Source organism: Phyllobacterium calauticae, from assembly GCF_019991125.1.
GTDB classification, from domain to species: domain Bacteria; phylum Pseudomonadota; class Alphaproteobacteria; order Rhizobiales; family Rhizobiaceae; genus Phyllobacterium; species Phyllobacterium calauticae.
The window spans coordinates 403,145-454,741 of record NZ_JAGENB010000004.1 but is presented as its reverse complement, the minus strand read 5'-3'; the positions used below and the strand labels follow the sequence as shown (position 1 = coordinate 454,741).

Genomic DNA, 51,597 nt, shown 5'->3' with positions numbered 1-51,597 from the left:
CTCGGCTCATGAACCCAAAACAACGAAGGAGAAGCCTAGGAACTTGACCACCACCAACACGAGCGATACCTAAAGGCGGGTCACTTCTCGGCGCAAATCCCGGGTCAGCTCTCAGTGCAAATCAACAATCTACCCGCTGGAAGTTGTTGCTGTGGTCGGCGAAGTAAATGCCCTCCTTGCCATGCAACAGAAATCGATGGATTTTGCGCGATCCCGTGCATCCGATCTTGCTCACGGGCTTAAAACCCCGCTGACAGTGTTGGGCACGATCGCCTATGAGCTGGAAAAAGGCGGCAACACTCGCAGCGCAGCATCAATCGTCGATCTGACGAACGAGATGCGTGACCGGATAGATTATCAGTTAAGGCTGGTCCGGCTGCGTCAACGCGTTCGGATGCACGCCCTCAGCGCGTCATTAAGCAGCGTTGTTCCCCGCACGATTGCGGTGTTGAAAAGAACACCCAAAGGCGAACAACTGGTCTGGGTCGTTAATGTCAAGGATGGTCTGAACGTCGACATCGACGTGAACGACCTTGTCGAGCTTGTCGGTGTGATATTGGAGAACGCAGCGCAATGGGCGAACACGCAAATCCATATCAAGGCTAAGCAGGATGGCGCGTTCGTCGAATGGCGAATATCCGACGATGGTCCGGGCATTCAGTTCTCAGATCACAGTACGATTGGTCTACGTGACAGGCGGTTGGACGAGACAGTCACAGGCACTGGCCTTGGCCTGGCGATTGCTTCCGAGATTGTCTCCCTCAACAACGGAACGATTGCGTTTGAACGTTCCAGCCATGGTGGACTTGAAGTCATCATCCGCTTGCCAAGTGTGGCCGCCCATTAGAAATGTCGCTTGTTGTGCAAAGTTAAAATGTCATCCTGACAGATGCCGAGGCTCGTCGACGGGCAGGGCGGAGACCTCAATCTCGCAGCTCTGCCCGGCGACAGTGAATAGATCTGTGGCAGCCTGCTCCCGTAGTCTGCGCTCCCTTCGTTCCTCGACCCAGCTGTTGCGCCGCGACGGTTTGCGTGCGCGTTTTTGATAGGCGATGACCTCGCTGTTGGTCTTTCCAACCGGCTCAGTTCCGCGTGGAAATCAACACCACAATTCCTCATGGTCCCGACGATGATCCGCTGCAAATCGCGCCAATCGATTGAGGTCCAGGCGCTGGCGTAATCGATGCGTATGGGAGAACATCGTATCGAAAGAGTTACGGAAAATGGCCCATCCTTCATCCCGTCGATTGCAGCGATGCAGCCTCTACTTCTAGAAATTTTGTTGGCAAAATAAGCAAGACCGTATGTCAATCTGATTAGTCGCACACTTCGTATTCGTAATCGGGCGAAGTGTCCCGAACGACTTTGCGGTCACGGTAGATGATAGAGATCTTGTCACCGCGTGCGTCGCACGCGGCATTGAAAAAACTTACGGGATCAACGGGATTGCCATTGGTATCCTTGTTGTTGTCATTGTATTCGATCTCGTAAACCTGATTGCCATACACTTTGGTGTACTCGCCGCATTCCTTCTCGTATTCGCATTCTTCGACAATCGCAAAATTAAAGCGGATTATCTTTGGGCCTTTGGGTGCAAGTTCCGAGGCGTTTTTCTGGGCGACAGCGAGATTGGCATCATGAGCCCGTTTGACCAGCAGCTTGGCAAACTCTGTATTGGTTTCTGGTGACAAAACGCCTTTGGATCTGTTCCATGAATCGAGATTGTCGGGTTCGAGGGCCTTGAAGCCGTCAGCCGCACATTTGTCGATCCAGGGACCGATTATTTTCATCAGATTCTTTCGTTTTGTGTCTAAGGATGTGTCTAATATATACTCTTCTGGCCATTTTGGATCGGTAACATACTCACCATCTTTCTTGATCAGCAGATTCGGATGGTTTTTTGTCCACCACTCCTTCTGCTGCGGTTGCGTCTGGAAGGCATTCACGTAACAGATATTGTATTTACCTTTTGCAGGGGCAACCGTTCTGTCCCGGACAACAATCTTAACACTGCTTTGCCGGTTGTAATCGCCTCCAATCTGGTAGTCGAATTTACCGTGGGCCGGAGGCAACGTGAGAGTTTGAGCATTTGCAGACAAAACAACGCAGCCTGCAGCGACGACGGCGGCGATCATCGCCGTTCGGAACCATTGAATACGCATTTCGATCAAGACCTTGTCTAGCTGAGTTCCCCGCCTCGAGCACGGCGCTCTGGCGTGATTAATATGACGGTCTGGCTACCGCCTGGGCCAGCTAAATCTGGATATTTGCTTCTTGGCGAACCGAGGTCAAGGGTAATGAAACAGCTTCTGATAAGGAGATGTCACGTTGTTAGGCTCAGTTACAAAAATTCCATTGGTGCCGCGCTAATAGCACTCCGCGCAGCTTGATGTTAACGGCAGCTTAATGGTCTTTGAACCGCGTTGATAAAGGTCCGAAATGACGGCGCATTGTCGCCCGGCAGCATTGGCAATCGGTCGGTGGTGTCTCTGACCGCATTTCTGATAAAGCTGGGAAGCAAATCGCCCGCGAAGTCACCAACTGCCGAAGTGTGAAAGGCGCAATGGGCTGATGGGCCTCTCGCTCATCAGGCCTCTTGTCTTGAAGGAGGAATGCTAGGATGAGCACCGACCTGGATACCGTGCGGTCCTATGATGCGGTCGCGGCGGAGTACGCTTCAGAGGCCGCGGCGATGCCCGAATGGGTCGCGACAGAGATCGATGTGTTCGTGACCGCGCTGGGTGGCTCGGGCAGGGTACTGGAGATTGGAAGCGGTGGCGGGCGCGATGCACTTGAGCTTGAGAAACGGGGCATTAGCGTCCGGCGCACCGACGTTTCAAAGGGTTTCGTCGAACTGCTTCGCGAAAGTGGCTTCGAGGCCGACCTGTTGGACCCGCTGACCGAAGACCTGGCTGACCCGCAGCGTCCCGGTACGCCGTACGACGGGATCTGGGCCTGTGCCTGCCTGATTCATGTTGCGCGCGAGGATCTCGGCACGGTGCTTGGGCGGCTTGCCGAGGCGACCCGGACCGGAGGCCGATTGCACGCCTCCGTTAGAGAGGGCGAAGGCGAGGATGTGTCCACACACGGCAGTGCTGCAGCGCCTCGGCGCTACGTCGAGACGTACTGGCGCGAGTCTGCCCTGCGGTCTGCACTTACAGACGCCGGCTGGATCGTCAGCGAGGTACGTCGGTGCGTTGGAAAGCCCCATGATCGGTGGCTGAGCGTTCGGGCGAGCCGGGCGTGACCCATACAGAACTTGCGGCAATGGCCGGTTGTGGTGCGACTATGAGCTCTAGGCAGTCACCGTAATGTCGGCTTCCGGGCGATGGCACAGTTACCTATACGACAGGTATGGGGCGCAAAGGGGCCGGGATGGCGCCGGCGAGTTCGCCAGGATCGCTCGCATTAAAGAATCCCTAGATCTGCCTGCATGTAATCCGCGACGCTGTAGCAATGGCTCGCCTGATAGGCGTTCCGCCCCCGGTTCATGTGTGTCAGGTTGAACGTCCGAATGGCGCGCACTATGCGGCGGCTCGTGAGGAATTTGCGGATCGAGACGGAGCCACGCACATTGATGCCGAAAATGTCCGCACCACGCGGGAAGAAATAACTGACGTGCTCCGGCATCGCGACACTTTGCTCGAGCAAGGGTTCGTCGACACGGCTTGGCGTGACTGAGCGATCTGTCGTGAAATCCGATAGATGCACGATGAATCTGGCACGGATGTCTTCGTCCTGGGCATAGAGCGTAAAAAGTTCCATCCAGCTCGCATTGACGCGGACGAGCGGCTTGTCCGAGGTCGACGGCAGGCAGGAAACAGACCAGTAGTAGCGCTCGGTCTTGCGCGGGATCGGAATACAGCTTGGACCATACAGCCCGAGAATCTCCAGGACTTCCCCTGCTTGCGGGCGACCAAGCAGCTTCTCAAAACGAGCCACATATTTGAAGCGCTGTTCCAGGGACTCCAAGCGGTCGCCCGTGTCCGGCAAGTCGATCTTGCCCTCTATCCAATCGCGCTGCTGCTCAAGATCAAGGAATTGCCGCAGGCCGGTGGGCCCAGGTCGAGCGGTCGCGCCCATATCAGAAGCCCTGTGAATTTCGTGTGCTCGTCATCGGCCGACTTCCTGTGTTCTCGCTCAGACGTTTGCAAGTCTGAGCATCGCGCCCAATGCGCCTCCGAATGATACCTTGCAGATGATGAATTTGGAACGTCTGCTCGACCACGAAGATAAAGTCACGTTGTTCTTCCGTTTGGCGCTTTCACCCTGTTCAGCACGTACATAGGCAAGACAGAACGGGCTTTTTATCGGCATTGTAGACATCTAGGCTACAATCGAAATGCCGGGAAATTGCTTATTATCGGCATTTACAAATGAAGATTTCCAAGGCGTCTGTGGCGCGTACAACCGATGGTTTACTGGCAGGTCCTGAATTTAAACAGCAGTAGGATCCCATGTGGAATTTTGTGTCATCGGGTTTGTGGATCGTGAGCCCCGTCGTCGACAGGGCTCATTGTCGGTTGGGCGCAAGCGCAAACCTCATCCGTTGAGGACAAGATGTCTCGTCACTTGGGGCGTTCACCGATCAGACGTCATGGCTCAATGCGTCAGCTAGCGCTAAGAGCTTCCCATAGCTTGATCTTTTTCTGTCGAACGATCCCGGCGATTGTGGTCCTAGACTCAGCGATGGGTGGAAATTGCTATGTCCGCCTCTGAGCGAGGATGCGCTGAAACTGAAATGAACCGGGCCTGAAGATTGTCGAGGAGCCATGCGCCTGCGCGGCCCGGGAAACGATCTCGCATATGCGCGGCATAGATGGTCAGAGGGCTGTGAACGCTGGCAGGATCGTCCTCAATTTGCAGCGGCACGAGACGCTCTTCGACCAGAAGCGGCATCACCAGATGTTCGGGCATCCGGCACCAGCCAAGCCCTGCGAGGAGGAAATCCAGCCGGCGCCCCAGCTCAACGAAGCGCCACACCTTGGTTCCAAGAATTCCATAGCCGGGATTGTCCGGTGTGGACGGATCAGACAGCACAAGCTGGACATGCTCATCCAGGTCCGCGCGCGTTACCGGCCGGCCGAGCCGGGCGAGCGGATGGGCTGGCGACACGACCGGAAGCAGGCGCACGTCAAGCAATGGCAAAGCTACAACATCTTCAGGCACATCAGGTAGAAGCACGCAGAACGCGAGCGCAGCATCTCCCCGGCGCAATCGTCGCTCGGCGCCGCCGAGGCCCTCTTCCGAGAAGCTCACCGGCAGGTGAGGAAACGCATCGCGGAGCGCATGCAGGCTGTCGATAAACGAAGCAGTGGGTACCAGCGGATCAATTGCCACTGCAAGCTCGGGCTCCAGTCCATTGCGCGTGGCGGCGGCCATCGCCTCGAAACGTGCCGTGCCCGACAGGACAACACGAGCCTGAGCGACCAGCGCGCGGCCCGCATCCGTCAGGTGCGGGCGATAGCTGCTCCGATCAAACAGGATCACCCCCTGCACGTCTTCCAGCGTTGCAATGGCCTGGCTGATCGCAGACTGGGCACGGTGGAGCTTGCGACCGGCAGCCGAGAAGCTGCCGGTTTCGGTGATCGCCACCAGCACGCGCAGCTGGTCCAGGGTCAAACTGCCCAACATTTCATCATCCAAGCAGATAGAGATCATCGGATTATTATCTCTTTTAATGATGATCGTCCAGTGTGCAAGCTGCAGCCATGCTCTCGGCGCGCCGAACTCCGGCTTCCGCTTCGGCCAACTCAAATCCAAGGATACCATTCATGCCCCACCTTCTCGTTGTCGAAACCAGTCCGCGCGGCGATTCTTCGATCTCACGCAATCTCACCCGTCGCTTCGTCGCCGAATGGCAGGTTGCACATCCCGGTGGGCAGGTAGTTACCCGTGATCTGATGGAAACGGACTTGTCGTTTGTGAGCGCGCCGTGGCTCCGGGCTTATTTCACGCCGCCGGAGCAGCATTCGACCGAAATGAAAGAAGTGCTCAGGCTGTCGGACGAACTTGTCGCGGAGCTGCTGGCGACCGACCATCTCGTCATTGCCACGCCCGTGTACAACTACAACATTCCGGCGGCGCTCAAGGCTTGGGTCGACCACATCGTCCGCAAGGGGTCGACGCTCGGGATGGACGGCAAGGGCCTTGTCAGCGGCAAGAGGGCTACTGTGCTTATGGCTTCCGGGGGCGTTTACACCGAAGGTTCCCCAATCCGCGATCGAGACATCGCGGCCCAGTATCTGCGCCTGATCCTGAACGTCATCGGCATCACCGATGTGACATTCGTTGCGGCAGGTGGAGCAAAGGCAGTTGATTTGGGCGAGATCGGGCGAGATGACTTCCTGGACAAGTTCCAGGGTGAAATCGAGGCGAAGGCTGCAAATGCTGCTTTCGGGGTGGGCTCGGCGGCCGCCTGATAACTGACCGGAGATCGAAGACAGTGGATTGCTTCATGCAAAGCGGAATCAAGTCCACGGCTTCTTTTATTGCAAAAGGGGATTGTGAGGTTGAACCACCGCGGCCGTTTGGATGGGATTTTCGCAGTCGCCGATTTCGCCGCGCTGATGAAAGCTGATGGCACGTTTCAGCGCGTGATGGGCCTCGTCCTTGTTGAGCCCGATTTGGGTGCGGCGTTGCAGATCGGCGTTCAGAATCCAGTTGATCATGAACAGGGTCCACTCGACGCGACCGACCTCGCGCAAAGCCGTGGCCAGTTCGTTTTGCCGCGGATAAGAGGCGACCGGCAAAACAAATTTTCCCAGCCCTGTCGGAATCCCCCTATCTTGGCCGTCCTTGCAGCATCAACCGCTTCAACCCGGAGGTTCATCATGGAAAACGCTCAAACGGTCTGGCAGACTGCCGCCATTCTCATTGCCCGCATTATCTTCGCCGCTGTCTTTTTGATGGCTGTCTCCTTCAAATTGATGGATATGGGCGCCACTGCAAGCTACATCGCCGCCGCCGGCTTCCCATTCCCGCTGTTTCTGGCCTGGTGCGCAGCGATCCTCGAAATGCTGCTGGTCATTGCCTTCCTGACAGGCGCCGTTTTCACTCCGGCGGCGATGGTCGCGGCCGTTTACGTCATCTTCCTCGGATTTACATTCCACGGCCCGTCACACTGGGCCAACAACCAGGCCGAATTCGGCTTCTTCGTCGACCATTTCACTTTTGTAGCCGGTTTGTTCTTTGCTGCCGTGCACGGGCCGGGAAGCGTGCTTGCCCTCGGAGCGGGCTGGCAAGGCAAGGCCTGAGCGCCGAGCTTGTCATAGCGTGTGGCGCCGCGTCGGAGGTGCTTCAGCTTGGAGAAAAACCGCTCGATCAGATTGCGCTCACGGTAAGCCTCCTGCTGAAGCGGGAAAAGAGAGCCGCGCTGAAATCGGCTGTTTAACGCGTTATCTGGCGAACCCTAATTCTTGTTTGTGGTGAAGTTTTCTCGCATCTTTTCCAGCCAAGCGAACACAGTGCCGAGCGCCTGGTTGCCCTTGCCGAGAAGCCCCGTCAGTTCGCCTTCGGCCGCCCCGCGCTTGGCTGCATCGGGTTCGGGCAGCGGCGGCAGGATGTGGGCATAATAGGTCTTGTCCAGCAGACGGTGCAGCAGGCGTTCGCCTGGAAACGGTTCGCCATTGTTCAGCGCCCGTGCGCCTTTGAGCAGTGAGCGGATATCGTACTGGGTCGGGCTGATGTCCGGCACCTGTTTTGGCAGGTTCAGAAGCGTATACACCGCGACCCGCGCGGTGCGGATTGAACTGTCCATTGTGAATATGATGTCGTTCGACGTTTCGACGAACTGGCCCATCAGGCCAAGGTTGGTGCAACCCGCAGGCACAACATGGGGCCGGTCGCCCGCCGCACGCGGCATGAATTGCGCCGTGATATACGGCATCAGCGCAATGCGCGCCTTGGTGTTTGCCACCACATCGTCGAGTTGATCTTCAATGCCGAGATGATAGCAAAGCTCAGCCAGGATCTCTCGCCCGGTGCAGGCCGGCATGGTTTTCTTGACGAAGTTGCCCTCCTTGTCCATCAGCAACGCATAGACCCAGACCACCAGAACATCCTTCGGCTGGGTCGGGAAGTGTGGCTGGCGGTTGCAGGTAAAGCTGAGCACCCAATTGGAGTCGGTAAAGGTGATGATCCCTCCGGTCACCGTCTTGCCCGAATAGGGATCGTTGACCGAAAGCTCTCTCAGCTTTTCGACAAAGGGCGACGCTTTGCAGGTGAGTGTGACGGATTCCCACATTGAGCCATCGACATTGCCGTAGAATTTCTCGGGCTTGCCGAAGATGGGCGACTTCCTGGCGAGATTCTTCCACAGCGCCCAATCGCTCGCGTTGCCCGGGTCATGTCTGCCGCGGTCGAGCACCGGGGCGTTGTCCATGTCGCCATAGGCTGTGCCCTCGGTCATCGACCCGGTCAGCGCAAAGACCAGATCCTTCGGGCCAACGGCAATGGTCGTATCGGTACCGCCCATATGAGCACGGATAGCGGTAACCGTGCGGGCCTCGCCTTCGACCGTCATTTCGAGATCATAGGCGCGCGTGTCGAACTGCACCTTCACACCACGCTCCCGCAGATGCGCTACCAGCGGACGAACAAAACTGTCGAACTGATTGTACTTCGGGAAGATCAGCGCCGACATGTCGGTCAGTCCATCAATCGCGTCGAGGAAACGGTGCATGTAGAGCTTCATTTCAAGAAGGCTCTGCCAGTTTTCGAACGCGAACATGGAGCGCCAGAGATACCAGAAATTGGTTTCGAGGAAGCCCGCGCTGAAATACTGCTCAATGGTAACGTCGTCGAGATCCTCCTTACGCTTCAACATCAGGCGGATCAGTTCCCACTGCTGTGATTTGGAGAGGCCCAGCGTCGAAAAATCACGTATCTGGCCCTGCTTGTGCATGAGCCGGGCCTTGGAGAAGTTCGGGTCATTGTCGTTGACCAACCGATATTCGTCGAGGACGCTATAGCCCTCGGGCAGTTCGAGCGCCTGCACGTCCTGGAACATGTCCCACAGATTATCGTAGTTCCAGTTCATCTCGCGGCCGCCGCGGACGATATAGCCGTCCTCCGGATTGCCCGCGCCGTCGAGCGAGCCGCCCTCGATGTGCATCGTGTCCAATATGGTGATGTCCTCGCCCGCCATACCGCCATCGCGGATCATGTAAAAGGCTGCGGAAAGGCCCGCGATGCCGCTGCCGATGATCCAGGCCTTGCGGCGTTTAGCCGGCCCGGTCAGGACCGGGCGGTTACGCATATAAGCCCCCATCATGTCGGGAGGCGGCAGGCAGTTGCCGGCGCTGTTGTGCCAATAGGCGGCGGTGGCATCGGCCTCGACCGTGAACGTCTTGCCGGATTTGCTGGCGGTGGTGTTCGAGTTGGTCATGGCACCTCTCTCCGTATCGAGTTGAAATTCCAGCCTGAATGCTTTGCGGGATTTATCGGTTTGATGGCAGGTGACGTCAAATCGTGATCCCTCGAACAGGCTCCGCAGCTCGCTGTCCGGCATGCGCCCCATCACTGTGGGATTGGCTATCTTGTAACCATATTGAAATTGAAAAGGGATGATTTTTTGTACGTCGGGCCTGCTTATTCATGAACCTCAACTACCGCAAGCTATTTGACGAACAATCAATATGACAACCCCGGCTCAATTCAAAGTTTGAAGATGCTTGATCCAATAGATTCATTTTCCTTCATGACCATTGCGCCAGATGCATAGGTGGAATGAGGGATTGTGCCTGTTTTAAACCGATTGAAAGGCCTATATTCCAATCATCGAAACGACGCCGGAGCCAAGCAAGGCTGCTGACGTCAGACAACCCTCAGAAAGGGAATTATCATGAACGTAGCACGCTCCTTCAACAATTGGCTCAAGTTCCGTCAGACCGTCACCGAACTTGGCCGCATGTCCAGCCGTGAACTGCAGGATTTGGGTATTGACCGCGCCGATATCCGTAGTGTTGCCCGCGCATCAGTCGCTCGCTAATCACACGAGACTAACGAACCAACAGCCGTTCGACGCCCGCTTTCAACGCGGGCGTTTTTGTGTCGACCTCATGTGTCTGGGTCAGCTAAATTCTATTCCAATCGACGGCCTTCCCGGCGTATGCTTTTGCAAATCGGAAGAGCACAAAAATCAGATGCATCGGCCTGGCGGTTGATTTCCAAGGGCCTTGTTGGGGGTTGGTGCGGTTCTATAAAATCCGCTACGACATCTGCCGTCTCAGCAATCTGTACATCTCCAAAACTATTCCAACGACAACGCCGACGGCTGCGATCACACGGATGAAGGCAGACATGACGATAACAGCAATTGGCTTGCAAAGAATTCCATCATTGCCGATAGTCGCGGAGGAGTTGGCAACGGCGTCGATCAGAAGTGACGCAAGAATAGTAATGCCGAGCACGCTCCAGTAAGAGGCAGGGAAAGTATGGTGCCTGTGGTGGATTGCAAGCAGCATGCACAGCACGATCAATGGTCCAAAGATATAGATCGTAGCTGTCTCAAGACTCGCCGCTTCCGACATAATCCATATTTCCTTTCATAACAGCAGTACGCAGGATCGGATTTCATTGCGATGCGATCAGGACCGATATGACAGAATTCCGGCCTCTCTCGAGGACGTCTACCTCCCGATCAGAGACGAACCTCGTGCGGCCTCAATCCGAATTCATTGCGAAAGCAGTTGGAAAAGTACGACGATGAACTGAACCCGCAGGCCATCGCGACACTGGTGATGGAAAGGTTGGTTGATACCAGCAGTTGCCGTGCCCGGGCGAGCCGAAGTGACAGATAGTACTGTCCCGGTGTTGTGCCGAGATTGCGCTGAAAAAGCCGCTCGATCTGGCGTCTCGATAAGCCGACCTGTTGGGGAATGTCATCAAGAGCGGTGGGCATCTCAATGTTCTGCAGCATGATACGAATAACCTGAATGAGTTTTTCGTTCTTGCCGGTGTACTGAAGTCCCGGCGGAATATACTGATATGCGTCGCCCGCCCGGCCACGATCTGCGATGACGTGCTGACAGACCTTGGCAACGGTTTCCGGACTGCAGCGCCGTTTCAGCAAGTCGATGGCGAGATCGAAAGCCGCGAACTCTCCGGCACAGGTGACAAAGGGGCCATCCTGCATAAACAATGCGTCGTTGACATTCAGTCCATAGAAGGTTTCAGACAGGGCGGGGATCTTGTTCCAATGAATGGTGCATCGACTGGAATTCAGGAGACCCAACTGGGCTAGGAGCCATGTTGCCGTTCCAAGCGCATAGATCACGATCTTCTGGCGCACGCATAGCCTCAGCAAGGCGCTGACCTCGGACGAACATTGGGCCTCGATACCTTCACCTGCGCACAGAAGCATGAGGTCGGGAACACGGGACATTTCAACGTTCGTGCGTTCAGTGTGAAAGTCACCGTCAACGCCAATGCTGAAGCCGCTGGCGCACTTTACCGGCTGACCATCAATGCTCACGAGCCGCCATCGGAATTGCTCCAGACCGAGCAATGTGTTGGCCACACGCATGGGCTCGATCATCGAAGACAACGATAATTGCGAGAATCCCGGGAACAGGAGCACAGTAAACACAGTCGGTTTAGTCTGCAGACTGACGACTGTGCGTGCACGTAGCCCAGGATCGGTAGCTGTATGACAGGAGGGGCGATCGAGACGCGTCTTTACCTGCGATGCCTCCACTGCGTGCTTGTTCATTGCCGTATGCGCTCGCCGGTTGGATCGTAGATGCAGCGTTCGACACGTATTGCCCGGCTACGGCGGCCAAAGGCTTCCACGTCGATCTCTGTGAGAGCCATATCATCGCCGGCAAGATAGCCAAATACCAAGGAAGCTCCGGTCGTGTGGCTGTAGTCACCGCTCGTCGTCATGCCGATACTCCGACCATTGGCGATCATGGCTTCCCCGCCATAGACGGGCAGAGGGTCATCAAGGCGGAAACAAACGAGCTTGCGCTGGATGCCGCGTTCCTGCTGTTTAATCAGCGCGTCCCGCCCGTAAAAGTCGCCTTTCTTCAGGGAAACAGCAAAGCCAAGACCAGCTTCGAATGGTGTGTCATCGGGGGTGATGTCTGCTCCCCAATAAAGGTAGCGCTTTTCCATGCGCAGGCTGGAGATCGCCTTGTAGCCGACATTGGCAATGCCGAACTCTGCACCCGCTGTCCGCAGGGTTTCATAGACGTAAGACATGTATTCCACGGGGATATGCAGTTCCCAGCCAAGTTCGCCGACATAGGTCACGCGCGCCGCCATCACCGGCGCCCAGCCAATGCGGATATTTCGGCAGGTCATGTACGCAAAGGCTTCGTTGTCGATATCATCCTCGCTCACCTTGGCGAGTACCTTCCGGGAAAGTGGCCCGCAAAGATTGATGACGCCATAGGCACTCGTCACATCCTGCATCATGACCGAGCGATCTCGCGGCATGTGGCTGCGGATCCAGTTGCCGTCCCGCGTGCCAAATCCCGAGCCGGTCACCACATAAAACACATCATCGCGCGGACGCATGATCGTCAGGTCGGCCTCGATCCCGCCGCGCTTGTTCAGGAACTGGGTATAGATGACGGCTCCTGTCCCGCGATCCAGATTGGCAGCGGCAAGCCATTGCAGATAGGCAAATGCACCCGGTCCGGAAATCTCGAACTTTGTAAATGAAGACTGATCGATGAGTGCAACACCTTCCCGGACTAGGCGGTGTTCACGGCTGATGACCTCGCGGTAGGGTGCACGCTCGAATGTTTCGAGCGGCGGCTTCTGTTGACCAGGCTTGAGAAAATAATTCGGTCGTTCCCAGCCGAACTTTGCGCCGTAAACGGCCCCATGATCGGCAAGGGTTTGATAAAGCGGCGAACGGCGCAGCGGGCGGCAGGCCGAGCGCTCTTCTTCCGGCCAGGCGATCGCATAATATTTTGAATAGGCTTCAATGGCGCTGTCGCGCAGATAGGCAAGCCCCGTATGCGGTTGACCAAACCGGCGCAGATCGAATGCCCAGAGGTCCATGCCAGGATCGCCTTCAAGGATCCAGTTGGCCATTGCACGGCCCGCGCCGCCGGAAGCGGCGATGCCAGATGTAAAGCCGCAGGCGACATAGAAATTATCGAGATTGCCTGCAAGACCCATTACAGGTTCACCGTCAGCCGAGATGGGAATTGGTCCATTGACGACGGTGCGTACGCCAAGCTCACCCAAAATTGGAATACGGTTGGCAGCGCCTTCAATCACGTCAGAGATACGATCAAGATCATCAGCAAACAGTTCTTGCCCAAAGCTCATAGGCAGCTTGCCAAGTCCATAGGCAGCCCGCGTTTCCTTTTCCCAACCGCCGATGGCCATGGCACCGGGTTCCGGCTTGACGTAGAAATTGGCATCGGGATCGCGCAACGTTGGGAGGTCATCGGGCACAAGGGGTGATTTATCGGTGACGAAATACTCGTGTTCAAGCACTGTTACAGGCAGATCGATACCCGCAAGCTCGCCGCATTGACGAGCCCAGAGGCCTGCAGCGTTGACGACGACATCGCAGCCAATATTGCCGTCCGATGTCTGAACCTCGATGACGCGACGGTCCCGGATCGTAAAACCTGTAACCGTCACACCCTCAACAATGCGTGCCCCGCCTGCCCGGGCGCCCTTTGCATAGGCGTGTGTCAGTGAATAAGGGTCAACGTGCCCGTCCGAGGCAATCCATGTTGCTCCGCGCAAGTCTTTGGTATCGGCGAGCGGAAACAGCCGCTTCACGTCGTCAGGTCCGACAAGCTCCATGTCGAAACCGTAGCTCCTGGCAGCGGTGGCTGCCCGCTTTAATTCTTCCCAGCGCGCGTCGGAGGCTGCCAGGCGCAAACTACCCACATTCTTCCAGCCGACGTCCTGCCCCGTCTCGGCACCAATTTTGGAACAGAGTTCGGCACTGTATTGCATCAGTCGCGTCAGGTTCACCTTGCTGCGCAGTTGGCCCATCAGACCGGCTGCATGCCAGGTCGAACCAGCGGTGATCACGTTCTTTTCAAGAACGACCACATCCGTCTCGCCTGCTTTGACAAGGTGATAGGCAATGCTGGTGCCGATAGCACCGCCTCCGACAATAACGATGCGGGCATGCGAAGGAATCTTGATGGGCACTGGTCAGCTCCAACGGTTGAGCATGAAATAATGCCACATTAAGTCACATTATGCAAAGTATAACAACATAAAAAGGGTTGGGATATGGAAGCATCGGCTGTTGTAGCAGGCACTGCCAAGCTGGAGGCAGCCAAGACCCTGATTGACTGGACCGTGACGCGTAAAGCCAATGAAATGTATAATGTTGGCTACGCTGTGCCTGCGATGCCAAACATCGCAAAACCCGTCAAACATCTCCCTGAAAACATTGAACAGAAAATGATCAAAAACGATTTTGAGTGGGCTGCGAACCATCGGGAGGCTATTTTGAAAGAGTGGAACAAACGTTGCGATTCGAAATCCGAACCCAAGAACTGAAGTACAGGTGTTGTTACTTCGGCTGGCCTAACAATTTGACTGGTTGGCGATACGAACCTTGCCTTCCGACTGTCCTCCAATGGAGCATGACCGGTTTTAATGGCTCTGTGGCAAAGTTTTCTTCTTTGATGGTTTGTGTCACAGAGTGATCAGCTGAGATGGTTGCGATGGGATATCAACGATGGTGGATTTCAAGGGCGTACAGTTCCGCCGCAGCTACCATCGCGGGGATCGAAGTGGCCCACATTTCTCTATCTGCAGTCGCAAAAATCCGGATACTCAATGGAGAACGTTTCGTGAGAGCCATTCTGCAAAAAAAGATAGTTGAGGTTTGTGATCAAAAGATATCTGAAAAAGGCTCCGGCGTGGGCCTCTCATTCTATTCGTTTTTTGGCAATAAAAATGATGACCCCGAGCTTCTGATGGAGGCCGCGGAATGGTGGATACGAATCCACCAACTCGACCATTTTGAAAAAGCAATCAAGATACGGGCTTTGGTCATGAACCTTGCCGGGCAGAACCCTCGCTCTCGAACAGAAGGCATGGATATTGTTAGGGGTGAAAACGGTTTCAGCAATTGTGAAAAAGCTCTGACGCTCGGGGATTTCATTTCGGTAGAACAGGAATTGTCCGTAAAACTTCCCGACGATTTGAAGGCGCATTATATCGATCACAATGGCGGAACACCGGAAAGATCCGTTTGGGTCGATCCGGAAGGGAAATGGGATGATAATGAAGTTCGCGACTTCATCCCGTTTCGCTATAGCGACCGCTTTGGTGACGATCCGGATTTTACTGCTGAGGGACGAACCAAAAGGGAATGGTCAGAACAGCAATTGCCACCCCATCTCATACAGTTTGCCTTCGACTGGGGCGGGAATTATTATTGCATCGATCATCGGGACGGCAAGGTTTACTTTTTTGTTCGAGACGTCTGGAGCGACAATCTGACGATCGAGAAAAACTGGATCGTCAACACACGCTACGTGACCACTTCGTTCAAGTCATTCGTCGACAATTTGGCGGCTGGTGGAGCATACACGCGATAACAATTGCCGTGTTCTCGTTGCCGAGCGCATTAAGGGCTCCTCGTATAGGCCGAGCGCGTAACCGCGTTTAAGTTGCGTGGCGACGTCTGGCGATCCTCTGGATCAGCATGCGGGTAGTGTGGGCTATCCAGACGTAGAGTGCGACGATGGATGCAATGTGGAGAAAGAAGCCGGCAGTCGATTCATTGAAGTCCCATAAATCCATCGATATCTGCATGAGGAGCTTATCGCCTAGCCCCAGATATGCCGAACTCTGCACGCCATGCAGCGCCATGGCGGCAGCGAGCAGTTGCAAGGCGATCGTGCGGCCTCTGCCGGAAGCCTTGATGCCGAACAGGGTTCGGGCAGTGTGCATTACGACCGACCAGCGGAAGCCGATGTGCAGCGAGGCGATAATCAGAAGCCAATAGGCTGCAGCGGTATGGATCTGCCTGGCGGTGAAGCCGCCATCCAGGGGAAGGAAAGCGAACACCAGCCGGGAGATCATAAGGCTGGTCACCACAATAGTTCCGACGACCACCAACAGCACCAGATTGATGCCGGCATATATCAATCCATTCGCTTCGCGCCGGGTGCGCCTGACCGTGCCCCACCAACGTCGATTGAAGACGTTGTGCATCGCGGCGAGCACAAAGACAGCCGAACCCGCCAGCTCATGAACGGTATTGCCAAGCCAGTAATAGGCGAGGGCCACCATAAGCAGGCCCGCCGCCGCGAGATCGATCGCCAGTCGCAGAAGGAAGGTAGGAGCCATTACCGTCAGTTCACCGGCGTCCCGTGGAAGGCCTGAATTTCGCTGTGGGTGAACAGGAAATCATTGCCGCTGGCACCTTGATGGCAGGACTGGCAGCGGTTGGTGTTCTCAGCCTTGTTGACCGTGCGATCGGCCCAGTACCACTGGAACTGCCAGTTACCCGTGCGCCGGGTGTCGTCATAGTCGGCGCCCCAGTTGGCGCCCTTTTCCATGACGAAATACCGGTAAAGCTCACCGTTGCGATAGTCGATCAGGACGAACTGCGCGCCATCGGGCACCGGCTTTCCGGCCTTGATCGTGTCGATTACGTTTTGTGTGGTCTTGATATGGGTGACGGATTCACCGCGCTGTCGGCCGGTATAATGCACCAGCGTGTCGAGGTTTTCCGGAAATTTGACGCGGTTGGTTTCCGCATGAACCTGCCAGCCGGCAAGCGCGACGGCGCTGAACGCGATGGCGGCTCCGGCCGCATATGTGAGCAGAGTGTTCATTTTGGGGGTCCTGAATGAAGCCGTGACATTGGAGGAGGGAAAGGCCGGCTCAGGGCCGGCCTCGTTCGTTAACCGCGCGTGCCTTCGAGCGTTCTGTTGAAGAACGGTGTCAGCTTGCCCATCGCGGCGTTGACGTATTCGGGCACCCAATAGGTCTCGATATGCGTCGCGCCTTCGATCTTGAACAGCTCCTTGTCGGTCGTTCCGGTTGCTTTCGCGAATGCGTCCTCGCTCATGTAGAGGCTGTCAGCCTTGCTGCCCGCGATCATGAGCAGGGGTTTGTTGATCAGATCGATCTGGTCCGTTGCGTCGAACCGCGCCAGATCGAGCAGGCTGCTCAGCGTATAGCGCGCAGAGGAGCCAGGATGTGCGTTGGTTTTCTGGTAGTATTCGGTGCCCTGGCGATACATTTCGAACGGCAGCTTGGCAATCTGCTCGTCGGTCAGCGGCGTGGCATTGGCGTAGATGATGTTGCCGGTGGCTTCCTGCGCGCGGGCCTCCGATGCCTGCTGGAGACGCTCCTGAAGACTGCTCAGCTGTGAATCTTCAAAACCGTTGCGACGCACGCGGCCGGAGTTGAACATGCTCAGCGTGGCGATAGCCTGAAAGCGCTTGTCGGTCTTGGCGGCAGCCAGTGAATAACCGCCACCGCCGCAAATACCCAGCAAACCCAGGCGGGAGCCGTCAACGCCGGCATAGTGCGTGATATAGTCCGCCATCCCGTGGATGTCTTCAATGCGGTTGGACGGCTTGTCAACGTTGCGGGGTTCGCCACCGCTGCCACCCTGGTATGCTGCATCTGCCGCAATGGTAACGTAGCCCTGTTCGGCCAAATGCTGAGCGTAAAGCCCCGCAGTCTGTTCCTTGACACCGCCGTTCGGGTGAGCCACGACAATTGCTGCATAGGATTGGTTGGGGGTGTAGCCAGGCGGGGTATAGACGTTCGCCGCGATGTCCAGTCCGTTCAACTTGTATTTGACCGGATGAATGTTGACTTTGCCGGCAACGTTTTCAGTGATGGCGCCTTCGTAGGTAAGCGTATAGGGGTTTTTCCGGTAATCATCTGCGCGGACTTCGCCGGCAGCCAGGGCGATGACAGCCGCCACGGTGAGAGGCTTGAGGTCGGTGATATTCAACTCGGTGCTCCTTGTTTGTTCAATTGGTCGCCAGGCCGGGAACCATCGCGTTGAACGCCGCGATCAACGGCTCCGCGCCGCTGACGTCAACGGAATTGCTGCCCTTGGGAGGCAGGACCGGCCCACACCCTGAAGTGTAGGCCGAGACGGACTGAGCGATTAGTGAGCTGAATATGATAGGGTTTATACTTCTAGATCACGAATGATCCGCGGGCGCAGAATTAGTGAGCTTTTACAGATAGATAAAAGCTCAGTGCGGTTCTATGGATGTCTGTTCACGCTGGTATGAACTAAAGGTGATGGAATTAACCGCGATAGCGCAGGGCATCGATCAGCAGCGAGAATGCGGGTGAAGCAAGGCGCCTGCTGGGATAGTATATATGATATCCAGGGAAGGGCGGTGACCAGTCTTCAAGCACCGGAACCAGCTTGCCCTCGCCGATCAGCGGGAGCAGGTAATCGTCTGGCAGGCATGCCAGGCCTAATCCTGCCAGTGCCCCGTCGATGATGATTGGGACGTCATTGCAGACGAATTGGCCGTCGACGCGGACATTGAGCGGTTTGCCGTCTTTTTCAAACTCCCAGGCATAGAGACCGCCGATGGTGGTCAGTCTCAGATTGATGCAGCGGTGTTTCGTCAGGTCATGCGGGGTGAGTGGTTTCGGGTGCCGTTCAAAATAATCTGGAGAGCCGACGACAAGCATGCGCATTTCCGGTCCGATTTTCAGCGCGATCATGTCTTTTTCGATATGCTCTCCGAGCCGGACCCCTGCGTCGAAACGTTCGTTCACCAGATCAACCAGCCGGTTTTCCACCGAGATCTCGACGTTAATATCGGGATAGGACTGCATCAGGCGCGTTACGGCGGGCATGAGAATGGACACCGCAGCATGACGTATGGCGGTGATGCGTATCGTGCCGCCCGGCGCATGACGCATGGCGCCAAGTGCATCCATCCGGCTGCGGATATCGTTGAACGCGGGCCTGAGCGTTTCGGCCAATTGCTCGCCGGCCTCGGTCGGGACGACGGTGCGTGTGGTGCGTGTCAGCAGCCGAACGCCCATGCGATCCTCCAGGCGGCGCACCGAATGGCTGAGCGACGATTGCGACGTACCCAATAGCGCGGCCGCCCGCGTGAAGCTGCGTTCTTCCGCGACAGTTAGAAAAGCAACGAGGTCGCCCAGCTCATCCCGCTTCATTGATGAATCCTCAATATAAGTCCAATTGGTTCTTAGCATCTAGTCGAGCTAATCGGCTAGGAGTAAGTTCGCCTCAATGCCCGGCGGCGCCCCGCGCCATGCCCACGTAGAACTCAGGCCATCGGCGATTCCAGGAGCCGCCGGATCTACCAACAAGGAGAAGCACCGTGAAAGCCATCGCCACAAGTCTTGCTATGTCGGCATTCGCAGCCACGGGCGCTGAAGCGCAGCAGAACCCCCGCGTGGCTCCGCCGGCTGTCTACGACGTTGCGCCCGGGCTTGGCCATTTCACCGATGATGTTCTGTTCGGCGAAGTGTGGAAGCGCAGGGATCTGAGCCCGCGTGACCGCAGCCTGGTCACCATTTCCGTGCTGATCTCGACCGGGAAGGGGCACGTTCTGGCCAACCATGTGAAGCGGGCGCTGGAAAACGGCGTCGAGGCTCGGGAAGTGGGCGAAGTGGTCACGCACCTGGCATTCTATTCCGGCTGGCCCAATGCGATGTCGGCTGTGGCAGAGATCAAGAAGGTCTTTGACGAGCTGAAGATCGCGCCCGTCAGGGATAGCGACGATGCACTTATCCAGCTAGATGCTGCGGCAGAAGCTGCCCGTAGCGCGTCCGTGGCTGCCAACGTGGCGCCGACCGCGCCCGCCCTTGCCGATCTCACCAACCGGGCACTGTTCGGCGATCTGTGGCAACGCCCGGATCTGTCGGCCCGCGACCGGAGCCTGGTTACGATGACAGCGCTGATAGCGATGGGGCAACTCGACCAACTGGCGTTCCATCTGGGCCGTGCCATGGATAACGGACTGACACGGGAAGAGGCGGCTGAAGCCATTACCCATGCCGGATTCTATGCCGGTTGGCCGCGTGCCATGTCTGCGGTGCCAGTTCTCAAAACGGTTTTGGCAAGCAGGGACGCCGCCGCCGCGCATATACCAGCCGGTGCCGATATCAAAGTAATCAAGCACGGCAGCCAACCTGTGAGCGGCCCCGAGGAACGCTTCACCGGCAAGGTCCAGGTGTCATCTGCCTACAAGGGCGACGGCGCTGCCCGCATAGGCGGGGCTACCGTATCATTCGAACCGGGTGCCCATACGGCCTGGCATATGCACCCCCTCGGCCAGACACTCTTCGTTGTTTCGGGGAAGGGCTGGGTTCAGAAAGAAGGCGGTATGGTCCAGCTCATGGAGCCGGGCGACGTTGTCTGGATTCCACCGATGGTAAAACATTGGCACGGTGCGACGGCTGATCAACCGATGGTGCATTTTGCGATATCGGAGGCACTCGATGGCAACACCGTAACCTGGATGGAGAAGGTTTCGTCTGAAGACTACAGCCGGGGCCGGGAAGCGGGGTGAATGACCAGAAGCCCGCAACATTTATCCGTCTGGCAGGCAACAATGTTGCCGCAGTTCCTGTTGTGCTCCTCCGGGAATGTGTAAAAGTGCATCAACACATGACCGGAGATTCCCATGCACAGCAGCACACCAAAAATCAGCACGTGGTACATTGATCCTGACGCCGAGGATGCCATGGCCGACGGGCATGCGCCGATCTGGCGGCATTTGATCGGCCTTTTACCGGAACGGGATCTTTCCGGAAAGGCAGTGCTGGATTTCGGCTGCAATCAAGGTGGACTGCTGCGCCACCTCTACGCAATCCGGCCGTTTCGCAAGGCCCTCGGAGTTGATATTGCCGAGCAATCAATCGCAAGGGCCAATGACCTCAAGGGTAATCTGCCCGTTCAGTACCAGGCCGCCGCCCATGTCGAGGGCTGGGATGGCGAGTTCGATCTGGCGATCAGCCATGAGGTGATCTATCTCGTTGCCGACATCGAAGCGCATGCGCGCGATATATGGCGGAGTCTGAAGCCCGGGGGTGTTTACTACGCGGTCACCGGTTGCCATACGGATAATCCGTTGTGGCCGAAATGGCGTGACCTTGTTGCTGAGAAGACCAACACGGTCGTGCAGGATCGCTCCATTACTGACTATGCCCGGGTGTTTGAGGGTGCTGGGTTCGAGGTATCGGCGCGCAAACTCGAGTTTGACGGCTTCATTCCCTTTGTCGCCGATGGCTGGATGCCGGATTTTGCCGATGCGCTTACCTATTACACGCAGACCAAGGTCATTTTCCGGCTGGTGAAACCGTAATTTGGGACCGGATGAACTCGATATCGAAATGAGGGCGGCTGCCGGGCGCGATGCGGACAAAATTGCCCCGCACGCGGAATACCTTCTCGATGAGCCCGCTCCCGGCGAGCTCGTCCGGTTCGCCGTCGAAGAGCAGATGGCCCTTTTCCAATAGAGAAATGCGGTCGCTGATCGAGATGGCCTGGTTGATGTCGTGAATGGCTATGATGATTGTCACGCCTCTTTCGCGGCTGAGGCGGTGCACCAGATTGAGCACTTCCACCTGAAAGCCGATATCGAGGAAGGATGTAGGCTCGTCCAGCAGCAGGATTTGGGCTTCCTGGGCAAGCGCCGCCGATATCCAGGCGCGCTGCCGTTCGCCCCCGGACAATTCGTGCAGGCTCCGGTCCGCCAGATTGGCCAGCCCCGTGCTTTCCAACGCCCATTCTATCGCCCGTTCATCGTGACTGCTGTAGCTGCGAAACAGACCGACATGGGGATAGCGGCCTTGCCGCACAAGCTGTTCGACGGTCATCTCGTCCGGAGCCGACGGCTGCTGCGGCAAGAACGCCAGCTGTTTTGCCAAGGTCCGCCGCGACATTTCTCTGGCAGGCTTGCCGTTGATTTCCACCTGCCCCTCGTGCGACGTGATCAAGCCGGCAATTGCCTGAAGCGCGGTGCTTTTGCCGGAACCGTTGGGGCCGATGAGGGCCCGTATCTCTCCGGGCTTCAGATCAAGGTTGAAGCTGTTCAACGCCTTGCGGCGACCATAAAAAACCGACAGTTGCGAGCAGGAAAGGGGCATTCTGGTCCTCAAGGTATTTTGCGCAGGAGTGCGATCAATACAGGCACACCGAACAGGGCCGTGATCACCCCGATCGGAATCTCTTCGGCCTGCCCGAGCAGCCGGCCGAGGAGATCACCCAGCGTGACGATAAATGCGCCAAGGGCAATGGTCAGCGGCAGCACAAGGGCGAAATGACGGCCCACCAAAAAACGGGCGAGATGGGGAACGACAAGACCGACAAAGATGATGGGGCCAACGGCACCGACCGCACTTGCCGCAAGTGCGCACGACAACAGCAGGACGATTGAAAACTGTTTGCGATAGGAGAGGCCGAAGGAGCGCGCGACCGTGGGGTCGAACCGCAGCAGGTCTATGGAACGCCGCAGGGCCGGGAGCGCTGCGAGCCCGGCGATTGTGAAAGGCACAAGGAACAGGGCGTGGGTCCAGCTGCGCGCATAAAGGCTGCCGGACAGCCATTCCAGCAGGATTTCAATGCGCGCCGAGCCCCAGCCGGCAATCAGTCCAATCGCGGCGGCATGCAACACGGCACCGATTGCAATGCCGCAAAGCGTAATCCGGAGCGGCCCCAAATCAAGCCGGAAGGCGAGGACGTAGATAAGGCCGCCCGCTGCCATGCCGCCCAGTGTGCCGATCGCGGGAAGCCATGCAAGGGGCAGCGCGGCAAGCGTGTTGGAGCCCGGCTCAGAGATGTAAACGGTGAAGACAAGGAAGACGGTGACGGCCAGGGTCGCGCCCTGTGAAATCCCCATGATGGACGGATCGGCGAGCGGATTGCGGGTGATGGTCTGCAGCAGGAGGCCAGCCACGGCAAAATGAATCCCGGCCAGGATACCGGTGACAATGCGCGGCAGCCGGATATCCAGAATGATCGATCTGGCTTCATCGGAGCCATGTCCGGTCAGGACGGCTGCTACATCTCCAGGCGGAATGTCGGCAACGCCCAGAAACACCGCGGCGACAAGGACGAGCACCATCATGGCGAGCAGCGCCAACAATGGTCCAAACAGGGAAGGGCGGTGAACGGGAGCGGACACGGTCATCGTGACTGCCCGCCTTTCAGCGAAAAGCGGCGTGTCTGGACCAGATAGATAAAGAAGGGGCCCCCGAGCAGCGCTGTGATAATACCCACTGGCAGCTCGCGCGGTAAGGCGACGCTGCGTGCGATGACGTCGGCAGTCACGACCATCAACGCACCGATGGCCGCGGTCAGCGCAATGGACCAGCCGATGTTATGCGGTTTGAGCAGGCGGGCGATGTGCGGCGAGACAAGGCCGACAAAGGCAACCGGCCCGGCGATCGGCGCGACACCTGCAACGGGAAGCACGGCGAACAGCAGCAGGACCGGTTTCCAGAAACGCATGTTCAGTCCCATGCCAATGGATGCATGTTCACTCAGAGCAAGCATGCCGATGATGCGGTGGCACGCAAAGGCGCCGGCCAGGCCGCCGAGCACCCACGGTGTCATGTATAGAAGGTGCGGCCACGATCTGCCTTGAAAACCACCGGACAGCCAGAAGAGCAGGGATGGCGCTTGCGGTCCGCTCAAGAGCAGCACATAGGTCGTTGCCGCGCCCAGGAAAAGGGAGATGCTGATGCCACCGAGTGCAAGATGCAGTGGTCGTCCCTCGCCGCCGCGCGATACCCAAAGGGTGACGGAAGCGGCGGCCAAACCGCCTGCCAGTCCGACAAAGGGATAATACACCGACGAAATCCATGGCAGGAATACGAAACAGAAGACGATGGGTGCCACCGCGCCCGATGCAACGCCGGTAATATCGGGACCAGCCAGCGGATTGCGGGTCAGCGCCTGCAGGAGATACCCCGAGACGGCGAGGCCAGCACCGGCAACGACGGCAGCAAGGCTGCGGGGCAGGCGCAGCGACCAGACAAGAATGGAATCGATCTTTCCATCCGGCGACAGGAGCACCGGCCACAGTTTGGACAGTCCAAGCGGTTTGGCCCCGACGAGCAGGCCGGTAACAATCACAAACAGGGTTGCCGCCACGATGAGTGTGGTCACGACCAATGACCGTCCCATGCCTGCTGCGTGCCGCCGTGCCAAGGAGATATCGCTACTGGATATCGGCAGGGATCAATTTTGCCGCCTCGGCTTTGACATCCACCTTTGGAAAGGTCTCCGGATACAGATAGTGTGCCGCTTCACGCAAAACGATTTCGCGGGCTATCGGACCATTGGCTTCAACCCAATGATCACCGACATAGAAAACGCGGCCATTCTTGACCGCCGAAAGCTGCTTCCAGATCGGATTGTTCTCGTGCGGACGATCCGGACCGGAATCATAGACGAAAATGACCTCCGGGTCTTTTTCAAGCATGGTCTCAAGGCTCAGCTCCACACCGAACGGCCCGCCTTGGCGCATCGGTCCCGCAATGTTGTCACCGCCAAGCGCGGCAACGATCGAGGCCGTTGTATTCTCCGTGTGGAAGGACCATGGCGTATCTCCGGCCCACATGATCTGAAAGCGCGGATGCACGTCCTTCGGCGCTTTGGTGCTGTACTCGGCAAGGTGCTGCCGGAAAGCGGCATTGAGTTCCGTACCGCGTTCCTGCTTGCCCAGCACCTGTGCAAGCTGGGAAATCTCGCGATCGCTTTCGCTCAAAAGCTCCATATTGTAGGCCACGTAGGGTGCGATCTTCTGCAATTGCTCGGCATTGCCAATCGTGTAGCGGCGCATGGCAATGATGATGTCGGGCTTTGCTTCCGACAGCAGTTCCAGATTGGGTTTGGCACGCTGGCCGATCTGTTTGATCTGCTTTGTCAGGCCGAGAAGAAAATCGGGCTCGCGGCCGGCTGCCATATAGGTCGTTGCGACCGGTTTGACGCCAAGCGCAAATGCCACGTCGGTAGCAAAGTAGGAAATGGAGGCGATACGCTTGGGATTAGCGGGAACTTCGATGGTGGTTCCACGATCATCGACAATTGACAATGTTTTTGCATTGTCGGCCGACGCCGATGCTGCGGTTAGAAGGCCGAGCAAACCGATTGCACAAAGAGACTTGAGGCCCTTACCAAACATGACGGCATCTTTCCTGACTGCGTGTAACTGTATACCGCTTTAGCCAATAAACATGACATATTCAATCATATTATCTTGCGGTTTCTGCAATAAGATGCGTCAGAAACATCGTTCGACGGCGGGCAAAGAAACTCCACGGACTTTTCGGTTCGTATCCCATCAAAGCGATCATTGTATTGTTGATTTCAAAGACCTGGATGAGCGATTGCGGAATTATTGCCTCGAATCGAAACGATCTCAAACAGGCTCTCATCGGCATTTACAAAGGAACTTATCCAATTTGCGGATACGCCTTTTGGCGGAAACAACAAACGATCGTTTTTTCCGATCACCGGCGATTTTGTACAGCTGGTCTCTGATCACCGGGTTTCGCGGATCCCTCTACAAGTTTCTCCTCCACCTCAAATCATTAAATCTGCTGTTTGACGGATTCAATTTAGCCCGAAACGGCTCGGCCATTTGTCCGTTGTATGTAGATGAACACGCAGGGCGCGAGACTTTTCAGAGTCTTAAGGCGCTGCGCAAATATGTGCGGCCGTGGGCTTCAGACATGACAGCGCCCCACCGCAAGTTCTGAAATAAAGCTGCAGCGATCGTTGCATCCTGTGAACTCACGGGTTGTAAAAACCGGCGTGATTTCATCTGGCTGTCATCCGGGATTTATAAAGGAGAGGGGAAGCTAACCAAGTTGGGGGTATGAAATGCGTAAACTTTTTCTTGCGGTGGCGTCGGCGGCACTCTTGTCCGGGGCAGCCCATGCGACAACGATCTATCCGCTGGACCGGGCCACGGTCCTTGCAGGCTCGCCATTCGATTTCAAGGTTGAATTCAGCAAGGTCGTGAAGCCGGAAGACGTGAAAGTCACGATCAACGGCGAGAGCTACGACGCCGTTTTCGGCAAGACCGCCCAATTCGTCGCCGAGGAGAAGGGCGCTGAAGACAAGGTACTCGGATCCGCGCTCATCCTGCGCGACATCAAGCTTGCAAAGCCCGGCCAGTACAAGGTCGAGGTATCGGCTGGCGATGAGAAGAAGTCGGTCGGCTGGGATGTATACACAACGTCTGACACGCCCAAGGCCAAGAACATCATCTTCCTTTTGGGTGACGGCCTTTCCGTTGCGCATCGCACCGGTGCCCGCCTCATGTCCAAGGGCATGACCGAGGGAAAGGCCAATGGCCGCCTTGCCATGGATGACATTCCGCCCGTCGCCTTCATCGGCACCTCCTCGACCTCGGCCATCGCTACCGACAGCGCCAACACCATGTCGGCCTATATGACCGGCCACAAGTCCGCGGTAAACGCGCTCGGCGTCTATGCTGACCGCACGCCGGCCAGCCAGGACGACCCCAAGGTCGAAACGATCGGTGAGGCTCTGCGCCGCACCGGCAAGAAGTCGCTCGGCATCGTGACGACATCCGAAGTCCAGGACGCGACACCTGCCGCGCTCGTTTCCCATACGCGCAAGCGCTCTGACAAGGCCGACATCGTCGGCATGATGTACAACGTCAAGCCGGACGTGCTGCTCGGTGGTGGCTCGGCCTACTTCCTGGCCAAGGACGTGCCCGGTTCGAAGCGCAAGGACGACAAGGACTACATCGCGCTCTTCAAGGAGGCCGGTTACGCCCTCGCCACCGACAAGAATGAACTGGCCGCCGCGGCCGGCTCGAACCAGGGCAAGCTGCTCGGCCTCTTCCACACCGGCAACCTCGACGTCACGCTCGATCGCGAATTCCTCAAAAAGGGTACCGTCGACAAGTTTCCCAACCAGCCGGGCCTGGTCGATATGACCAAGGTGGCGCTCGACAGGCTGTCGAAGAATCCGGATGGCTTCTTCCTGATGGTGGAGGCTGCATCCATCGACAAGATGAGCCATCCCCTCGATTGGGATCGCGCTTTGGTTGATACGATCGAATTCGACAAGGCCATCGCGGCTGCACGCGAATTCCAGGCGAAGAATCCGGATACGCTGATCGTCGTCACCGGTGACCATACCCATGGCGTTTCGATCATCGGCACCGTCGATGACGATAAGCCGGGCACGGAAATGCGCGACAAGGTCGGCACCTATGCCGCCGCGGGCTTCCCGAACTACGAGGACAAAGACGGGGACGGTTATCCGGACCGCATCGATGTCTCCCGCCGTCTGTTCATCGCGGCCAACAACGGTCCTGACCACTACGAGACCTTCCGTCCGAAGCTCGATGGTCCTTTCGTTCCGGCGATCCAGAACGAGAAGAAGGAATACGTCGCCAACGAAGCTTACAAGGACGTGCCGGGTGCCGTCTTTGTCCAGGGCAACATCCCGCGCGATGAGGATAGCGGCGTTCATGCGGTAGACGATGTCGTGCTGCAGGCCGTTGGCCCGGGTGCAGAAGGCTTCCGTGGTTACATGGAACAGAGCGACGTCTATCGTGTCCTCGCCGACGCTTTCGCGCTCGGCGCGTCAAAGATGTAAATCTGTCCAGCTGACCAACAGGACAGGCGGCCGAAAGCCGCCTGTCTTCCCGTTTAAGGAGATTGCGATGACGGAGAAGAAGACCTTTGCTATTGGTCGTCGGGCGCTGCTCACGGCCGCTGCGGTCTTGCCTTTCATGGGCATTGCCGTAGGCGCAAGCGCTGCCGAAAAACTGGGCTTCGGCGAGCTCTACAAAAGCTTTGGTCCGCTCGGTCTCGAATTTTCCGACAAGGTGAAGCAGTTGAGCGGTCAGGAGATTGCCATCAGCGGCTTCATGGCGCCGCCACTGAAGGCGGAGGCCGCATTTTTCGTCCTGACGGAAATCCCGATGTCGCTCTGCCCGTTCTGTTCCTCAGACGCCGACTGGCCGGACAATATCATGGTCGTCTATCTCTCGGCCAAGCAGACCTTCGTGCAGTTCAATGCGCCAATCATCGCGCGTGGGGTGCTGGAATTCGGCTCCTGGACCGATCCGGAAACCGGCTTCATCAGCCAGTTGCGTCTTCGGAACGCGGCCTTCAGGACCGTCTGACACCATGCTCGCACTCGACGTTTCCGATCTTCAAATGCATTTTCCGGGCCTGGCTGCGCCGGTCCTCGCCATCGAGCGATTTCATCTGCCGGCCGGCGGCCAATTGGCGATCACCGGGGCTTCCGGCTCGGGCAAAAGCACATTCGTCAACGCGATCACTGGCCTGGAAAACGTCACGCAAGGCAAAATTTCCTGGAACGGCATGGATATCACCCGTCTTTCCTCTGGCCGGCGCGATGCTTTTCGCGCACGCAACATCGGCCTTGTCATGCAGGATTTCCATCTTTTCCCCGGTCTTTCGGCCTTCGATAACGTGGTGCTCCCCGTCAGGCTTGCGCGCCGGTTGACCGTCGAGGAGCGGGAGCGTGCGCTGGCGCTGCTTTCAGCCACCGGGATCAACCGCGTCGGGCAGAAGATCGAGACATTGTCGCGTGGTGAAATGCAACGTGTCGCCGTCGCCCGTGCGCTGCTCCAGCGTCCCGGCGTCATCGTCGCTGACGAGCCGACAGCCAGTCTTGACCGTCATGCGGGCAACGAGGTTGCCGAGCTTCTGCTGCGGCTTTCCGCAGAGCAGGGCACGACACTGGTGGTGGTCACGCATGATGCCTTCCTGGCGGAGCGTCTTGGCCGCCGCATCTGCCTGGAGAGCGGGCGTGTCGACGAGGATAGTGGAGAGAGTGCCGCGCAATGATGAAGTTCATTTTTGCCGACCTGCGGCGTTTCTGGAGCGGCGCGCTGGCCGTTGTGGTGCTCATTGCATTGTCCGTCGCTTTAAGCGTGACCGTGACGCTGCAGGAGCGGGCCGTCCGGCTCGGCAGCGCGCGTGCGGCCGAGAAATTCGATCTGCTGGTCGGAGCCGCCGGCAGCGAAACCCAGCTTGCGCTTTCGGCTGTTTTCCTGCAGCCGGCACCGCTGCCGCTAATGGAGGGCGCCGTTCTCGGCCGCCTCGCCAACGATCCGCGCGTCGAACTGGCGGCGCCCGTCGGCTTTGGCGACTCCGCTTACGGTTTTCCTATCGTCGGCACCACGACAAACCTGATTTCGGCGTTGTCGCCGAGCCTGGCGCAAGGGGCGCATTTCGCGCGTCTTGGTGAGGCGGTGGTTGGCTCAGATGTGGCGCTGTCACCTGGAGCCCAAATCAAACCGATGCACGGCACGGCGGAAGCGGGCGGTGAAACCCATACGGCCATTGCCTACAAGGTGACTGGCCGCATGGCGCCGACGGGAACCGCTTGGGATCGCGCCATCCTGGTGCCGATCCGGGCCGTATGGCAGCTTCACGGCATGCATGGTGAAGAACATCATGACCATGAAAGCGGGGAAGCCCAGTCGCACGGTGCCGAGCCGAGAGATCACAGCCATGAGCACGAGCATGGCCATCTTGATGCGGATGCGCCCCTGGACGAGCATTTCGATGCGCAATCCCCTGGCGTTCCTGCTATTCTCGTCAAGCCGAAAACGGTTGCCGACGCTTACCGCCTGCGGCAGGAATACCGCACAGGCGCAACGCTCGGCGTTTTTCCGGCGGAGGTGCTGACACGGCTCTACGCGACATTGGGGGACGCCCGCAGCCTGCTTCTGGCAATTGCCCTGGGTACGCAGGCGATCGTCATCGCCGCGATCGTGCTGGTGACGATCATGCACGTGGGATCGAGATGGCGGCAGATCGGCGCCTTGCGTGCGCTCGGCACCCCGGTTCGCTCGATCATTGCGCTCGTGTGGGGAGAGCTTTTCCTGCTGTTCGTCGCCGGCATCGCATCGGGAGTAGCCCTCGGCTACGCCGCGGCATCGGCGATTTCGGCGCGGCTGACCGCATCGACGGCCATCCGCCTGCCTGTTGATTTCGCGCCGGACGATCTGTGGCTGGCGATCGGCTTTCTGGCCGTTGCGGCATTCGTCTCCATTGTTCCCGCGCTTGCCGCTTTGCGTTCCAGCCCCGCTGCCGCTTTGCGTGCGTAGCCGCTACCGGCAATGCTGACGCCATGTTTAGGTGACAAGATCGCTTGGCTTCTTCAAAAGCCGGGTCAGCAACAGCGTGGGAATCGGGAAACACTCCTTTTTCACTCTTGATCACGATGCCCTGCAAAGATCCAAAGAAAGTGACCTTCAAATCATGCAGCACTGACGGCACGCTGGTAACGCCAAACTTGCGACGGTCATTGAAACCTTGAGGCCCCAAGCTGCCAGGGTTACTGCTCCTCGCGGCCTGCTGCAGCAGGCCAGGACGTAACCCTCTGCTTTTTCGTCGTCGGATAATTCGCCCAGATCGTCCATTTCGACCGCTCCCTGGGTCATTTTGACCTTACAGCTTCCGTAAACGCCTTGCTGACAGGAACTGTCGATCCAGACGCCTGTGTTCAACGCCACTTCGAGCAAGGTCTCGCTGGCCGTGCATGAATATTTCCCGCTCCGCAAGATCAGGCACGAGTGACCGCATCAATGCCGTATTGCACGCGAAACGAACTGACATATGCCCGCTTCTAAGATTGCAATACTGCGTCTCTTCTGTTCAGATGGTTCTCCTGGGAAAGACCGAAACTGAGACGGCAAAATGATGCCTGTGCCCCAAGGGTTGTCGGTTACGGCTCTGAACGGTTTCGATTCTCGACACGGTCCGGTCAGCCCTTGAGATGCAATTTTCCAGCGGCGCGGCAGAGCAAACGAGTATTACCGCTCATAAATGGACAGATGGAAATCATTCGTTTGGCGAGTCGTGCCGCGCCCGCAACCTTATTCCATTTTGGAATAAGCAGTCTGAAATTGCATTAGCCAACTCTCAAATTTACCGACTATAAAATTTGCGACCGCGGAAAAACAAAAAATCGCGGCAAAGGGACATGATGGTGTTTGAGGGGGACGGATGGATACGGAAATCCTGCCGAACAGGGAATTTCGTCTGGTTGTCAGCGCGACGCATGAACTTTCCGTTTTAGAATATGGTAATCCCGAGGGCATTCCGGCGGTCTTTCTGCATGGGGGCCCAGGCGCTGGTGTGTCTGCAAAGCAGATTGCAAGTTTTGATCTTGATACCTTTCGCGTCGTCACCTTCGATCAGCGCGGCGCGGGGCGCTCGACGCCACTCGCAGAGCTAGTCGAAAATACCACACAACACCTGATTGCCGACATGGAACAGATACGCGCGTTTCTTGGCATCGAGCGCTGGCTGGTTGCCGGCGGTTCCTGGGGATCGTGCCTGGCGCTCGCCTATGGCATTGCTTTTCCGCGGCGATGCCTTGGATTTCGGCTGCATGGCATTTTCCTGGCGGACCAGGATGACATCGACTGGTGGTTTCACGGCTGTCGGGCTATTTTTCCCGATCATTGGCAGGAATTCGCTGAATTCATACCTGTCGAGGAACGCGGCAATCTTCTGAAAGCCTACTATGCACGGCTGACCTGTGGTGATCAGGCTGTTGAACTCGCTGCCGCGAAGGCCCTGCGTGGTTTTTCAGCTCGCACGCAAACATTCGAACCAAGCCTTGATCATGTAAGGCAGCTGTTGCATCCGGATGCGGCCTTGGCTGTTTCGCGGATTTTCACCCACTACTGCGTGAATCGGGCGTTTTTGCCGGATGGCCATCTGCTGGAAAACATCGATCTCATCCGTCATCTGCCAGCAGAAATCGTGCAAGCGCGGTACGATACCGTGACGCCGATGGCGACGGCGTGGAAGCTCAGGAATGCATGGCCGGAAGCCACCTTCACGATTGTCACCCTTTCCAATCATCAATCGACGGTTGGACCCATGGCGAAAGAACTCGAAGCAGCCTCCTGCCGGTTGGCAACTGCGATCAAATTTGCCGCGCCGGCCGCCGCCGCTGGTTAATCCCATTGACGAAAGACAGATATGACGACGCTCGACGCACTGCAAACTGACCCCGCGCTTTCGATGTCACACTACATTGATATCAGCAAAGCGGTAAAACCCGCCGTTTCGCCCGATGGCGCGCTGCTGGCTTATTTGAGCGACGAAAGCGGTACGCTGCAGGTCTGGGTGCGTCCACTGGCGGGCGGGTCAGCCCGTCAGTTGACCACCCTGTCAGAACCGGTTGGTAATCTTGCCTTCAACCCAAAGAGCCGCGACCTCCTGATCACAACTGATTGGGGAGGAGACGAGCGTCATCAGCTCTGGCTGATCGAAAATGCCAAGGAAGAGCCACGCCTCCTGACGACCGACACGACCGTTGTTCATGGCTGGGGATGCTGGTCGCCCGACGGTTTGCAGATTGCTTATTCGGCCAATTATCGCGACCGCGCGCATATGGATCTCTACGTGATGACGATCGCAACGGGCCAGGTGAAATGCGTCCATCAAGGCCAGGGTTGGCGCACGCCTTTTGCCTTTTCTCCCGACGGGGCGTTCCTCCTCGTCAATGACTGCCAAAGAGCGATGATGGATCAAGATTTCTGCAGACTGGATCTTGCTACCGGCGCCTATGAAAATATCTTGCCCCATGTGGGGCGAGCGCGTTACCTCGCGCCCAAATTCTTCAAGGATAATTCCGGTATCCTGATGATCTCCGATCAGGAGAGAGAATATCTCTCGCTCATGGTAAAGCTGTACGAGGCTGATACCCTCTTGGAGCTTGCAGCCTTTGCGGAGCGGGATATCGAGGCATTGGCGATAGCGCCCGATCAAGCGAGGATCGCGCTCGTGGTAAATCGCCAGGGTTGGAATGATATGGTCATCATCGACCGTGCCGGAAACATCCTGAAGCAGTTCGCAACACCCATGCCTTGCGTGATTGGTTCCGTTGCTTGGACACCCGATGGCACAGCGCTCGTCATGCCAATCGAGGGTGGGGCCACGTCAGGTGATATATGGCGCTGCGATGCTGAGACGGGCAAGTTCACGCGGCTGACGGATGCGTCCAAAGCCGCTGCCGGATTGCCGGACTTTATCGAGCCGACCGTGACCAGCGTTGCGGGCTTCGATGGGCTCGACATTCCTTATTTCGTCTATCGGCCGAAAGTCCCGGCAAAACCGAATGGCTATCCGGTCATGATCGTCGTCCATGGCGGACCCGAGGCACAGTGGAAACCGGATTTTCGCGCCGACATTCAATATATGCTGGCCAAGGGAATTATGGTCGTGGCGCCGAATGTTCGTGGAAGCACCGGCTATGGCCGTCGCTACCAGCATCTCGATGACCGGGAGTTGCGGATGGATAGCGTTGCGGATCTCAAGGCCGTGCGTATCGCCGTGGGTGCAAGGCAGGACGTGGATGAAAACCGCATCGGGGTATTCGGCCGTTCCTATGGCGGGTTTATGGTGCTGTCGGCCATGACCGAATATCCGGATCTGTGGCGCCTGGGCGTAGAATATTATGGAATCGCCAACTTTTTGACGCTGTTGCAGACCACTGGCCCGTGGCGCAAGCAATTGCGTGCTGCCGAATATGGTGATGTGGAAACCATGCGCGGCGCGCTGGAGCGTTATTCGCCCATCAATCGGATTGATGCCATCACTGCGCCGTTGATGATCGCTCATGGCATGGAAGATCCGCGCGTGACGCCATGCGAGAGCGAGATGGTTTATTCCTGCCTGCGCGGCCTGGGCAAACCGGTGGAATATCTGCGCGTTCCACATGAAGGGCACGGCTTTGCCCGTATCGAAAACCGTCGTCGTGTCTTTGGCGCTCTGGCCCGCTTCATCGCCGAAAATCTTTAAATTGAACAATCTGGGAGTAGCACCATGAAAAATGGTGATGTGATATGGGATCTGGTCGACTCGAAGAGGAGCGCTTTTGAAGCTCTGAGTGACCGTGTTTGGGCAATGCCCGAGATAGCCTATACGGAGTATGAGTCCTGCGCCGAACATACATCCATGCTGCGCGCGCAAGGATTCAACATTACCGAATGCGTTGCCGGCATTCCGACGGCAGTGATGGGCGAAGCGGGCGAGGGCGGGCCGGTCATCGCCATCCTGGGCGAATATGATGCGCTGCCAGGCCTCAGCCAGGAAGCTGGCATTGCCGAGCCGCGCCCGATCCCAGGCACTGGGCATGGTCATGGCTGCGGTCACAATATGCTTGGTTCTGCCGCACTTCTTGCAGCTACTGCCGTCAAGGATTGGCTGGCGACAACAGGTGCACGAGGTCGCGTGCGCTATTATGGCTGTCCAGCGGAGGAAGGGGGCGCCGCTAAGGCGTTCATGGTGCGCGCAGGCGCTTTTGACGACGTCGATATTGCCATTTCGTGGCATCCGGCATCGTTCACGCAAGTGGACGACGCGCAATCGCTTGCCAATACGCGCATGGATTTTGAGTTTACCGGCCGGGCCTCTCACGCCGCCGCCGCACCGCATCTGGGGCGTTCTGCCCTCGATGCGGTGGAGCTGATGAATGTCGGCGTCAACTACCTGCGAGAGCATGTGCCTGCCGATTGCCGGATGCACTACGCCTATCTCAATGCCGGCGGGATCGCTCCCAACGTCGTGCAGGCCAAGACCAAGATCCGTTATGCGATCCGTGCCACCGATTTACCGGGCATGTTCGCGCTCAATGAACGCGTGAAGAAGGTAGCGCAGGGTGCGGCCATGATGACCGAAACCACGGTCGATATTTCGATCATGAGTGCGGTGTCGAATCTGCTAGGCAATACACCGCTTGAAATCATCATGCAGTCCAACATGGACCGGCTGGGCGGTGTGCCGTTTGATGATGCGGACCGGGAGTTCGCCGCAAAAATCCAGGCTACGCTGTCGCAGGAAGACATCGAAACCGACTATCAGCGTGTTGGCCAGCCGCTCGCGGACAATGCGCCGCTTTGTGACTATGTGCTGCCGCGCGAACAGAAAGGTGTGCCGATGATCGGCTCGACCGATCTGGGCGATGTCAGCTGGGCAGTGCCAACTGTCCAGGCGCGTGTTGCCACCCATGCCATCGGTTCGCCGGGTCACTCCTGGCAGATCACGGCGCAGGGAAAAATGCCTGCCGCACACAAGGGGATGGTCTACGCCGCCAAGGTCATGGCTGGAACAGCTTTGGATGTTTTGCGAAACGAAGCCTTGTTGAAAGACGCCAAGGCTGATCATCAGGCACGTATCGCGAAAGCACCCTACACCTGCCCAATTCCACCGGAGGTGAACCCGCCACTCCAGCCGCGCCCAGCGGAGTAATCCGGTCTGGCACCGCGTCTGTGCGGATGCGGTGCCCTCCAAGCTACATGAGAATCATAAAAGGGGACGAACATGAGCGATTTGAAAACCAGAACCATTTTGCGCCGCAGTACGGCGCTTATCCTTGTTGCGGGCCTTGCATGCATCAGTTTTACTGCAGAAGCAGCATCGCCACCCAATACGTTGGCAATGGCTTGGAATATCGATGCCATCAGCACGTTTGATCCAGCGCAGATCGGTGAAGCGGCCACCAACGAGATCATCCAGAATATCTGCGATCCGCTCGTCGATTTCGATCCTGCCGATGAAACGAAGCTTGTGCCCAAGCTGGCAAAGAGCTGGGATGTTTCCCAGGATGGACTGCAGATCACTTTCCACATGCGTGACGACTTGGCGTTTCCGTCCGGCGAAAAGGCAACCGCAGGTGACATGGCGTGGTCGTTGCGCCGTGTTGTGAAACTTGGCTTTGGCAACGCCGCGACGCTGACGGAATATGGTTTCACCAAGGACAATGCAGACCAGAGTATAACTGCCCCGGACGACAATACGCTGGTGTTCAGGCTTGATAAGCCCTATCCAGCAAATCTCATTCTGGCTGCCATTGCCGCCAATCGCGTTGCCGCACTTCTCAATCAGAAAGTGCTGATGGCAAATCAGGTTGATGGCGATATGGGCAATAAATATCTTGCCACACGTTCGGATTGTATCGGACCTTACAAGCTCATGCGCTGGAACCCGGCGGAAGTTGTCATTCTTCAGGCCAACGCCAATTATTGGGGCGACGCGCCGAAGCTGAAGCAGGTGTTGATCCGCCACGTCTCAGAAGCTGGAACGCAGCGCCTGCTGCTGGAAAAGGGCGATATCGACATTGCCCGTGATCTGACGCCGGAAGATTTGCGCGATCTTGAAACCCAGAACAAGGCAACAGCCTCGCGTGCTTTGAAGCCGTCGCTGTTCTATTGGAATTTCAACAACGCCGATCCGGTTTTCGCCAATGAGAAAGTGCGCCTGGCGATGCGCTATCTCATCGATTATGAAGGTCTTGGCAAAACGGTCATCCATAATGTGGGTGTTCCGCGCGCAAGCTTCGTTCAACTCGGCGCGTTTGGTGCGCTCGATGAAAGAGATGGCCAGCCGTTCAAGCTTGACGTGGAAAAGGCCAGGGAACTTCTGAAAGAAGCTGGCTATCCCAATGGCTTCGAAACAACGATGTTCATCAGCACCGCGCCTTATGCGGCTCCGATTGCACAAAGCATTCAGGATGCTGCTGCCAAGGCGGGTGTGAAGATCAAGATCGAGCGCATGGCGAATGCGCAATTGTTCAGCCGTATCCGCGGCCGCGAATTCCAGACGTCTTTGATGGGCTGGCAGACAACAGTGCCGGATGCGCATGGCAACGCCTCACGCCAGATTTTCAATCCGGACAACCGCGCCGAGGCCAAGCAGACCATGTATCCGAGCTGGCGCGCCAGCTATTTCGACGTGGCTGTCAACAAACAGGTAGACGACGCCCTGTTTGAAAAAGATGAATCCACGCGCAAGCAGAAGTATGTCGATCTGCAAAAGCAGATGATGGAGAAAGGTCCGCACGCCTTCATCTTCCAGATCTACAACGTTGCCGGCGTCAACAAGGCCATGAAGAACTGGAGCTGGAACGGTTTCCGCGTGTATTACGATCTGGCTGCGAAATAACGCGTTTCAAGCCCCTGCCGGTCCCCTCCCGGACCGGCGACCCCCACGTCGATCAGGTGATGTCTGCAACTGCCTCAAAGCGCGGCGCGCACATTACCGGATATGGCGGTGGATTTCGCATCCTTATTCATCTTGTTCAGGATCAAAGCCGATGACAACGCACGACATTCTGGAAGACCTGGAAGGCGAGGAGGAGTTCGGTCCTGTGCTTCTCTTTCTCGCTGCCTCCGCGCGCCTGATCTTTTCCGTGGCTGTTACACTTCTGGGCTTGGTCACGCTGACATTTTTCATCAGCCGTCTTTTGCCGCTTGATCCGGTCGTTGCGATGCTGGGCGATAATATCTCCCAGGAGGCTTACGACATGATGTATCGCAAGCTTGGTCTCGACCAGCCACTGATTGTTCAATATGGCCTCTATCTCAAGAATGCGGTGATGTTCGACTTCGGCAATGCGCTGACGTCGGGACGCCCTGTGCTGGAGGATATTGGCCGCGTCTTTCCGGCGACCATCGAACTGGCCACGGTCGCCATCATCATCGGGACCGGCTTCGGCATTCCGCTTGGCGTGTTTTCGGCCATGTACCGCAATTCACCGCTGGATCATGCCGTGCGCATGATCAGTCTGCTTGGTTATTCCACTCCGAATTTCTGGCTTGGCCTTATGGCGCTCCTGATCTTCTATGCCACGCTGGGATGGATCGGCGGGCCGGGCCGTATCGACTTTCTCTATGAATATTCGGTCGAGCCGACGACGGGCTTCCTGCTCATCGACAGCGCAATGCAGGGGCAATGGGATGCTTTTGGCAATGCCATCAGTCACGTCATCATGCCCGCCCTGATCCTTGCATTCGGCTCCATGGCCTATATCAGCCGCATGACGCGCGGCTTCATGATAGAGCAACTCAATCAGGAATATATCATTACCGCCCGTGTCAAAGGGCTTTCCTGGGCACGCACTGTCTGGGGGCATGCTTTCCGCAATGTCGCTGTTCAAGTGGTTACGGTTGTTGCGCTCTCCTATGCGTTTCTGCTGGAGGGGGCTGTCCTGACGGAAACCGTGTTCGCTTGGCCGGGGTTTGGCCGTTATCTCACCAATGCGCTTCTGGCCGGTGACATGAACGCCGTCGTTGGATGCACATTGATCGTCGGCATCCTGTTCGTCGGCATCAATCTGATCAGCGATCTCCTCTATCGCATTTTCGATCCTCGAACCCGATAGGAGCCATAGATGAGCAATGAACTCACGACAAATCCGGTGCGCTCTTTCAGTTCTCTGCGTGAATGGCTGACCGCGCCAGTGCCGACCTCTGCATTGCAAGCCAATGCACAGCAGCTGCGACGCTCCTGGTTGAAGCTTCTCTCCAATACCTCAGCCGTTTTTGGCCTCTTTGTGATTGTGCTGCTGGTTCTTGTGGCGTTGTTTGCGCCCTATATCGCCACCCATGATATCGGAACCAATGATCTGGCGAACCGGCTGCAAAGGCCGTCATGGGCCCATTATTTCGGGACCGATGAACTGGGGCGCGATATTTTCAGCCGTCTTGTCTTTGGCTCGCGCATCACGCTGTATATTGTCACACTAACCGCGATTATCGCCGCACCGATTGGGTTGATCGTTGGCACCACCGCTGGCTACATCGGCGGCTGGGTCGATACGGCTTTGATGCGTATTGTCGATATTTTTCTCGCCTTTCCCAGTCTCGTTCTCGCCCTGTCCTTTGCCGCTGCCCTTGGGCCCGGCATTGAAAACGCAGTCATCGCGATTTCGCTTGCCGCCTGGCCACCGATCGCCCGTCTTGCCCGTGCGGAAACCCTGACCATCCGCTCGTCCGACTATGTCGCCGCGATCCGCCTGCAGGGCGCATCCACGATGCGTGTGATTGCAAAACATGTCGTGCCGATGTGTATCCCTTCAGTCGTCATTCGCATCACACTCAATATGTCGTCGATTATTCTGACAGCTGCGGGCCTTGGTTTTCTGGGCCTGGGCGCGCAGCCGCCAAGCCCTGAATGGGGCGCGATGCTTTCCAGCGGCCGAGAATTCATGATGACCTCGTGGTGGCTCGCCGCGGTGCCGGGCTGCGCAATTCTTCTTGCCAGTCTCGCCTTCAATCTTTTGGGCGATGGTCTGCGCGATATTCTCGATCCACGGAACGGATAAAGATCATGACAAAACCTCTGCTTGAAGTTGATGATCTCTGGGTGTCGTTTCCGGGCGTGAAACACGATATCGACATTGTGCGCGGCATCAGTTTCTCCATCGGACGGGAGAAGGTGGGAATTGTCGGCGAGTCTGGTTCGGGCAAGTCGATGACGGGCCGTTCGGTGCTGAAACTGACGCCGAAATCTGCGCAAATTCGCGCGAAGGCAATGCGTTTCGACGGCGTCGACCTGCTTTCTGCCAGCGAACGGAAGATGCGTACGATACGGGGCAACCGTATTTCAATGATCCTGCAGGATCCGAAATACTCACTCAATCCCTTGATCCGTATCGGCGATCAGATCATGGAAGCCTATCGTCTCCATCATCGCGCACGGCCCGCAATAGCCAGACAAAAAACGCTGGCCATGCTGGAAGCCGTCCATATTCGCGATCCGGAACGCGTCATGAAACTGTTCCCGCATGAGATATCGGGTGGCATGGGACAGCGCGTGATGATCGCCATGATGCTCATCCCGGAACCGGACATGATTATTGCCGACGAGCCGACATCCGCTCTGGACGTGACGGTGCGCCGGCAGGTGCTAACGGTTCTGGATGAACTCGTCAGCCGTTCTGGCACCGGGCTGATGTTCATCAGCCACGACCTCAATCTGGTCGCCGATTTCTGCGACCGCGTTCTGGTGATGTATGCGGGCCGCATTATGGAGGACCTGCCCGCCAAGGAACTGCATAAGGCCAGGCATCCCTATACGCAGGCACTCTTGGCCAGTCTTCCGCGGCTCGATCGCCCGGTCGACATGCTGAAAGTTCCTGAGCGTGATCCGAGCTGGCTGAGCGGTGCAACTCTGAGCGAGGGACAGGCATGATGAATGACATTGGGAGACCACACGTTGATGTGTCGGATCTGTCGGTTATTTTCGGCAAAGGCCGCAAACGGACCGCCGTGGTCAAGAAAGCCCGCTTTCACATTGCGCGGGGCCAGGCCTATGGTCTGATCGGAGAGTCAGGCTGCGGGAAGTCGACGATTTTGCGCGCGCTTGCAGGATTGATTCCGCATTATCAGGGCAGTTTCATCTTTGATGGTCAGCCGATGGCGGGCACGCGCGACAAAGCGTTCTTTCGCCGGGTGCAGATGGTGTTTCAGGACCCCTACGCTTCGCTGCACCCGCGCAAACAGGTGTACAAGGTACTTGCTGAATCTCTTGCGATCCACGGCATGGACCGCAGGGAAGAGCGTATCCGCGATGTGCTGGCTGCCGTCGGGCTTGGGCCGAACTTCATGTATCGTTATCCGCATGAATTGTCGGGCGGTCAGCGCCAGCGCGTGGCGATTGCCCGTGCACTGATCATTGAACCTGAGGTGCTGCTGCTGGATGAGCCGACCTCGGCGCTGGACGTATCGGTTCAGGCGGAAATTCTCAATCTTCTGAAGACGCTGCGCCGCGAGCGAAACCTCACCTATCTCATGGTTTCGCATGATCTGGCCGTGGTCGCGCATATCTGCGAACGCGTCGGTGTCATGCACAAGGGCATTATACTGGAAGAACTCACCGCAGACGATCTGCGGCAATCGCGGGCCAGGGATTCCTACACGCAGGATTTCCTGCAGGCGAGTGTCGAGGCGGTGGCACACAATCATGACAAGGACATGCAACAATGAACTATCATTCGGCAGCCAATCCGGCCGGGGATTGGGAGCGGATCAAGGACCCTTCAGCCGCTGGTTGGCTGGATAAGGGGCTGCAAGCGGTTGAAGCCTGCGCCGATGCTCAGGAAACTGATGCTTTGATGATCGTGCAAGGTGGCAAGATTGTTTACACCTATGGCGATATCACCCACAAATATCTTTGCCATTCGATCCGCAAAAGCGTACTGGCGGCCCTGATGGGGCAGGATGTCGCGGACGGAACCATTGATCTGAGCCAGACGCTGGAAGCCCTGGGCATTGATGACAATGATGGACTGAGCGCGGTCGAAAAGCAGGCGACAGTCTACGATCTGCTGACCGCTCGTTCGGGCATTTATCACGCTGCCGGTTATGAAACGCCGTGGATGCGAATGATCAAGGAAAAGCGACACGCCCATGCCCCAGGCACTTTCTGGTGTTACAACAATTGGGACTTCAATGCGCTCGGCACGATCTTCGAACAATTGACAGGCAAGACGGTCCATCAAGCCTTCAACGAACGCATTGCCAAGCCTTTGCAATTTGAGGATTTCTCGCTTGACGGTGCAAAGCCTGACGGTTGGCACGATCATTTCACTGAAAGCCGCCATGCAGCTTATCCGTTCCGCTTATCGACGCGGGACCTGGCCCGGTTTGGCCAGCTTTATCTGCGCCATGGTTCATGGAATGGCGCCCACATCCTGCCGCAGGGCTGGGCGCAGGAATGCGTCATGCCGTATTCTCACGCGGGTGCGCGTGGAGCCTATGGCTATATGTGGTGGCTGGAGCGGGACGGCGTATTTTTCCCTGGAGTCGTGGCACCTAAGGGCAGCTATGCCGGCTTTGGCGCGGGCGGCCACTTCTGTATCGTCATGCCGGCGCTGGATATGGTGCTGGTGCACCGGGTCAATACGGATGTGCAGGGGCGGCAACTTGACCGTCACAAATTCGGACGGCTGCTGAAGCTCGTCCTGGATGCATTTCAGGGGTAGTGCAGCATGCAAGGGCAAGACATGACTGTGGCCTCCGCCATAGCGGAGGCTAGCATCAGAACTGTGGCCAGTGCCAACGCACGCCGGCTGGCGCAGAACGCCATCATCGATACGCTGGCGTGCATGGTGGCGGGGCGTACGGACCAAAGCACATGCAGTGTCAGGGACGCCTTTGCCCGACCGGGCAGCGGTGGCGAGGCGCTCCTGGTAACAGGCGGTAAATCCAGCCCCATGCTGGCAGGGCTCATCAACGGCACTGCCGCTCACGCGCTGGACTACGATGACAATTTCCTGCCCGGTATGAGTCACGCATCGGCAGTCCTGGTTCCTGCCATACTGGCGCTGGCGGATCTGGAAAAGACAAGCGGATCACAATTGATCGACGCTTTTCTGGCGGGTCTGCAGGCGCAGGCACATGTCGGAGATGGTGTCGGGCAGGCGCATTATACCGCCGGCTGGCACGGCACCTCGACGATTGGCAGTATCGGTACGGCTGTAGCCACGGCTCGTATATTGGGGCTCAGTGTTGAGGCGACCGCCCATGCACTGACCATTGCAGTGAGTTTCGCATCCGGTACGAAGGGTCAGTTCGGCACCCTCATCAAGCCGTTTCACGCCGGAATGGCGGCACGCAATGCCGTTGAAGCCGCTTTGCTTGCGAGGGCGGGAATGCAGGCAAGGCATGACATTCTGGAAGGAGAGCAGGGGTTTCGCGAGCTTTTTGCCGGTGACCCGCAGATCAACTGGCAAACGCAGGATATCCTTGCGCCGACTGCGCATATCATCGAAACTGCCGGCGTGATGCCCAAGCGCCATCCATGCTGTGGTTCCACGCACATGATCATCGATGCCTTGCTCGATCTGGCGCATGAACACGACTTTGTTGCCGATGATGTGAAGACCGTTGATACGCTTGTCGGGATCGCCAACTATCGCAATCTGGCCTATCCGGCGCCCGTCGACCAGATGCAGGCGCGCTTTTCCATGCAGTATTGCGTGGCCCGTGCCCTGCGGCAAGGCTATCTCGGTCTTTCCGATTTTACCCCCGAAGCAGTGCGGACCTTCGCGGGCGACCACCTTCTTGGCGCGGTGACCATGCAGAGCTACAGTTTGGACGACGAATGCGCATCGCCGCAAAAGCTGCCGCATGTCGTGACGATAACCCTGCGCAATGGCCAGGTTCTGCAAAGGTCGCGCCAGTTCGCGGTCGGCACCAACCAGCAGCCTTTTTCCGAAGCAGACCGGTCGCGAAAATTCCGGGATTGCTGCGACGGTATAGAAAATGCCAGCGAGATTTACGGCAATTTGCAGGACCTTGACACTGCCGGCAACCTGAAAATCTTACGGCCCCTGTTCAGGTAAAGGCTTGGCGGCGGGTGCCGGGCCGATTTCTTCCCGATGGCTCATGCTGCCAGTTGCGAGGCCCGCCGCCAAAATCTTTCCGCATGCCGGTTACGAAACTGCGGCGTGCGGTAAACCCTGATATCGACCACCAGATCGGCGTCCATGTCGCCCGCCCGAACGAGAACGCCCCGTTTCAATTCATCCGCTACAAGGCCCTCCGGGATCCACGCGACGCCATGGCCGGAAACCGTCATTGCCTTCAGCGCTACCGACATCCCGTTTTCGTAGACAGTGTTGAGCTGAAATTTGTGCCTGTCGAAAAGCCAGGGCAGGGCCGAAGAGAAAAACGAGTTGCCGCGATAGCTGAGATAATCGGTCGGCCGAGAGCGATCCTTGAGACTGTGCAACGGGCTGCCTGCCGGGCCGCGGGCCGAAACCGGGATGACCCGTTCAACGCCGAGAGGAAGGAACGGAAACCCCTTCAGATCGTCCATCTGCGGGACTGCGTGATGCGCATAGGTGAGAAAGAAGTCACAGTCGCCGTTCACCAGGGTCGAGATGTTGCCGAGGAAAGACGAGTGAGGGTCGGCGAACCGGGCGCGGAAACTGTCGCCGGACGCTTCCAGCTCGGCCATCCAGGCAGGAAAGAATGTCAGGGAAAGTGTGTTCAGCGTGGCGAAGGATAAAATTTCCCACATGGGAGCGTAGCGTTCTGCCAGCGAACTTCTGACGCCGTACAGCAACTCCACAGCATCTTGTGCCCGGGGCAGAAAACTCTGCCCTGCCGCCGTCAGCCGGATAGGATTGGTTGAGCGGTCGATCAGCGGCATGCCAACCCAATCTTCCAACTGCTTGATTCGTCTGCTTAAGGCAGACTGCGTGATATGGCGGTCATTGGCCGCTCTTGAAAAACTGTAATGCTGGGAGAGGCTCAGGAAATCTTCAAGCCATTTCAATTCCATGTAGATATCCAATAAATACAGTGCCTTGCTTCGGCAAACTGTATTCCAGAAACAAGCAGCGGTTTTTCAACGTCGTGCAAGGCAGACTATATCAATGAATGCCTGCGAGAAATAGGGCTGGGCGGACCAATATTGCCGAAAGTGGCGTTCCCTGGGCAACGAGATCCTGCTTCAGTTCAACGATCGGCGGCGCGGTGCCAGGGCAGGGTGGCGCGTCTCAAGCGCGGCCGCCGCGGCCGCGCGGCCGGTGGCGCGCAGTCTCTTCAGATAGGCTGGGAGTTCGCCCTTTGTGTGGAACGGTCCACCTTCGCGCATCACCGTCACCAGCGGATCGACGTCGTTGTCGCCGCTCACGGCCATTGCGGTTCGCCAGTCCTCGAGCAGCTGGCTGGCATGGGCGACGATGTCGGGGCGTGATGCCGCGAGATCGTGCTGTTCGTGCGGATCTTCGCTCAGATTGAAAAGCGCGACCGGTCCGAAATCCTTGTAACCGTCGTGATAGGTGCGCAGCATGATCCAGTCGGCGGCCTGAAGCCGGAACCGCACGCCGCGCTGCACCGCCCAGGCGCCCTGGCTCAGCACCAGAAAATCGCGGCCGCCATCCTGACCTGATTGCAAAGCCGGGGCGAAGGAACGCCCGTCCCACACTGGCGGCACGGTGCCACCCAGCCGGTCGACCAGCGTCGCGGCCCAGTCGAAATGATAGTGCAGGCCGTGGTTGACGCCGCGTGGTGCGTCAGCGCCCGGCCAGCGGATCACCAGCGGCACGTTGCAGGTGAACTCATCGGCGGTCTGGTGGTCGGCCCAAACATTGAGCTCGCCGAGATTCTCGCCATGGTCGGCGCCGATGACGATGATCGTCTGGTCGAACAGGCCTTGGCGTTTCAGCTCGTCGATGATCAGCCCGACATGGTGGTCGGCATATAGTATGCCGGTGTCATAGCCATCGAACCATGCCTTGACACGATCCATGTCGCTGATCGGGCTCGGCATGCGCCGGTATTTTGATCCGCCGGGCTCGACATCGAAGCCGGAGGGCTCCTGCGGGCTATGCGGGCCGTAGCCGGCATGGCTCTTGGCAAACACCTCCTTCGTCATCCATTCGGGCAGCGGTTCGCTGGCGAAGGGGTCGCCAAAGGCGTCCGGCGCGCGGTAGGGGGTATGCGGATCCCAGACATTGACGTGCAGGAACCATTTTTTGGCCGAGCCATTGCGCTTCAGCCAGTCAACAGCCAAGTTAGAGACCTCATCGGCGTTTTCCATGCCGGCCTTGCCGGGGTTGATGATCTCATTGAAGCCGGCATACCAGTGCCAGCAGCCGTGCCGCTCGCCGAAGCTGCTGATCGTGGTGGTGTGGTAGTCGAGGTCGCGCAGCGCGCGCATCCAGCCTTCCTCGTAGAAGGTTCCGGCCCAGGCGCGCTCGGCGCCCTCGCGGAACGGCTCGCAGGCGGTGCCACCATGTCCGACCACGCCGGTTTTCATGCCGTGCCGCCCGCTCCACAGCGCCGTGCGCGAGGGATGACAGGGCACGTCGGAAACATAGACATTGTCGAAGCGGATACCATCGCGGGCGAGACTGTCGATGACTGGCGAGGTGTTGCGATGATAGCCGTAGCAGCCGAGATGGTCGCGTCTCAGGCTGTCGATGTCGATGTAAAGTACGTTCATGGTATACCCGCCTCTGCGCATTGCCGTTTACTGTGGGTCGGTACCGGGGCCGGACTTGTCCGGCCCGATTCAATGGCGTGTCCGGTCGTCGCGGTCAGGCCGCGATGTACTGGTCGCCGAGATAATAGTCTTTGGGGTCGAGCGAGGTGTCGAACTTGCCGAAGGTCTTGAACAGGTCATTCATGGTCTTGAACCAACCGTCGACAGTGCCATCCTTGGTCAGCTTCACCAGTTCGGCCGAGGTCATGAAACGGCCATAGCCGGCCTCGACCTTGAGCTGATCGGCCGGAATGCCGAGCAGCTTGGCGGTGATCTCGATCGACTTCTCCTGATTGGCGGCGCGAAAATCCTGCGCCTCCTTGATGGCACCGGTCACCCGCTTGACCAGATCGGGATTGCTTTCGACGAGATCGTTGCGGGCGATGAACACGCTGGGGAATGTCGTTGCCGGGTAGAAGTCGTCGTTCTTGGCTAATTCGACTAGGTTCGGCACATTCTTGCCGATGATGCCGACGAATGGGTACCAGATGCCGGCGGCATCGACCTGCTTCGATGAGAAGGCGGCGACGATGGTGCTCGGGTCCATCTGCACGATGTTGAGGTCGGTCATCGCCATGCCGGCCTTTTTCAGCGCCAGGCGCAGCAGCATGTCGCCCGAAGTTCCCGCAGCGATGGCGACCTTCTTACCCTTGAGATCGGCGATCGACTTGATGCCGGCCTGCGCGATCACGCGATCAGAGAAGCCGACATCGTTCACGGCGATGATCTTGGCCTTGCCGGTCGCCGGCAGCCAAAGCGCGCCAGGCCCGAGATAGCCGAATTCCAGGCTGTTGGCACCGAGCGCCTGGACCTGGATTGGTCCGTTGGTGAACACCTTGGTGTTGGCATCGACGCCATGCTTGGTGAAGAAGCCCTGGTCGCTTGCGACGCCGGCGACGCTCGCACCCCAGAAATCGCCATTATAGCCAATGCGCGCCGGAAGGCCGGCGGCTCTGGTGCCAGCGCTTCCCGCCGCGAACGCGACGGCCGCAGCCGATGAGGTGATGAAATGTCTTCGTGTCAGTATCATGTCGTTCCTCCTCCTTGTCTGTCGTTACTGGTGATAGACCGCGTGCCAGACGCGGTTGCGGATGGCCGTGAATTCGGTCGAAAGCCGGATTTCCTCGGTTCTGGGATAGGGCAGGTCGACCGTTATGATCTCCTTCAGCCGTCCCGGGCGCGCCGCCATGACGATGACGCGGTTGGCGAGATAGACGGCCTCATCGACGTCATGCGTGATGAACATCACCGTACGGCGCTCGCGGCTCCAGGTTTCCAGCAACTGGTCCTGCATCTGCACGCGCGTCAGCGCGTCGAGCGCGCCGAACGGCTCGTCCATGAGCAGCACCGACGGGTCGACCGCATAGGCACGGGCGATGGCGCAGCGCTGCTTCATGCCGCCGGACAAGGTTTTCGGCAGTGCGTCGGCGAAATCGCCGAGGCCGACCAGATCGATGAAATAGCTGGCCTTCTCGCGCCGTCGCGCCGCCGGTTCGCCCTTGACCCGTAGCCCAAATTCGACGTTCTCGCGCACAGTCAGCCAGGGAAAGAGCGCGTATTGTTGGAAGATCATGCCGCGTTCGGGGCCAGGTCCGTCGACCGTATGTCCGTCCACCAGCACCTCGCCGTCGCTGGGTGCCAGTAGCCCGGCGGCGATGTTGAGCGCCGTCGACTTGCCGCAGCCGGAAGGACCGACCACGGTGATGAATTCGCCATCGGCGACATCAAGCGAGAAACGGTCCAGCGCAACGAAGGTATTGTCCCTGAGGTCGAAGCGCCGGGTCACATTTTTGAAGACGATCTTCTGCTGCATCACGCGCGCTCCTGCCAGACAGTCAGTCGACGTTCGATCGCCAGCAGCAGGCGATCCATGGCAAGGCCTAGGATGCCGATGGCGATCAGGCTGACGAAGATGGTCGGAAGATCGTAATAGAGCTGCGCCTGCTGCATGCGGTAGCCGAGCCCGGTCTGCGCCGCGATCAACTCTGCCGCCACCAGCGTCGCCCAGGCCGAGCCGAGGCCAATGCGCACGCCGACCAGGATGAATGGGGTGGAGGCCGGAATGACGATGCGCAGGAAGATCGTCAGGTCCTTCGCACCCAGCACGCGCGCGGCGTTGATCATTGTCCTGTCGACGCTGATGACGCCCTGGTAGGTGGCGACGACGCTGGCGAGGAACGATGCCAGGAAAATAACGAAGATTTTTGGTGTCTCGTCGATGCCCATCGTTACGATCGCCAGCGGGATGATGGCGAGCGGCGGGATCATCCTGAAAAACTGCAGGTACGGCTCTATGAGCGAGCGCGCGACCTTGTACCAGCCCATGACGAAACCGACGGGAATGGCAAGGATGACACCGATGAGGAAGCCGCTGAGCACGCGGGCAAGGCTCGAGACGATGTCGGTAGCAAGCTGGCCGTTGGCGACGAGATCGACGAATTTGCGCGCGACGTCCGGTGGCGGCGGCAGCCCGACCGCGCCGCTGGCAGTCAGCACCCACCATACGGCGATACCGGCGACGAGCCCGACGAAGTTGAGTCCGAGACCCTGGAAATCGGGGGCGCGGGCCTTTGCCACGCGGTCGGGCTGGCGCGCTGTCTTCGGCGGCGCGTTCATCGCGATACCCCGGAATAGAAAAGCTGATCGAGCGCCGCGGCCGCGCCGCCAATGGCACCGCCGCCATTGCCGAGGCTCGATCTCTCGAAGCGCAGCGCGTCGCGCATGGGTGGCAGCACGCGCGGTGGAACGCTTTTGCGGATGCTGTCGATGAAGCTCTCGGGCGCCTCGGCCAGATGGCCACCAAAGACGATCAGGTCGGGGTTGAGCAAATTGGTCGCGCTGGCGATTGCCGTCGTCAAGTGCCGCAATGCGGCGTTCCAGACATCGGGGTGCCGCTCAACCACCGCAAGCAACTGGCGCGGATGCGGCTTGTCGATGTTGACGGCGCGAGTGAGCGCTCCCTCGGAGAGAAATGTCTCCAAGCAGCCGGTGCTGCCGCAGGAGCAGAGTTCGCCGTGCTCGACGACCTGGATATGGCCAAGCTCGACGGCGCCATGGCCGCCCGGACGGAACGGCCGGCCGTTGATCACGAGGCCGGCGCCAAGACCGGTGCGCAGGTAGATGTAAAGCAGGGCGGTGGCGTTGCGCCCGATGCCGTAGCGCGATTCCGCCAACGCCATGGCGCTGACATTGTGTTCGACCACCACCGGCATGCTCAGCATGGTTTCCAGCTCGTCGGCGAACGGAACATCCTTCCAGTCATAGTTGATCGACAGGAGGTTGCGGCGGCGTTCCGTATCGACCGGGCCGGGCACGCCGAGCCCGAGGCCGAGAAGCCGAGAGCGATCGACGCCCGACTTTTTGATCAGCCCCTCGACGGTCTTGACGACTTGCCGGATCACTGCCGTCGGCTCGCTGCTGGCCGTGTCGAAGTACAGCGAAGCCTTGACCTTCGGTGTGGCCTTGAGATCGGTGATCGTGGCGTGGATGGTGCCAGCGCCGAGATGCACGCCAACCATCGCATTTGCGTCCGGCACGAGCGCGACATTGACGGCGGGCCGGCCGACAGGCGCACCGCTGGCGACCGCCTGGGTGAGTTCCGTGACCGTTCCATCCTTCAGTAGTTGTGCGGTCAGATGGGTTAACGCGGTCGGCGACAGGGCAGTCCGCCGCGCCAACTCCGCCCTCGACTGAGGGCCGTCATCGCGCAGGATGCGCAGTATGGCGCCATGATGGATGCCCATGCTTCCTCCCTATTATTTTCTAATCTTTATAAATTAATGACGGCTGTCAAGAGTGGTGTCACATTGTTCGATTTAAGGCGCGGAAGGGTATCATTGCGGTTCGGAAGAGGTTACGGGCTGCGGAAAAGATTGTCAGAAATTGTTATAAGGACCCGATGGACCGAAACGCTTGCCGTGTTCGCGCCCGTTTTCGAAAGGGCAGATGAGAATTCTGCGCACGGTTGTTGAGCTCTTTGTGAGGCCGGTGTTCGATATGCGGCATGACCTGGCGCTTTGCGGCTCCATATGAGCGCAGCTTGTCAGCGAAGGGGTGCTTGGGCATTTCTGCAATAATGCCCGCTAGGGGAACGGGAAGTTCGTTGGGCTGAAAACACTGTCCCGATTATGCCCTACTGTGTGGGATTGGCATTTTGATACCTTCGCACTGCAGGCTATTACGAATATGTAGCCCAAAGCTACAATTTCGATAGGCTGAAGTGTCTGGGGCGCCTTATGGCAGGGGATGGCGGACTGGGGCCGGTGCCGGTATAATTTGGCACGTTTAACCGGAACTGGCGCAATCCGGCATTGAGGCGGTGGTGCGTGCAGAACCGAACGTGGGAAAGCTACCTCAGATGGACGATGAAAGGTAGCGATCCTTTGAAAATGGCCGATAATACTGATCGTCTCACCATTCCTTTTATCCAAGTCACCCTCATCCTTGGCAGCGGCAAGGCTGGTCCAGCGACAGCGCACCTGCATCCATCTAAAGACTCCAACACCTTATCCTGTCGAAGTCGCTGCGCATCAATGATCAAGATGCATTCGGCGGGATATTCTGGTTCAGCCGAAACAAATTGGCCGGATCATATTTGGTTTTGAGCGCCACCAGGCGGGCATAGTTCTCGCCATAGGCCTGGCGCACGCGGTCGTCGCCCTCATCGCCGAGGTTGTTTGCATAGACGCCGCCGGTCGCATATGGCCTGATGGCGCTCCACATCGCGCGAGCCCATTGGATGTTTGCTTCGTCATCCGCCGGATCATCCCAGATCGCGATCGGGAAACAGTCATAGAGCGCATCACGATTGGCGTAGGGTGCTGCAGATTTTGGCACGCGGGCGATAGCGCCGCCGACCTGCTGGAAGACCAAGAGCGAGGTGGCAGAGGGAGCGCCCGCATAGGCCTCGAGCAGCGCATCGATAGCGGAACTACTGATTTCATTGAGGAACTGGGCTTTCCAGTAGTAGCGGCGCCCGCGGGGAAAAATGGCGTCGCCCCTCGACTGGATCTGAAGGTAGGGGATGGCTCCGAGGCTGCTTTCCACGGGCGTGCCGAACGCCATCAGAGGCGCGAGGATTGGCTTACCGGATTCGGGCGGTCCGACATAGCAGGCCGAAACGCTGAAGAACCGTTCGCCCGATTGCATCGTCACAAGCGCCGCGTCGACGCTTAGTTCGTCCGGCGCTTTGCGGGCAAAATCGTCATAAAAGCGGATCGCCTCGCGGGCCTGATCGTATCGGTGAAGCACCGAACCGACGAGAAGGGACGGACCGACAGGATGAAGCGCGTACTCAAACGCCGTCACGATTCCGAAATTGCCCCCACCGCCCTGCAACCCCCAGAATAGATCGGAATGATCAGCGGCGCTTGCCCTCAGCAGCCTCCCGTCAGCAGTGACGACGTCGGCCGCGATGAGATTGTCACAAGTCAAACCATATTTGCGGCCGAGCTTGCCGAAACCGCCACCCAGTGTGAGCCCTGCGATGCCGGTGTCGCTGTTAACACCCATCGTCGTCGCCAGACCGTAAGCCTGCGTTGCCGTATCGAACTCGCCCAGACTCAGACCAGCCTCGGCATGGGCGACGCGGCTGACGGGATCGACCGCGATGCGCTTCATGCGCGAGAGATCGATAACCATGCCGGCATCACAGACCGACAGGCCCGCGACGTTGTGGCCGCCACTTCTAACCGCCACAAGACAGTTGTGCGTCCGAGCGAAGGTCACGGCCTGGATCACGTCGTTGGCGTCGACGCAGTAGACAATCAGGGCCGGCCGCCTATCGATTGCCCCGTTCCAGACCCTGCGCGCTTCATCGTAGACGGCGTCTCCTGGAATGATCAGGTCGCCCCGAAGGCCTTG

The 51,597-nt window shown here is 57.9% G+C and carries 46 protein-coding genes and 4 pseudogenes (1 of these 50 running past the window's edge); 23 read left to right on the top strand and 27 right to left on the bottom strand.

The features are described from left to right. The first annotated feature begins 151 nt into the window (after positions 1 to 151). Positions 152 to 847, top strand: coding sequence for an ATP-binding protein (locus tag J1W56_RS17545; RefSeq protein WP_223614573.1), 696 nt, complete (start codon positions 152 to 154; stop codon positions 845 to 847). Positions 848 to 1,316: 469 nt separating this feature from the next. Here J1W56_RS17545 and J1W56_RS17540 read toward each other — a convergent pair whose 3' ends face one another. Then, the gene (locus J1W56_RS17540) at positions 1,317 to 2,162 is read right to left on the bottom strand and encodes an endo alpha-1,4 polygalactosaminidase (protein ID WP_223614595.1); all 846 of its coding nucleotides are present in this window, start codon (positions 2,160 to 2,162) and stop codon (positions 1,317 to 1,319) included. Between the two features lie 458 nt (positions 2,163 to 2,620). On the opposite strand from J1W56_RS17540, the gene J1W56_RS17535 reads away from it, so the two are divergent. Then, a complete protein-coding gene (locus J1W56_RS17535; protein WP_223614572.1) occupies positions 2,621 to 3,247 on the top strand; it encodes a class I SAM-dependent DNA methyltransferase in 627 nt (208 codons plus the stop codon). Between the two features lie 161 nt (positions 3,248 to 3,408). On the opposite strand, the gene J1W56_RS17530 is transcribed toward J1W56_RS17535, so the two are convergent. Together J1W56_RS17530 and J1W56_RS17525 are read right to left on the bottom strand one after the other, a co-directional pair. Beyond that, a complete protein-coding gene (locus J1W56_RS17530; protein ID WP_223614571.1) occupies positions 3,409 to 4,083 on the bottom strand; it encodes a hypothetical protein in 675 nt (224 codons plus the stop codon). Between the two features lie 600 nt (positions 4,084 to 4,683). Further along, positions 4,684 to 5,772, bottom strand: a complete 1,089-nt coding sequence (locus tag J1W56_RS17525) for a LysR family transcriptional regulator (protein ID WP_223614570.1) — start codon at positions 5,770 to 5,772, stop codon at positions 4,684 to 4,686. A 2-nt stretch (positions 5,773 to 5,774) separates the two neighbouring features. Between J1W56_RS17525 and J1W56_RS17520 the strand changes: the two genes are divergently transcribed. After that, on the top strand, positions 5,775 to 6,422 hold the full coding sequence (locus J1W56_RS17520) for an FMN-dependent NADH-azoreductase (RefSeq protein WP_223614569.1): 648 nt from the start codon (positions 5,775 to 5,777) through the stop codon (positions 6,420 to 6,422). Between the two features lie 126 nt (positions 6,423 to 6,548). Here the strand turns inward: J1W56_RS17520 and J1W56_RS17515 are convergent. Next, positions 6,549 to 6,743: pseudogene (locus J1W56_RS17515) on the bottom strand (Tn3 family transposase); the annotation flags it as partial. Positions 6,744 to 6,833: 90 nt separating this feature from the next. On the opposite strand from J1W56_RS17515, the gene J1W56_RS17510 reads away from it, so the two are divergent. Beyond that, the gene (locus J1W56_RS17510) at positions 6,834 to 7,256 is read left to right on the top strand and encodes a DoxX family protein (protein WP_223614568.1); all 423 of its coding nucleotides are present in this window, start codon (positions 6,834 to 6,836) and stop codon (positions 7,254 to 7,256) included. Here J1W56_RS17510 and J1W56_RS17505 read toward each other — a convergent pair. The 3 genes and pseudogenes from J1W56_RS17505 to J1W56_RS26170 all read right to left on the bottom strand — a co-directional run. Next, positions 7,247 to 7,342, bottom strand: a pseudogene (locus J1W56_RS17505) (IS5/IS1182 family transposase); the annotation flags it as partial. The gene J1W56_RS17510 and the pseudogene J1W56_RS17505 sit on opposite strands and share 10 nt — an antisense overlap. Positions 7,343 to 7,411: 69 nt before the next feature. Beyond that, complete coding sequence (locus J1W56_RS17500) at positions 7,412 to 9,388, bottom strand: oleate hydratase (protein WP_223614567.1); 1,977 nt, start codon at positions 9,386 to 9,388, stop codon at positions 7,412 to 7,414. A gap of 63 nt (positions 9,389 to 9,451) precedes the next feature. Then, positions 9,452 to 9,568, bottom strand: a pseudogene (locus J1W56_RS26170) (phosphoketolase family protein); the annotation flags it as partial. A 276-nt stretch (positions 9,569 to 9,844) separates the two neighbouring features. Between J1W56_RS26170 and J1W56_RS17490 the strand changes: the two are divergent. Further along, positions 9,845 to 9,991: a DUF1127 domain-containing protein gene (locus tag J1W56_RS17490; protein WP_091879693.1), complete on the top strand. Its 147-nt coding sequence runs from the start codon at positions 9,845 to 9,847 to the stop codon at positions 9,989 to 9,991. A 220-nt stretch (positions 9,992 to 10,211) separates the two neighbouring features. Here J1W56_RS17490 and J1W56_RS17485 read toward each other — a convergent pair whose 3' ends face one another. The 3 genes from J1W56_RS17485 to J1W56_RS26085 form a co-directional block, all read right to left on the bottom strand. Continuing rightward, positions 10,212 to 10,532: a hypothetical protein gene (locus J1W56_RS17485; RefSeq protein WP_223614566.1), complete on the bottom strand. Its 321-nt coding sequence runs from the start codon at positions 10,530 to 10,532 to the stop codon at positions 10,212 to 10,214. Between the two features lie 110 nt (positions 10,533 to 10,642). Beyond that, the gene (locus tag J1W56_RS17480) at positions 10,643 to 11,713 is read right to left on the bottom strand and encodes a GlxA family transcriptional regulator (protein ID WP_223614565.1); all 1,071 of its coding nucleotides are present in this window, start codon (positions 11,711 to 11,713) and stop codon (positions 10,643 to 10,645) included. After that, positions 11,710 to 14,133 (bottom strand): GcvT family protein, encoded by a 2,424-nt coding sequence (locus tag J1W56_RS26085; RefSeq protein WP_223614564.1) that lies wholly within the window; start codon positions 14,131 to 14,133, stop codon positions 11,710 to 11,712. The genes J1W56_RS17480 and J1W56_RS26085 overlap by 4 nt, the downstream gene beginning before the upstream one ends. Before the next feature lie 84 nt (positions 14,134 to 14,217). Between J1W56_RS26085 and J1W56_RS17470 the strand changes: the two genes are divergently transcribed. Together J1W56_RS17470 and J1W56_RS17460 are read left to right on the top strand one after the other, a co-directional pair. Then, entirely contained in the window at positions 14,218 to 14,490 is a 273-nt protein-coding gene (locus J1W56_RS17470) for a type 2 periplasmic-binding domain-containing protein (RefSeq protein ID WP_223614563.1), read from the top strand. 296 nt (positions 14,491 to 14,786) lie between these two features. Further along, on the top strand, positions 14,787 to 15,539 hold the full coding sequence (locus J1W56_RS17460; RefSeq protein WP_319025565.1) for a DUF6500 family protein: 753 nt from the start codon (positions 14,787 to 14,789) through the stop codon (positions 15,537 to 15,539). Positions 15,540 to 15,606: 67 nt separating this feature from the next. Here the strand turns inward: J1W56_RS17460 and J1W56_RS17455 are convergent, their stop codons facing one another. From J1W56_RS17455 to J1W56_RS17440, 4 genes are all read right to left on the bottom strand, one after another. Then, positions 15,607 to 16,293, bottom strand: coding sequence for a DUF4405 domain-containing protein (locus tag J1W56_RS17455; RefSeq protein ID WP_223614562.1), 687 nt, complete (start codon positions 16,291 to 16,293; stop codon positions 15,607 to 15,609). A gap of 5 nt (positions 16,294 to 16,298) precedes the next feature. Then, positions 16,299 to 16,784 (bottom strand): cytochrome P460 family protein, encoded by a 486-nt coding sequence (locus J1W56_RS17450; RefSeq protein WP_223614561.1) that lies wholly within the window; start codon positions 16,782 to 16,784, stop codon positions 16,299 to 16,301. 68 nt (positions 16,785 to 16,852) lie between these two features. Then, on the bottom strand, positions 16,853 to 17,890 hold the full coding sequence (locus tag J1W56_RS17445) for an alpha/beta hydrolase (protein WP_223614593.1): 1,038 nt from the start codon (positions 17,888 to 17,890) through the stop codon (positions 16,853 to 16,855). A 335-nt stretch (positions 17,891 to 18,225) separates the two neighbouring features. Beyond that, positions 18,226 to 19,119 carry a LysR family transcriptional regulator gene (locus J1W56_RS17440; protein WP_223614560.1) on the bottom strand — a complete coding sequence of 298 codons (894 nt, stop codon included), beginning with the start codon at positions 19,117 to 19,119 and terminating at the stop codon, positions 18,226 to 18,228. A gap of 167 nt (positions 19,120 to 19,286) precedes the next feature. Between J1W56_RS17440 and J1W56_RS17435 the strand changes: the two genes are divergently transcribed. After that, positions 19,287 to 20,480, top strand: coding sequence for a (R)-mandelonitrile lyase (locus J1W56_RS17435; protein WP_223614559.1), 1,194 nt, complete (start codon positions 19,287 to 19,289; stop codon positions 20,478 to 20,480). A gap of 114 nt (positions 20,481 to 20,594) precedes the next feature. Then, positions 20,595 to 21,275 carry a class I SAM-dependent methyltransferase gene (locus J1W56_RS17430; RefSeq protein WP_223614558.1) on the top strand — a complete coding sequence of 227 codons (681 nt, stop codon included), beginning with the start codon at positions 20,595 to 20,597 and terminating at the stop codon, positions 21,273 to 21,275. On the opposite strand, the gene J1W56_RS17425 is transcribed toward J1W56_RS17430, so the two are convergent. From J1W56_RS17425 to J1W56_RS17410, 4 genes are read right to left on the bottom strand one after another with little or no spacing between them, the layout of a single operon-like run. Continuing rightward, on the bottom strand, positions 21,250 to 22,059 hold the full coding sequence (locus J1W56_RS17425) for an ABC transporter ATP-binding protein (RefSeq protein WP_223614557.1): 810 nt from the start codon (positions 22,057 to 22,059) through the stop codon (positions 21,250 to 21,252). The two genes, J1W56_RS17430 and J1W56_RS17425, sit on opposite strands and share 26 nt — an antisense overlap. A gap of 8 nt (positions 22,060 to 22,067) precedes the next feature. Next, positions 22,068 to 23,039, bottom strand: a complete 972-nt coding sequence (locus tag J1W56_RS17420; RefSeq protein WP_404928316.1) for a FecCD family ABC transporter permease — start codon at positions 23,037 to 23,039, stop codon at positions 22,068 to 22,070. 59 nt (positions 23,040 to 23,098) lie between these two features. Next, positions 23,099 to 24,100 (bottom strand): FecCD family ABC transporter permease, encoded by a 1,002-nt coding sequence (locus J1W56_RS17415; RefSeq protein WP_404928296.1) that lies wholly within the window; start codon positions 24,098 to 24,100, stop codon positions 23,099 to 23,101. A gap of 34 nt (positions 24,101 to 24,134) precedes the next feature. Beyond that, complete coding sequence (locus J1W56_RS17410; RefSeq protein ID WP_223614554.1) at positions 24,135 to 25,100, bottom strand: ABC transporter substrate-binding protein; 966 nt, start codon at positions 25,098 to 25,100, stop codon at positions 24,135 to 24,137. A 701-nt stretch (positions 25,101 to 25,801) separates the two neighbouring features. Between J1W56_RS17410 and J1W56_RS17405 the strand changes: the two genes are divergently transcribed. From J1W56_RS17405 to J1W56_RS17390, 4 genes are all read left to right on the top strand, one after another. Further along, positions 25,802 to 27,556 carry an alkaline phosphatase gene (locus J1W56_RS17405; RefSeq protein WP_223614553.1) on the top strand — a complete coding sequence of 585 codons (1,755 nt, stop codon included), beginning with the start codon at positions 25,802 to 25,804 and terminating at the stop codon, positions 27,554 to 27,556. Between the two features lie 67 nt (positions 27,557 to 27,623). Beyond that, positions 27,624 to 28,088 carry a hypothetical protein gene (locus J1W56_RS17400; RefSeq protein ID WP_223614552.1) on the top strand — a complete coding sequence of 155 codons (465 nt, stop codon included), beginning with the start codon at positions 27,624 to 27,626 and terminating at the stop codon, positions 28,086 to 28,088. Positions 28,089 to 28,092: 4 nt separating this feature from the next. Beyond that, positions 28,093 to 28,779: an ABC transporter ATP-binding protein gene (locus J1W56_RS17395; RefSeq protein WP_223614551.1), complete on the top strand. Its 687-nt coding sequence runs from the start codon at positions 28,093 to 28,095 to the stop codon at positions 28,777 to 28,779. Then, positions 28,776 to 30,047, top strand: a complete 1,272-nt coding sequence (locus J1W56_RS17390) for an ABC transporter permease (protein WP_223614550.1) — start codon at positions 28,776 to 28,778, stop codon at positions 30,045 to 30,047. The genes J1W56_RS17395 and J1W56_RS17390 overlap by 4 nt, the downstream gene beginning before the upstream one ends. Positions 30,048 to 30,194: 147 nt before the next feature. Here J1W56_RS17390 and J1W56_RS17385 read toward each other — a convergent pair whose 3' ends face one another. Then, positions 30,195 to 30,503, bottom strand: a complete 309-nt coding sequence (locus J1W56_RS17385) for a 2Fe-2S iron-sulfur cluster-binding protein (protein ID WP_223614549.1) — start codon at positions 30,501 to 30,503, stop codon at positions 30,195 to 30,197. Between the two features lie 445 nt (positions 30,504 to 30,948). Here J1W56_RS17385 and pip point away from each other — a divergent pair, with 445 nt between their 5' ends. The 10 genes from pip (at position 30,949) to J1W56_RS17335 (ending at position 43,084) form a co-directional block, all read left to right on the top strand. Then, positions 30,949 to 31,914 carry a prolyl aminopeptidase gene (gene pip / locus J1W56_RS17380; RefSeq protein WP_223614548.1) on the top strand — a complete coding sequence of 322 codons (966 nt, stop codon included), beginning with the start codon at positions 30,949 to 30,951 and terminating at the stop codon, positions 31,912 to 31,914. Between the two features lie 21 nt (positions 31,915 to 31,935). Beyond that, positions 31,936 to 33,759: a S9 family peptidase gene (locus tag J1W56_RS17375; RefSeq protein ID WP_223614547.1), complete on the top strand. Its 1,824-nt coding sequence runs from the start codon at positions 31,936 to 31,938 to the stop codon at positions 33,757 to 33,759. Positions 33,760 to 33,783: 24 nt separating this feature from the next. Continuing rightward, the gene (locus J1W56_RS17370) at positions 33,784 to 35,208 is read left to right on the top strand and encodes a M20 family metallopeptidase (RefSeq protein WP_223614546.1); all 1,425 of its coding nucleotides are present in this window, start codon (positions 33,784 to 33,786) and stop codon (positions 35,206 to 35,208) included. 72 nt (positions 35,209 to 35,280) lie between these two features. Beyond that, positions 35,281 to 36,900 carry an ABC transporter substrate-binding protein gene (locus tag J1W56_RS17365; RefSeq protein WP_223614545.1) on the top strand — a complete coding sequence of 540 codons (1,620 nt, stop codon included), beginning with the start codon at positions 35,281 to 35,283 and terminating at the stop codon, positions 36,898 to 36,900. 151 nt (positions 36,901 to 37,051) lie between these two features. Next, positions 37,052 to 38,119, top strand: coding sequence for an ABC transporter permease (locus J1W56_RS17360; protein ID WP_223614544.1), 1,068 nt, complete (start codon positions 37,052 to 37,054; stop codon positions 38,117 to 38,119). A gap of 9 nt (positions 38,120 to 38,128) precedes the next feature. Beyond that, positions 38,129 to 39,061 (top strand): ABC transporter permease, encoded by a 933-nt coding sequence (locus J1W56_RS17355; protein ID WP_130272551.1) that lies wholly within the window; start codon positions 38,129 to 38,131, stop codon positions 39,059 to 39,061. Between the two features lie 5 nt (positions 39,062 to 39,066). Continuing rightward, positions 39,067 to 39,930, top strand: a complete 864-nt coding sequence (locus J1W56_RS17350; protein WP_223614543.1) for an ABC transporter ATP-binding protein — start codon at positions 39,067 to 39,069, stop codon at positions 39,928 to 39,930. After that, positions 39,930 to 40,724, top strand: coding sequence for an ABC transporter ATP-binding protein (locus J1W56_RS17345; protein WP_223614542.1), 795 nt, complete (start codon positions 39,930 to 39,932; stop codon positions 40,722 to 40,724). The genes J1W56_RS17350 and J1W56_RS17345 overlap by 1 nt, the downstream gene beginning before the upstream one ends. Further along, on the top strand, positions 40,721 to 41,722 hold the full coding sequence (locus J1W56_RS17340; protein ID WP_223614541.1) for a serine hydrolase domain-containing protein: 1,002 nt from the start codon (positions 40,721 to 40,723) through the stop codon (positions 41,720 to 41,722). Before J1W56_RS17345 ends, J1W56_RS17340 begins: the two co-directional genes overlap by 4 nt. A 21-nt stretch (positions 41,723 to 41,743) precedes the next feature. Then, entirely contained in the window at positions 41,744 to 43,084 is a 1,341-nt protein-coding gene (locus tag J1W56_RS17335) for an MmgE/PrpD family protein (RefSeq protein ID WP_223614540.1), read from the top strand. 41 nt (positions 43,085 to 43,125) lie between these two features. On the opposite strand, the gene J1W56_RS17330 is transcribed toward J1W56_RS17335, so the two are convergent. The 8 genes and pseudogenes from J1W56_RS17330 to J1W56_RS17295 all read right to left on the bottom strand — a co-directional run. Continuing rightward, on the bottom strand, positions 43,126 to 44,028 hold the full coding sequence (locus J1W56_RS17330) for a LysR family transcriptional regulator (RefSeq protein WP_223614539.1): 903 nt from the start codon (positions 44,026 to 44,028) through the stop codon (positions 43,126 to 43,128). A gap of 171 nt (positions 44,029 to 44,199) precedes the next feature. Continuing rightward, positions 44,200 to 45,696 (bottom strand): sulfatase family protein, encoded by a 1,497-nt coding sequence (locus tag J1W56_RS17325; protein WP_223614538.1) that lies wholly within the window; start codon positions 45,694 to 45,696, stop codon positions 44,200 to 44,202. A gap of 94 nt (positions 45,697 to 45,790) precedes the next feature. Next, positions 45,791 to 46,759 (bottom strand): aliphatic sulfonate ABC transporter substrate-binding protein, encoded by a 969-nt coding sequence (locus J1W56_RS17320; protein WP_404928314.1) that lies wholly within the window; start codon positions 46,757 to 46,759, stop codon positions 45,791 to 45,793. Positions 46,760 to 46,789: 30 nt separating this feature from the next. Further along, complete coding sequence (locus J1W56_RS17315; RefSeq protein WP_223614536.1) at positions 46,790 to 47,548, bottom strand: ABC transporter ATP-binding protein; 759 nt, start codon at positions 47,546 to 47,548, stop codon at positions 46,790 to 46,792. Beyond that, positions 47,548 to 48,351 carry an ABC transporter permease gene (locus J1W56_RS17310; RefSeq protein WP_223614535.1) on the bottom strand — a complete coding sequence of 268 codons (804 nt, stop codon included), beginning with the start codon at positions 48,349 to 48,351 and terminating at the stop codon, positions 47,548 to 47,550. The genes J1W56_RS17315 and J1W56_RS17310 overlap by 1 nt, the downstream gene beginning before the upstream one ends. After that, positions 48,348 to 49,478, bottom strand: a complete 1,131-nt coding sequence (locus J1W56_RS17305; protein WP_223614534.1) for an ROK family transcriptional regulator — start codon at positions 49,476 to 49,478, stop codon at positions 48,348 to 48,350. The genes J1W56_RS17310 and J1W56_RS17305 overlap by 4 nt, the downstream gene beginning before the upstream one ends. 145 nt (positions 49,479 to 49,623) lie before the next feature. Then, positions 49,624 to 49,797: pseudogene (locus J1W56_RS17300) on the bottom strand (IS6 family transposase); the annotation flags it as partial. A gap of 474 nt (positions 49,798 to 50,271) precedes the next feature. Next, on the bottom strand, positions 50,272 to 51,597 hold the 3' portion of the coding sequence (locus J1W56_RS17295; protein ID WP_223614533.1) for an FAD-binding oxidoreductase. 75 nt of this gene lie beyond the right edge of the window; 1,326 of the gene's 1,401 nt are visible here — the last part of the coding sequence; the start codon falls outside the window, past its right edge — the gene reads right to left on this strand; its stop codon occupies positions 50,272 to 50,274.

What these genes read in the sequence shown, in the direction of transcription:
- J1W56_RS17430 (WP_223614558.1), top strand. Translation starts at nt 20,595, where the DNA reads ATGCACAGCAGCACACCAAAAATCAGCACGTGGTACATTGATCCTGAC.
- J1W56_RS17315 (WP_223614536.1), bottom strand. Translation starts at nt 47,548, where the DNA reads ATGCAGCAGAAGATCGTCTTCAAAAATGTGACCCGGCGCTTCGACCTC.
- J1W56_RS17535 (WP_223614572.1), top strand. Translation starts at nt 2,621, where the DNA reads ATGAGCACCGACCTGGATACCGTGCGGTCCTATGATGCGGTCGCGGCG.
- J1W56_RS17425 (WP_223614557.1), bottom strand. Translation starts at nt 22,059, where the DNA reads ATGCCCCTTTCCTGCTCGCAACTGTCGGTTTTTTATGGTCGCCGCAAG.
- J1W56_RS17350 (WP_223614543.1), top strand. Translation starts at nt 39,067, where the DNA reads ATGACAAAACCTCTGCTTGAAGTTGATGATCTCTGGGTGTCGTTTCCG.
- J1W56_RS17500 (WP_223614567.1), bottom strand. Translation starts at nt 9,388, where the DNA reads ATGACCAACTCGAACACCACCGCCAGCAAATCCGGCAAGACGTTCACG.
- J1W56_RS17340 (WP_223614541.1), top strand. Translation starts at nt 40,721, where the DNA reads ATGAACTATCATTCGGCAGCCAATCCGGCCGGGGATTGGGAGCGGATC.
- J1W56_RS17410 (WP_223614554.1), bottom strand. Translation starts at nt 25,100, where the DNA reads ATGTTTGGTAAGGGCCTCAAGTCTCTTTGTGCAATCGGTTTGCTCGGC.
- J1W56_RS17455 (WP_223614562.1), bottom strand. Translation starts at nt 16,293, where the DNA reads ATGGCTCCTACCTTCCTTCTGCGACTGGCGATCGATCTCGCGGCGGCG.
- J1W56_RS17305 (WP_223614534.1), bottom strand. Translation starts at nt 49,478, where the DNA reads ATGGGCATCCATCATGGCGCCATACTGCGCATCCTGCGCGATGACGGC.
- J1W56_RS17470 (WP_223614563.1), top strand. Translation starts at nt 14,218, where the DNA reads ATGGAAGCATCGGCTGTTGTAGCAGGCACTGCCAAGCTGGAGGCAGCC.
- J1W56_RS17335 (WP_223614540.1), top strand. Translation starts at nt 41,744, where the DNA reads ATGACTGTGGCCTCCGCCATAGCGGAGGCTAGCATCAGAACTGTGGCC.
- J1W56_RS17330 (WP_223614539.1), bottom strand. Translation starts at nt 44,028, where the DNA reads ATGGAATTGAAATGGCTTGAAGATTTCCTGAGCCTCTCCCAGCATTAC.
- J1W56_RS17355 (WP_130272551.1), top strand. Translation starts at nt 38,129, where the DNA reads ATGAGCAATGAACTCACGACAAATCCGGTGCGCTCTTTCAGTTCTCTG.
- J1W56_RS17520 (WP_223614569.1), top strand. Translation starts at nt 5,775, where the DNA reads ATGCCCCACCTTCTCGTTGTCGAAACCAGTCCGCGCGGCGATTCTTCG.
- J1W56_RS17415 (WP_404928296.1), bottom strand. Translation starts at nt 24,100, where the DNA reads ATGGGACGGTCATTGGTCGTGACCACACTCATCGTGGCGGCAACCCTG.
- J1W56_RS17310 (WP_223614535.1), bottom strand. Translation starts at nt 48,351, where the DNA reads ATGAACGCGCCGCCGAAGACAGCGCGCCAGCCCGACCGCGTGGCAAAG.
- J1W56_RS17395 (WP_223614551.1), top strand. Translation starts at nt 28,093, where the DNA reads ATGCTCGCACTCGACGTTTCCGATCTTCAAATGCATTTTCCGGGCCTG.
- J1W56_RS17360 (WP_223614544.1), top strand. Translation starts at nt 37,052, where the DNA reads ATGACAACGCACGACATTCTGGAAGACCTGGAAGGCGAGGAGGAGTTC.
- J1W56_RS17490 (WP_091879693.1), top strand. Translation starts at nt 9,845, where the DNA reads ATGAACGTAGCACGCTCCTTCAACAATTGGCTCAAGTTCCGTCAGACC.
- J1W56_RS17390 (WP_223614550.1), top strand. Translation starts at nt 28,776, where the DNA reads ATGATGAAGTTCATTTTTGCCGACCTGCGGCGTTTCTGGAGCGGCGCG.
- J1W56_RS17370 (WP_223614546.1), top strand. Translation starts at nt 33,784, where the DNA reads ATGAAAAATGGTGATGTGATATGGGATCTGGTCGACTCGAAGAGGAGC.
- J1W56_RS17345 (WP_223614542.1), top strand. Translation starts at nt 39,930, where the DNA reads ATGAATGACATTGGGAGACCACACGTTGATGTGTCGGATCTGTCGGTT.
- J1W56_RS17485 (WP_223614566.1), bottom strand. Translation starts at nt 10,532, where the DNA reads ATGTCGGAAGCGGCGAGTCTTGAGACAGCTACGATCTATATCTTTGGA.
- pip (WP_223614548.1), top strand. Translation starts at nt 30,949, where the DNA reads ATGGATACGGAAATCCTGCCGAACAGGGAATTTCGTCTGGTTGTCAGC.
- J1W56_RS17480 (WP_223614565.1), bottom strand. Translation starts at nt 11,713, where the DNA reads ATGAACAAGCACGCAGTGGAGGCATCGCAGGTAAAGACGCGTCTCGAT.
- J1W56_RS17375 (WP_223614547.1), top strand. Translation starts at nt 31,936, where the DNA reads ATGACGACGCTCGACGCACTGCAAACTGACCCCGCGCTTTCGATGTCA.
- J1W56_RS17510 (WP_223614568.1), top strand. Translation starts at nt 6,834, where the DNA reads ATGGAAAACGCTCAAACGGTCTGGCAGACTGCCGCCATTCTCATTGCC.
- J1W56_RS17450 (WP_223614561.1), bottom strand. Translation starts at nt 16,784, where the DNA reads ATGAACACTCTGCTCACATATGCGGCCGGAGCCGCCATCGCGTTCAGC.
- J1W56_RS17440 (WP_223614560.1), bottom strand. Translation starts at nt 19,119, where the DNA reads ATGAAGCGGGATGAGCTGGGCGACCTCGTTGCTTTTCTAACTGTCGCG.
- J1W56_RS17400 (WP_223614552.1), top strand. Translation starts at nt 27,624, where the DNA reads ATGACGGAGAAGAAGACCTTTGCTATTGGTCGTCGGGCGCTGCTCACG.
- J1W56_RS17365 (WP_223614545.1), top strand. Translation starts at nt 35,281, where the DNA reads ATGAGCGATTTGAAAACCAGAACCATTTTGCGCCGCAGTACGGCGCTT.
- J1W56_RS17540 (WP_223614595.1), bottom strand. Translation starts at nt 2,162, where the DNA reads ATGCGTATTCAATGGTTCCGAACGGCGATGATCGCCGCCGTCGTCGCT.
- J1W56_RS17420 (WP_404928316.1), bottom strand. Translation starts at nt 23,039, where the DNA reads ATGATGGTGCTCGTCCTTGTCGCCGCGGTGTTTCTGGGCGTTGCCGAC.
- J1W56_RS17325 (WP_223614538.1), bottom strand. Translation starts at nt 45,696, where the DNA reads ATGAACGTACTTTACATCGACATCGACAGCCTGAGACGCGACCATCTC.
- J1W56_RS17525 (WP_223614570.1), bottom strand. Translation starts at nt 5,772, where the DNA reads ATGGTATCCTTGGATTTGAGTTGGCCGAAGCGGAAGCCGGAGTTCGGC.
- J1W56_RS17405 (WP_223614553.1), top strand. Translation starts at nt 25,802, where the DNA reads ATGCGTAAACTTTTTCTTGCGGTGGCGTCGGCGGCACTCTTGTCCGGG.
- J1W56_RS17530 (WP_223614571.1), bottom strand. Translation starts at nt 4,083, where the DNA reads ATGGGCGCGACCGCTCGACCTGGGCCCACCGGCCTGCGGCAATTCCTT.